Annotated in this window: 29 protein-coding genes and 1 pseudogene; 8 read left to right on the forward strand and 22 right to left on the reverse strand. The window is 60.2% G+C overall.

What is annotated here, in order from left to right:
• The first annotated feature begins 385 nt into the window (after positions 1-385).
• Positions 386-1,252 (forward strand): annotated as a pseudogene (locus tag ACIPV6_RS22260) (alpha/beta hydrolase).
• A gap of 36 nt (positions 1,253-1,288) precedes the next feature.
• On the opposite strand, the gene ACIPV6_RS22265 reads toward ACIPV6_RS22260, so the two are convergent.
• The 6 genes from ACIPV6_RS22265 to ACIPV6_RS22290 form a co-directional block, all read right to left on the reverse strand.
• A complete protein-coding gene (locus ACIPV6_RS22265; RefSeq protein ID WP_400272983.1) occupies positions 1,289-1,711 on the reverse strand; it encodes a substrate-binding domain-containing protein in 423 nt (140 codons plus the stop codon).
• 99 nt (positions 1,712-1,810) lie between these two features.
• Positions 1,811-2,035, reverse strand: a complete 225-nt coding sequence (locus tag ACIPV6_RS22270) for a hypothetical protein (protein ID WP_400272984.1) — start codon at positions 2,033-2,035, stop codon at positions 1,811-1,813.
• Positions 2,036-2,196: 161 nt separating this feature from the next.
• Positions 2,197-2,664, reverse strand: a complete 468-nt coding sequence (locus tag ACIPV6_RS22275) for a hypothetical protein (RefSeq protein ID WP_400272985.1) — start codon at positions 2,662-2,664, stop codon at positions 2,197-2,199.
• 68 nt (positions 2,665-2,732) lie between these two features.
• On the reverse strand, positions 2,733-3,593 hold the full coding sequence (locus ACIPV6_RS22280; protein ID WP_400272986.1) for a hypothetical protein: 861 nt from the start codon (positions 3,591-3,593) through the stop codon (positions 2,733-2,735).
• Positions 3,594-3,748: 155 nt separating this feature from the next.
• Positions 3,749-4,759 (reverse strand): CU044_5270 family protein, encoded by a 1,011-nt coding sequence (locus ACIPV6_RS22285; RefSeq protein WP_400273010.1) that lies wholly within the window; start codon positions 4,757-4,759, stop codon positions 3,749-3,751.
• Between the two features lie 38 nt (positions 4,760-4,797).
• Positions 4,798-5,325, reverse strand: a complete 528-nt coding sequence (locus ACIPV6_RS22290) for an RNA polymerase sigma factor (RefSeq protein ID WP_400272987.1) — start codon at positions 5,323-5,325, stop codon at positions 4,798-4,800.
• Positions 5,326-6,124: 799 nt separating this feature from the next.
• Here ACIPV6_RS22290 and ACIPV6_RS22295 point away from each other — a divergent pair.
• Complete coding sequence (locus ACIPV6_RS22295; RefSeq protein ID WP_400272988.1) at positions 6,125-7,252, forward strand: HNH endonuclease; 1,128 nt, start codon at positions 6,125-6,127, stop codon at positions 7,250-7,252.
• A 462-nt stretch (positions 7,253-7,714) separates the two neighbouring features.
• On the opposite strand, the gene ACIPV6_RS22300 is transcribed toward ACIPV6_RS22295, so the two are convergent.
• From ACIPV6_RS22300 to ACIPV6_RS22345, 10 genes are all read right to left on the reverse strand, one after another.
• Positions 7,715-9,847, reverse strand: coding sequence for a DEAD/DEAH box helicase (locus ACIPV6_RS22300; protein ID WP_400272989.1), 2,133 nt, complete (start codon positions 9,845-9,847; stop codon positions 7,715-7,717).
• Entirely contained in the window at positions 9,844-11,196 is a 1,353-nt protein-coding gene (gene brxD / locus ACIPV6_RS22305) for a BREX system ATP-binding protein BrxD (protein WP_400272990.1), read from the reverse strand. Before brxD ends, ACIPV6_RS22300 begins: the two co-directional genes overlap by 4 nt.
• Positions 11,189-13,945 (reverse strand): BREX-2 system phosphatase PglZ, encoded by a 2,757-nt coding sequence (pglZ, locus tag ACIPV6_RS22310; RefSeq protein ID WP_400272991.1) that lies wholly within the window; start codon positions 13,943-13,945, stop codon positions 11,189-11,191. Before pglZ ends, brxD begins: the two co-directional genes overlap by 8 nt.
• A complete protein-coding gene (locus ACIPV6_RS22315; RefSeq protein WP_400272992.1) occupies positions 13,942-17,721 on the reverse strand; it encodes a hypothetical protein in 3,780 nt (1,259 codons plus the stop codon). Before ACIPV6_RS22315 ends, pglZ begins: the two co-directional genes overlap by 4 nt.
• Positions 17,718-21,266, reverse strand: coding sequence for a BREX-2 system adenine-specific DNA-methyltransferase PglX (gene pglX / locus ACIPV6_RS22320; protein WP_400272993.1), 3,549 nt, complete (start codon positions 21,264-21,266; stop codon positions 17,718-17,720). Before pglX ends, ACIPV6_RS22315 begins: the two co-directional genes overlap by 4 nt.
• On the reverse strand, positions 21,263-22,993 hold the full coding sequence (locus ACIPV6_RS22325; protein ID WP_400272994.1) for a hypothetical protein: 1,731 nt from the start codon (positions 22,991-22,993) through the stop codon (positions 21,263-21,265). Before ACIPV6_RS22325 ends, pglX begins: the two co-directional genes overlap by 4 nt.
• A complete protein-coding gene (locus ACIPV6_RS22330; RefSeq protein ID WP_400272995.1) occupies positions 22,896-25,505 on the reverse strand; it encodes an NERD domain-containing protein in 2,610 nt (869 codons plus the stop codon). The genes ACIPV6_RS22325 and ACIPV6_RS22330 overlap by 98 nt, the downstream gene beginning before the upstream one ends.
• 104 nt (positions 25,506-25,609) lie before the next feature.
• Positions 25,610-25,930, reverse strand: coding sequence for a hypothetical protein (locus tag ACIPV6_RS22335; RefSeq protein WP_400272996.1), 321 nt, complete (start codon positions 25,928-25,930; stop codon positions 25,610-25,612).
• Positions 25,931-26,177: 247 nt separating this feature from the next.
• Entirely contained in the window at positions 26,178-27,059 is an 882-nt protein-coding gene (locus tag ACIPV6_RS22340) for an SIR2 family protein (protein ID WP_400272997.1), read from the reverse strand.
• Between the two features lie 8 nt (positions 27,060-27,067).
• Positions 27,068-28,108: a ParA family protein gene (locus ACIPV6_RS22345; RefSeq protein ID WP_400272998.1), complete on the reverse strand. Its 1,041-nt coding sequence runs from the start codon at positions 28,106-28,108 to the stop codon at positions 27,068-27,070.
• A 454-nt stretch (positions 28,109-28,562) separates the two neighbouring features.
• On the opposite strand from ACIPV6_RS22345, the gene ACIPV6_RS22350 reads away from it, so the two are divergent.
• From ACIPV6_RS22350 to ACIPV6_RS22360, 3 genes are all read left to right on the forward strand, one after another.
• On the forward strand, positions 28,563-31,520 hold the full coding sequence (locus ACIPV6_RS22350; RefSeq protein WP_400272999.1) for an McrB family protein: 2,958 nt from the start codon (positions 28,563-28,565) through the stop codon (positions 31,518-31,520).
• Positions 31,520-32,752: an McrC family protein gene (locus tag ACIPV6_RS22355; RefSeq protein WP_400273000.1), complete on the forward strand. Its 1,233-nt coding sequence runs from the start codon at positions 31,520-31,522 to the stop codon at positions 32,750-32,752. Before ACIPV6_RS22350 ends, ACIPV6_RS22355 begins: the two co-directional genes overlap by 1 nt.
• A 148-nt stretch (positions 32,753-32,900) precedes the next feature.
• Positions 32,901-34,697 (forward strand): hypothetical protein, encoded by a 1,797-nt coding sequence (locus ACIPV6_RS22360; protein WP_400273001.1) that lies wholly within the window; start codon positions 32,901-32,903, stop codon positions 34,695-34,697.
• A 104-nt stretch (positions 34,698-34,801) separates the two neighbouring features.
• Here ACIPV6_RS22360 and ACIPV6_RS22365 read toward each other — a convergent pair whose 3' ends face one another.
• The 3 genes from ACIPV6_RS22365 to ACIPV6_RS22375 form a co-directional block, all read right to left on the reverse strand.
• Positions 34,802-36,046 (reverse strand): flavin-containing monooxygenase, encoded by a 1,245-nt coding sequence (locus ACIPV6_RS22365; protein WP_400273002.1) that lies wholly within the window; start codon positions 36,044-36,046, stop codon positions 34,802-34,804.
• A 55-nt stretch (positions 36,047-36,101) separates the two neighbouring features.
• On the reverse strand, positions 36,102-36,257 hold the full coding sequence (locus tag ACIPV6_RS22370; protein WP_400273003.1) for a hypothetical protein: 156 nt from the start codon (positions 36,255-36,257) through the stop codon (positions 36,102-36,104).
• Positions 36,258-36,337: 80 nt separating this feature from the next.
• Entirely contained in the window at positions 36,338-36,760 is a 423-nt protein-coding gene (locus tag ACIPV6_RS22375) for a hypothetical protein (protein WP_400273004.1), read from the reverse strand.
• A 160-nt stretch (positions 36,761-36,920) separates the two neighbouring features.
• On the opposite strand from ACIPV6_RS22375, the gene ACIPV6_RS22380 reads away from it, so the two are divergent.
• A complete protein-coding gene (locus ACIPV6_RS22380; protein ID WP_400273005.1) occupies positions 36,921-37,121 on the forward strand; it encodes a hypothetical protein in 201 nt (66 codons plus the stop codon).
• Between the two features lie 376 nt (positions 37,122-37,497).
• Here the strand turns inward: ACIPV6_RS22380 and ACIPV6_RS22385 are convergent, their stop codons facing one another.
• Positions 37,498-37,875 (reverse strand): hypothetical protein, encoded by a 378-nt coding sequence (locus tag ACIPV6_RS22385; RefSeq protein ID WP_400273006.1) that lies wholly within the window; start codon positions 37,873-37,875, stop codon positions 37,498-37,500.
• A 130-nt stretch (positions 37,876-38,005) separates the two neighbouring features.
• A complete protein-coding gene (locus ACIPV6_RS22390; RefSeq protein ID WP_400273007.1) occupies positions 38,006-38,365 on the reverse strand; it encodes a TfoX/Sxy family protein in 360 nt (119 codons plus the stop codon).
• Between the two features lie 298 nt (positions 38,366-38,663).
• Between ACIPV6_RS22390 and ACIPV6_RS22395 the strand changes: the two genes are divergently transcribed.
• Positions 38,664-39,092 (forward strand): hypothetical protein, encoded by a 429-nt coding sequence (locus tag ACIPV6_RS22395; protein WP_400273008.1) that lies wholly within the window; start codon positions 38,664-38,666, stop codon positions 39,090-39,092.
• 218 nt (positions 39,093-39,310) lie between these two features.
• Positions 39,311-39,514, forward strand: a complete 204-nt coding sequence (locus tag ACIPV6_RS22400) for a cold-shock protein (protein ID WP_021472668.1) — start codon at positions 39,311-39,313, stop codon at positions 39,512-39,514.
• 80 nt (positions 39,515-39,594) lie between these two features.
• On the opposite strand, the gene ACIPV6_RS22405 is transcribed toward ACIPV6_RS22400, so the two are convergent.
• Positions 39,595-40,326, reverse strand: coding sequence for an Abi family protein (locus ACIPV6_RS22405; RefSeq protein WP_400273009.1), 732 nt, complete (start codon positions 40,324-40,326; stop codon positions 39,595-39,597).
• Positions 40,327-40,555: the final 229 nt, after the last annotated feature.

Consider the following 40,555-nt stretch of genomic DNA (forward strand, 5'->3'; position numbering starts at 1 on the left):
TGATGGGAGGCATCGGATTGCCGAGCAAGTGTTGTGAGCGTCTGCGCGCCCAGATCAAAAACAGCCATACAAAAGGCCCCCAATAGCCCTCGAAACAAACCCACCAAAACTGTGGGTGCCCGCGACCGGAAATGGCCGCGCAGCCGGGGACATTGTGAACACACGAAAACGCCTCTAGGTGGCGAAAAAGGCTCTCCCTAGACCGAAACGAGGGAAATTAGGTGCTAAAAACCCAAAATTAGGTGCTGCAAAAAATCATCTAGGTGGTCGTACACGACGACCGCAACAGGCCTTGCCCTCGAAACGGCGTCATGAGTCACGGAAAGGCAGGCGAGGCCCCTCGGATCGCGGGCTGCCACTTACGGTTAGGGTCGGTTTCATGGCGATGTTGTTCAATGAGAAAAGTGACTCAGGGATTCTTGAGTCGGTGGCCATAGGACCGGACGGACCCGTACGGCTCCGCTGGTACCGACCAATACCCAGTCAAGCTCGTGTGCCAGCTCCCACACTTGTCTGGGCGCACGGTGGAGGCTTCTTCGCTGGCGGAATTGACCAGCCTGAAGCGCACGATGTTGCCCGGGCTCTTTCTCATAGAGGGGTTACCGTGGTCACGGTCGACTACCGCCTCGCACCGCTCCCTGGATTGAACTGGGCCTTTAGGGAAGGAACCCGGTCAAGAGCACGTTTCCCGCTGCCGATGGAGGACCTTCTGACCGCGCTTCAACACGTCGGCAGCCAGACAGCCGGAGGGTTGATCCTCGGCGGAGCAAGCGCCGGAGCATGCTTGGCTGCATCTACGGCGTTCCGTGCCGTCGAGATGGACCTGCACCTTAGAGGAGCCATCTTCGCGTACGGATTCTTCCATGCCGTGCACCCTCGGGCGCCTGAGATCCAATGTCGAGTTCGCGGTCATCGCCGGCTAACACACTCCCGATGGGTTCTGAATGCGCTGAACCGAAACTACGCAGGATCTTAACCGGCGCTTAGAAACCGTTTGGCTTTCCCAGGAGGACACGATCTCTCCGGGTTCCCGTCCACGCTCATGATCAATGCAGACAATGACGTCATGCGCGCTTCAGGCGACCAGTTCGCGGCGGAACTCCGAGGCGCCCGGGTCGACGTCGAACACCACATTCTGCCTGGGTCTCGTCACGCCTTCCTGAACCACCCGCGCCGAAACGACTTTGCCAAGGCCATCGATTTGATGGCTTCGTGCTGTCTTAGTGAGCGTCTGCAGCCCTCGAAAACCTAAAACCCGAGCCCCCAACGACGCCGCACTGTCCTGCCCTCACCACTCACGAACCATAGGAGAGTCCTCCTGGTGGCTTTCGGGCCGATTAGGGCGGAGGCTATTGACGACGGCGGTCGCGGACGGGGCGTCCGGCGACCTTCCGCTTTGAACGGGGCATGCACGACGGCGGCACCCACTTGGTGCTAGCCGGCTGCGGCGAGTTGGGTCTTGGGTTGTGCGGTGGAGCCGCGTTTCGATGAGTTGGGGCGTGGTTTTGGGACCGAGATCGCGGGCGCCGAGGAGTTTCGTCACGGCCACGCAACCCCTGTCTTCGAGCGGATGGGTGACTGTGCTGAACAGTGCGTGGATGTGCAGAGAGGTTGAAGTGTCGTCGAAGCCAAGCACGGAGATGTCCTGCGGGGCGGGCCCGCCGCGGCGTTGAGGTTCGTTGACCACGGCCGCGCCCATTTCGTCGCTCATGGCGAAGCTCGCTGTTAGGCCGGGGTCTTGGTCGACAAAGCTGTCCAGGCCTGGTGCACCACTTTTGTAGAAGAAGCTGCCTGTGGCGGTGACGGGTGTTCATTTCGCTTCGTCCATGGCGCGGAAGTAACCGCGTTGTCTTGGCTGGGCGACGTCGATGGAGCCTGAGTCGCCGGCCAGGAGCCCGATGCGGCGGTGGCCGAGGCTGAGGAGGTGGCGGGTCGCGTCGTAGGCTGCTTGTTCATCGTCTATAGCGACGCTGGGGCCCGACTTCTCGCTGATCGCCGGCGAGCTGGGGCGGGGGAGGGCCGCATGTTTCGTCAACGGGGTAGGTTGGGGGCTATCGCATGCCGCGGCCTTGGGACGGGCGGTGAAAGAAAAGGTGTGGGTCCCGCCCAGGGCGGATCCCACACCTTTCTCGGTTCCATTGTTCAACAGGCAGTGGGTCGTGTCGTGAGCCCACTATGCCCTAACCGCAGAACCTGTTACTTGGTTACGTGAACTACGACTGCTTTGCTCGTTGCCTGTTCTACGCCTGGGTTATCAATGCCGGTCACCGTCCAGTTGCTCAGCAGAAGAACGGTTTTTCCCGTGTCTGCGTTGTAGATGATGTTTTTGAAGCCGAGAGCTTCCAAATCGTCGTCCAGCGCCTGAGCATTCATCCCGGCAACGTTTGCTGGGATGATCGCGGTCGCGGCAGCCGCTGGAGTTGGTATCGCTGCGGCGGGCGTAACCACCGGAGCCGGCGCTGGTGCTGCCGTTACCGTTGCAGTGGCCGTGACTGTGGCGGTCACAGTCTCCGTAACAGTTGGGGCGGCCGCAGGTGTTCCCGCGCAGCCAGCCAGTGCCAGGCATGACAAAGCCAATGCCAAGACGGATTTCTTCAATCTTCCCCATTTCAATTCCGACAGCGCGTGCGCCATCGCCCCCATTTCGCTCACGGTTGCGAGCACCAAGGAAGTGTAAGCTTCAACTAATTAATGGAGTATTTGTTACGCAATGCCTCTCCGGAGAACCAGTGTCAGGTCGATGTGCTCGCGGCCTCTTGGAGTAGATGAAAGTCCTCTGTGTACGTTGACGTGAGATGGGCTGAACCGCCGAATGCGCTTGGATGTTTGATGAAGCAAATAAGCCTTGAGTGCCCGCCGATCTCGAGTTCGAAAATGTTCTGTTTGGGATCGGGTGAGTCACTCGACCCTCGTTTTCCGAACATGGGCTTGTCGAGAAATGCTGTTGGATAGGCAGAACGAAGCGCTGCGGCAGCTTTGCCCCCAACAACGACGACGAGCCCGGCGGGTGTAGCCTCCAAAATCCGTTCCATGTGCTTAGAGGAGCAAAGCTGAGCGGCTTCCGGCACGCCTCGTTCGTTGGCGGATTTGCAATGGACTACCTCGGTCATGACTGAACGTTCATACCAAGGAATGTCATTTCCAAGAAGTGCATTCGTCTGCTTTTCGATCCACCGCCAATATGGTTCCGTGGAGCCCCACACAGGCCCGCCCATCTCCTGTGATTCGTCGACTTTCCGGTGTCGTCCGTCACTGACCCATACATGTTCCGGGCTGAACCGATTGATCATGAAGTCGGCAATCTCGGTGTCAGGCCATTCGGTCGTGGGGTACTTCTCTGCGAACCTCTTTGAAAGCCATTTTGCATCGGGGTTTCCGGCACTTATGGCTGGGTTTGAAGACAGGAAGACCACCTGTGCTTTCGTTAGATTGCCTGCCCACGCCTCCGGAACCTGAAAGGGGCCTGCATGCGAATCCTGTGATCGAACAATTTTGTGACACGGGTGCTCGTGGCCGTGCTGCGGGTCGTTTGCCGCCGACAGTTCCTCGCATCTCGCAAAGCTCAAAGCCAGCTCTTCAAGAAAGGCGGGCACAATTTCCCCCTGTTTCGAATTCCGTTCATTTGTGGATCCGGACTCCCACGACCTTCACGCTAAACGTAACCCGCGACAATTTATCGATGGAACCACTCAGTCGCAGGATAGTCGGCGTGCGACGAACGAGCGTGTTTTCCTTGGCCGACTCCTAATCAGCGCTCCGGTGTTGGCGCGCTGCCGGCCACCGACGTCGTGATCGCCGACCACGCGATTGCGCTGCCGGGTGGGACGTCTCCGAAGCCGTTGAGGGTGATGACCCGTTCGCCGATGAATTGACCGGTCACGGGGTCGATGATGATCTCGTGGCGGCTGTTGGTTCGCTCGTCGATACGTCCGATGGCGGTTCCCGTTCTTCCGTTTAGATTGGTTTGGTTATCGACGAGCGTGACGCCCGGAATGAGGGCGGCTGCACGGTAGAGCGCGGCACGCAGGTCGGCCGGAATGGATCCACTGCGTAGATGGTCCGAGATCCATACGAAGGCTTGGTTATCGGAAGAACCAGCGCGCTCTTCGGATTGGCTGCGGATGAAGTCCAATAGCTCAGCGGGGTCGCGGGGGAGGGCGGCAAGTTCGTCGTAGGACCACGTGGCGCTCACTCTTTGGACTAGGCCGTGCTCCGTGCGCGATTTCGGGGTTCCGGCTTCGAGTTCTCGGATGGCGGCTTCCGTGTCATTGCCAAAGAAGGTAAGCAGTTCGGTGGGCTCGGAGCTCATGATCCACTGATTGTTCCGATCCTCGGGTACGTAGAGCTGGCGGTTCTGAGTCTCAAGCCAGAAGAGCGGACCCGAACCTCCGTCACCTTGATCCAAGTAGACGGCTCTAGTGTCGACTCTGAGGTACTGACCGGGCAGCGGCTTGGGATCGGAAATGGTGCTAGTTTTTTGGGCGGCAGTATTGAGTGCCTCGGATGCTTCGGCTGTGGCCGGAGGGCGCCAGTCGAGCCTGACTGCGTCAGTGGCTACAAGCCCGCCAGCTAGTACGGCTGCAACAGCAGTGACAAGGACGGCCCGCCGAATGATCGGCTTGGTCCGAGTGCTCCGTGGAAGGGTCGTTGCGGGTGCGGCATGAACTGGGCTGCCTTGCTCGCTTGCTATGGCGAGGGATCGAACCCGACTTCCGTGAAGGTCGTTGTGAGAAATGTGTGCTGCTGGGTCGCCGGCCACAAGAAGTTCTTGGGTCAGGTCGTGTGTTTTCTTGGTTTTCAAGCCTTTGCTCCTTCTTCCTTCTGCACCACTGTTAGTGCCGCTGCGAATGATTTGCGAGCTCTGTAGAGCCGCATTCTGACCGCTGCCGAACTTATGCTGAGAAATTGCCCGATCTCCTTGGATGCGAAGCCATCCCAATAGGTCAGACGCAAGACTTCCTGGTCCTCTGGATTCAGTTGATGCAATGCCTCGAGTACAGGGGAGTCGCTTGGTGAATGCTCGTAGTACCGCTCGTGCGCCAACACTGCGAGGAGATCGTCGGAGCGATTCAGTGATCGGGCATGATTTCGCAACACGTTCCTTGCCACGCCGAAGAGGAACATGACGTTGAGGTTGGGATCGTCCGCAGACTTTTCCCACGTAATTCTGAAAACATCGGCGCACAAATCCTCCGCCGTCGCCGCGTTGGGTGTTCTTCGGCGAAAGTAGCGGTAGATGCGGTCGTGTCCGGCCTCGTGTAGGTCGAGGAAGCGCTTGTGCCGCGCTGTCGCACGGTCCTCTACGGCGGACTTTCTTAGGCTCATACCTAGTTAGTGTGTGGAGGGAGTGGGTTTGTAACGGCAGACGGAAACGAAGTTCGATTACGTCTATTCCGAGGCCACCTGGCGTTTCGTAATGCTGCTGGTTCTCACCTTGTGTGCCCCTACTTGAGGTACTGGTTTCACTGTCCGTAATCGTACTAGCTCGCCTTGGCTGGAGAAATCAAATCCGATGGATAACGACGTGGATCAATCGAGGGATGCCGGAAGATGGGGCGGTTCTGACGGTCATCAGGAGACTATACGGTACTGATGCAACGGCATTGATTCTCAACGAGAACATATCCATTGTTGCTGGGTTCTTGGTTGGTGACCCTTCGGAAACTCCTACTTCGGAAAATCTTGATTATCGACTGCTGCAAGAACTCATCGAAGACTATTCATCCGAAGGAAGAATAAGGCGGCTGCACAGTTAGGCTGTTTTATTGTTGGGAGGGCTGAATCCCCGTCATTTGGAGCTGCATTTGGTCGCTATGCTGAAGCGTCCTGAACCAGAACTCTTTAAGGAGACGCTCCCGCGCGAATTAGGATCGGGAATTTGCCCACCTTCATTTGTTTGATAGCCGCGGTTGGTACCAATCCTTGAGCCGTTCGGCAGGGGGACTGCCCGGGCGCGAGGATGGCCGCTCCTGGCGTGTTCGAATCACTACCAAAGACCGCGGCTTTCTAGGTGAGTTTTGCCGGTCCGGGGAGACTGGGCGGTGGTTTTCAGGAAAACACTCTTCGCACATGCTGGGTAAATAGCGTTCGCGGAGGGCAGTGCTGTGTCCTATATCCTGGCAAGATGAAGCGTTCTTTTCCCTTATCACCGATCGTTTCGGGTCGCCATCTCAGCACGCTCGAAGCGGCGGAGAAGATCGGCGTTCACCAAACGACAATTGTCGACTGGGTGCAAACGGGCCGGTTTGCCCGTGTTTATATCGAGTCTGGAGCAGGTGTCCATGGTGCGTTCAAGATTCCGGAAGTCGATGTTGACGACGTTGCGGTTTCGAGATCGTCCTCTTGGGATGAAAGAGTTCGACGCGCGGCGCATGCGTGGCTGGCCGTTCGGACCAACGACGGTACAGATGCCATTCACTATCTCGACCTCGACGATTTTCGGCTCGACGAGATCCGGGTGCCGTTGAAGAGCCGGCAACGTGGAATCTGGAAGCCTAAGTCTCTTGAGGCTGCTTTGTCTATCACCACCACGTTCAGACGTGCTGGACAGGAGCGGCCATACGAAGACGCAGTGGGTCCGGACGGTTTGCTTCGCTATAAGTGGCAGGGAGACGAACCAGACGCACCTGACAATCGAGCATTGCGTCGTGCCATGGAGAACAAGCATCCACTCATTTGGTTCTTTGGCATAGCTCCGGGCTTGTACCAGCCAGTCTTTCCGGTCTACCTATTGGCAGAAGAACGTGAAGAGCAGCAATTCGTCGTCGACATAGATCCGCTGCGTTCCGCCTTGAATGGAACGGGAGACGTTGTCGATACCCAGGACCTGGAAATCGTCAAACGTTACGGAACTCGGATCGCACGCACCAGACTGCATCAGCGTCTGTTCCGATCTACCGTCATCAACGCATACGACACGCGGTGCACCGTGTGCAATCTAAAGCACAAACAGCTGTTGGATGCAGCGCACATCATTCCTGATGCCCACGTGGACGGTGCCCCTGTTGTATCTAACGGTATGGCCATGTGCAAAATTCATCATGCCGCTTTTGATGCTGGAATCATGGGTGTTCGGCCCGACCTCATAGTCGAAATACGAAGTGACATTCTTGCGGAAGTTGATGGACCAATGTTGAAGCACGGACTGCAGGAGCGTCATAACCAAAAGCTCATGAGTGTACCCACACGAAGAGGTGACCGTCCAAGCATAAGCGCCCTCGAACAAGCATATGAGAGTTTTAGGGGTGCCTGATTCACTGAAACAGGGCCTTTTTTCGCGTTAGCCGCCGTGTCCCTGCAGATCGCACAAAACTGGCGTTAACGAAAGACTTAGCGTGAGTTACGCCTAAGGAATTGGATCAAGATGACAATGAGCCAGAGTCCGCCTGTGAGGAGTGTTAGGACGACATCAAGGATGAGCCTGCCGGTGCCGTAACGCTTCTTACTCAAAGTATTCTCCCATTCTCTGGTTCGATATCACTGAGCAGTCTAATGTGCCACTCATTTAAGGATGCTGCCACGCCGGAAGATGACCAGTATTGTTACGCGCTACTCGGGAGACGTTGGCCGCGCACCCATACTTGACATCGAAATTCCTGAGTCGGCGACAGTCGAAAACTAGGCTCTGGCTCCAGAAGCCGTCGCATTGCCTGGGACCGGCACCGACTGAGATTGGGGATGCGTCAAAGACACGAAAACGACTAAGATAAGCGCGCTAGTTATGCGTCAAACGTCTCGAGACAACTTCGACGGCGCCGGCGTGGTCGCTGCCGCGTTGGGCAAGAGTACTAGCCGCCAGGGCGCGAGGAAGAAGCTCCGCAAACTTCACTGTCTTCAGAGCGCGATCGTCCATCTGGGGCAAGATGGAGGGTGACTCACCGAGCAATGAGGCCCGGATTCCGCCCATCGCTCGCGTCAATTCCTTCGCGGTTACATCTCCTCGCAACCCAATTTGCCAGTTGTTGTAGGCTCGCGATTCATCAAGCAATTCGGGTGCAAGGTCAAGCAAGCCGGCCACGAGGACTGCATTGGCTCGCGCCCCAGCCCAAGTCCACCAGCGAAGGCGTCCATTGGACTCGCGAACTAAGACGCTGGAATCACTTACTACGCGATGCGAATATTCATTTCGGAGTTCCTCGATCTTGTTCGACGCCCGCCTAGACAAACCAACGCCCTTCGGTGTGGCTCCCAGAAGCACCCGGCGGGTTGCATCGCTCAGGGCATAGGACTCGGGCTGCGGCATGCTTGACCATTTGGAGTCCGCAGCGTTTGCGGACGGTTCGACGTAGGCGCGGTGGCGCGTCCAATCGACATAGTTCACCTGCCAGGCCCTGCCGCCGAGAGTAAGGAGCCGAGGACCCTCAACTTTACGCTGCAGCACCATCGGGTCGACGGAGCCGATTTCCTCGCGGCCGTGGAGAATTACTACCTGCGGGTCCGCAGTGAACACCGCCATGAGGTCCCGGTAGTGGATGCCGCCGTACTTCCGCTCAGCTTCGGGGCCCATGAAGAGCATCCCCTGGTCAGAATCGAGGTGTCCGGTTTCCACCAGCCAGGCTGCAATGTGCTGCCAATCGACCTGCGAGGCGAGCCCGAGACCGGAGAACCACTCCTGCCAGGTGTTGGCTCCCACCCGACGCTCCTGCAGTGTCAACCCTAGGAGTTGTTGTGCTGCGACGTGCAAGGGCGAGGGCGGGGGAGTGACAGGCTCCACATAGCCCTCAGACCAGAGCAACAGCAGGCCGCAGGCGCGAAGAAACTGCGCGTCGTCGGTGGACAGGAAAAGCATGTTTCGTTCTGTTCCCGGCCTGCGGCCGGTCCGGCCGAGTCGCTGCAGTAACGAGGCGACGGTGCGCGGTGCGCCGATCTGGACGACCCTGTCGAGGTCGCCCACGTCGATGCCGAGCTCCAGGGTCGAGGTGGACACGATAACGCAGTTGCGGGCCTGGGAGAACGCGGTCTCGGCCTGCCTGCGGGCATCGACGGACAAGGAGGAATGCGAAACGAAGGTCTCCACCTCAAGATCCCGCAGCCCCAGCGAAACCTTTTCCACCGTCCGCCGCGAATCGGCAAAGACGAGACGCTTTTCGCCGCGATGCAGGGCAGTGATCACTTTGGCGGCGTTCAATTCGCTGCCTACGAAATCGAGCTGCATCTCCGGTGCGGCCGCAGAGCCACCATCCGGAGCGATAACGGAGGCAGGCATCCCCGAGACTCGATTGCTACCTTGCAACCACGTCAAAAGCTCCGAGGCGTTGCCGACCGTCGCGGACAGTCCTATTCTTTGCAGCGGCCGGCCGGCCAGCTGAGAGATCCGTTCCACAACGCCCAACAAGTGCCAGCCCCGATCGTCCCCGGCAAAGGCATGGACCTCGTCGACGACGATGGCACGTACATCTGCAAAGAGTTGCCGCGGATCCGTCAGGGTCGAGACCAGCATCGATTCGAGCGATTCCGGTGTGGTCAACAGGATGTCGGGTCGGTCGAAGACTTGACGCTTGCGGGCACCTGCAGTGGTGTCGCCGTGCCGGACCGACGCGGTTCGTCCGAGCCAACCGGCGTAGGAAGCGACCCGCGGTTCCAGGTTGTTCAGCAACGCGCGTAGCGGACACACATAGAGCACGGAAGTTCCCGTCCAGCCCTCCTCGGCCATACGGGTCAGCAACGGGAACAACGCTGCCTCGGTCTTACCGCCAGCTGTGGGAGCCAGGAGCAGGCAATCGTTCCCGCCCAGGACGGGACCGACGGACTCTGACTGCAGCGGCCGCAGGCCGCCCCATCCCAGCGTGTTGGCGATGTGGTGCTGGACCACCGTGTGGAGTGCGTCGAACCCCGCGAGCTGGGTCATAGGTTGAGTTGGACGTCGTCCGCGGTCACCGCGTACCCGCCGGCCACTCCGACGGTGCCGCCAACGGCGTTGCGTTCCTCGGGGCTAAGGTCCTCGCGGACGAGGGTCAAGGCGTAGTGTTGGCGCGGGTCGAAGTCATCGAACTGGTCAACACGGTCCAACACGTCGCCGATGAGTTTCTTTAGGAAGATCCTTGGCGCGATGCCCACCTTGCTGCCCAGCCCGCCGGCCACGGCGTCTGCCAGATCGGAGATGTAGGGATCGTCTACGCGCTGGCGGATACGGTCAGGAGCATCGGCCCCGAGAAGATAGAGGTCCCGTACCTTAATGCCCAACGCTTCGAGCGCTTCACGGTCGAAGCCGGCCAAACGGATCTGTACGGCCCGGGGGTTGTCGAAGCGCGAATCGGTGCCGAAATCCGTCGCCAGACGCTGTGCCAGGGGCGCCAAGCGGGGCACCCCCGATGGCCCGGTGAAGAAAGCCGGTGTTCCGGTCAGCACCAGATACAAGCCCGGGAACCGACCGGAATCCACTTCATCCATGAGCTGGCGCAGCGCGTTGAGGGCTTTGTCCCGAACATCCGATCGCATCCGTTGCAGGGTCTCGACCTCGTCCAAAACCACCAGCAGGCCGGGATGCCCGGCGTCGCGCAGAATCAGCAGCAGACCCTGCAGGAATCCCAGGGCGCCGAAGTGGTCAAGATCGCCGCGGATTCCGGCCCCGCGCTTGGCCGAAGCGCCCACATGGGGCTGGCCACCGAGCCATGCGGCAAGCCCGTCCGCAACGGCAGCATCTCCAGCGGCTACGGCTGCCCGGTAACCGCGGAGTGCCTGGGCGAAGGCAGGTGTCTTGGCACTCACGTCGGCCAAACGCCGGTCCAGCAGCTCATCCGCGGCGGCCGCCAAGTCACCCGCCGAGGCGGTAGCCAGCGCGGGGTGTGCGGCGATGGCATCGTCCTCGAGGGTGAACAGCCAGGCATCCAGGACGGAACGGAACGCGCTGGGCGCCACCGAGGCAGTGCGCAGCGATTCGGTAATCCGCCGGTAGACGGTCTCAAGCCTGTGCAGCGGGGTTTCGGTCTCGGAAATCTGCACTTCGGCGGCGGCGAAACCCTTCTTGAGGGCCTTCTCCGCAAGATGGCGGGTGTAGAAGGTCTTACCGGTGCCGTACTCACCGCGGACTGCCTTGACCACGGCACCACTCCCCGCGACCGTTTCGAGTTCCTCGTCGACGGCGCGCTGGAACCGGTCCAGACCGACTGCGAGGAGGTCGAGCCCGTTGGAAGGAACCGTGCCACGCCGCAGCGCGTCGATGACTTCACGGCGCCTGCGCGGAGAGACTTCAGTCACGCTCTGCCACCCCGAACTGTTCACGAAGCAGGCGTGCGTCCAGGACCAGCGTGGAACCGTCGACACGCAACACCCCGTAGCCTTCGACGTTGAGCAGCTTCTGCAGTTGGGCCACTGCCCCATCCATGCGCGTGGGGGCTATCTGAAGGACGACGGCGGCCGTCTCCTTGACCAGCCGGGTCCCCGGCGCAGCGGCCAGGGCATCCAGGAGCGTAGCGACTTGGCTATCGGCAACGGCAAGGCGGCCTGCGATCGCTTTCTGCGCCTTGAATGTGCCAGAAGATACGACGGCGGCTCCGATCCCCGGCGCGGCGGGGACCGGGTCGGGGGAGTCGAGGATGTCGAGCATTGATGGGATGTTGTCCTTGGCTGTCTTCGTCAGCCCGGCACCGGGACTTGCCGGGCGCGCTGTGGGGCCGCTGACTGCGACCGACCACCACAGCGGTTCCTGTGACGGCGCCAGCTTCCATCCGTCGGGGACGTTATCGCCGGGAACCAAGACAACGATCGGAACCACTACCTCGGCAGGGGAAGCACCTCCGTGGTATCCGGCCTTGATCGGTCCGTAGCGCAAGGTTTCGTCGACGGCGAGTACTGCGCTGCCGCCTTCGGCCAGGACTCGGCGGCCCTGGACCAGCACCTCGTCGTCACCGGCGGGCGGTTCCGGAGCCCGGGACCGTGCGCTGCTCGCTTCACCGAACGCGCGCAGTTCCCCGCGGCGGCGCTCCACGATGTGCCCGTGATCGGACGTCATGACCACGGTGCGTCCGGCGGCCATCGCGGCGGATAGCAACGGTCGGAGGTGCCGGATGGTGTCGGGCGTCCACGTGGTTCCGACCGGGTCGCTCTTGTCCAGGGCGTCGTCGATGGTGTTAAGAACGCAGGCCACGAGCTGTGTCTGGGGATCGGCGATGGCAACGGAAATGTCGTCCTGCAAGGCCAATCCTGGACGCGACGAATCCAGCGGAGCCTTGTGGAAGAGCGCGGACCGGGAAATCCCGCCGGCTTTCGCCACTGCGGCGAAGCCTGACAATTCACGGGACTGTCCGCCCGAGGTCAGCTCGCCGCTCAATAAGGACGCACGGCTGACATTCGTGAGTGTCGGCAGCACGGCCACGGCAGACCCTCGACGTTCCGCGGCAGCCTGGATAGCCTCGGACCAGCCCTCGTTGCCGTGCAGGACGGTGGAGGTCAGCTCCGCGGCGCTGGCGGCGCTCATGCCGTCGAGGACCAACAGCAGGATGTTCTTCGACCGCGCCAGCGGTAGCACAACCGAAGGCAGTAACCGCTCCAGATGCCAGACCTGGTCTCCGGCGCCGTCCAAACGGCCGGTCGTCAGACCCTCGTCTGAGGCGACTGATGCGGCCAGCAGGCGTGCGAAGGCCCGGTCGTGGCCGTGGCGTCGTTGCTCCGTGAGCCGGGCGATGGTGCCGAGACCTTCACCCAGAAGCTGGTCGCTTACGCCGCCCACCGCATCGTTATACGCGGCGTCGACCCACGCATGGTCGCGGGCTTGAAGTTGCACCGCGGCGGCGAAACGGTCCGGCAGCACGTTGTCGCTGCTGAGCCAGCGGGCCAGCCGGATGGCGGCACGGAACGGATCCACTCGGGGATCCCGGGCGTTTCCTCGTAATGGATACGCCAAGCGATGGGCTTCCACCCTCGACCAGGCCTCCTCCACGACGTCGATCCCCGATGCTGGGAAGGATCGGAGCGATTCCGCGAGCCGATGGAGTGACGCGGTGAGCCCGGTGGGCAGCACCTGCGAATCGCTTCCCAGGCTGGCTGCCTGAATCTTGAAAAGCAATCGGTCGGCAGCCTGCAGCGCGGTATGACCTTCCTGCCAGTGCGCGGGATCGTCCAGCTGAGCTTCTACAACGCTGCGCGCAACCTTGCCCAGCGCCGCCAGCATAGGCGGGGTGACCGCTTCGACTGAACCATTCCATAGGTGTTCGAGCCGGGCCAGTGCCAGCTGAGCGAGCTGTTGATCGTGGGCAGTCCGTCCGGCCGTGCCAGTCAGAACATTGAGCGCAATTCCGATCGGGACGGACTCGGCGGCCCGGCCAGTGAGGAGCAACCGCAGCAACGGTGTGCCTGCCTGCCCCGCACGGTCGGTCAACCACTGGAGCACGGCGTCGGCGAGTTCGTTACCGCCGAATTCGCGCAGGTCCGCCATACGGTCCGCGGCATCTGATCTCGTGGTCCAGTCCACAACGCTGAGGGCATCCATCGGACCGCGGGGCAGTGCCAGCTGGCGCTCCGCAACGGAGCCGAAGGCATGATCGATGGTTAATACGGCGCCCGGGGCGACGGGCCAGCCTTCGTCGGGAGTGATGCGCAATAAACCCTGCGCCACTGGCAACCGCTGCTTCAGCGTGGATAACGCGCGGTCGATCCGGTCGGCGCCGAAACGCTCCTTAAGGGCCTCCCAGGCCCCAGGGGTCTGGAGCCTTTGGTGCGCGAAATGCCCCAGAATACCGGCGCCCAGGTCTTCCTCTGACCGGTCGGTCAGGATGACGAGCCATTCCCCAGCGGGACGGTTGCGCAGAGCATCACGTATGGCCAGAGAGGAGATGCAGGGCAGGACGTGGACGGCTTCCCCGGAATCCGCGAAGCGTCGTTCAGCGCCGGGTTCCGGGACGGCACGGAGGCCGATCACTCGCTGGGTGCCGTGCTTGCGGGCAGCGGAGACTAGAGAACGGACGACGGCGGTGGTTACCGTGCCGGCGGCGGTCGCCTGCGCGCTCACTCGACGACCCTCCACTGCACTTCGATTCGTTTTCCAGGGTTATCCCTTAGGAACCGTTGGAGCTCGCCCACCGCGGTACTGGCATCGGCGGTGCGCCAGGCTCCGCCCGGCTGGCTATCCCCGGTTAGGTCAATATTCGGCAGCGTGACATCGTCGGGCTTGATGGGATCTGAAATGACTACCGGAGGAGTGACGATGGGAACCGGACCAATCACCGGGCGCGTCGGGGGCACAGGTGCGCTGGCGAGCCAATCAAATATTCTATCTTCGGCGGTCTTGAGCGCCTTCGTGCATGGATAGGCGTGCTCATGGCCGTTCATAGCGGTGGTGAGATGGTCGAGGATGTCTTGGGCGGCATCCGCGCGTTCGCTATGGCTGGCGGCGGCCTCGCGGACGGGCGTCAGCCGGTTCCAGGAGAAGTCCGACAGGGCGGCGACAACGTCCTTAGCCCGGGCCAGGGAGGCTGAAGCTTCCTCCGGGGTGGCCGGGAGGTCCAGCCCGGCAAGGGTCTGGATCAGTGTCACGCCATTTTGGTGCTGCAAGGCACCGAGAGCCTTCGCAATCCCGCCGGCGAGCACCAATCGGGCGCCCCCATCTGTCTTGAGACGGGTGGCGGCAGACTGCAACGCATTGACCAGAGCTTCTGTGTCGCCGACGCGGCTGCGTGCAAGCGTGCGTGTAGCCTCAGCGAGGGTGGCAACCGCGGCAGGCGTGCGGTACTTCGGGGCTTCGATCGCGAATACGCGACCCGCCGTAGCGCGGGCAGCTTCCCATTCCTGTTCGGTCGGCATCGGCTGCGGACGCAGCTCCATGCTTGGCTGGAGCGATCCCGGTGCAGGAGCGGCGGGCAGTGCACCGCCGTGGTTGAACCAAGCACGCTGGCGCAGCAGACCCCATGCAATTACGATCAGGTCGGAGACTTCAGTGCGCAGCCCGTGGGTCGGTTCGACCCCATCGATGATTTCGCGCAGTTTAGAAACCGTGACGGCGTCGTCGTTGCCGATGCCCACACGTGAGAGCCCTTGCTCAATCGCGGCGCCCCAAGGACCGAAGCGTCCGTCACCAAAGAGGAAGTGGGTTTCCCCCGCAAGCCCAACCTCGAGCGGGTTGGCGATCCGGCGGACCGTCCGTGCATCGCCGGGGTAAGGGGCTCGGCCCTCCGGTTCCGCAGCCGCGGCCTCCAAAGCCGAGGCGACGGCCTTGAGATCGGCAAACCTGACCTCGGTGTCCTCCGGCTCGAAGCGCGGATGGCCCGGGTAAGCGGATTCGAAAGCGCGATTAACCAACTGTCTGAAGCCTGCCCCGAGCGTGGCCCCGACCGGGGGTTGCGGCACGTATTCCGGATCCAGGGAGTATAGGACTTCCACATGCGCGGGGTCCTCGAGCAGAGACCCGGGTGCGGGGGTCGCCGCTCCGTAAGCCTGCTGAATGATACGTAGCAGTCCCTCGCGCAGGGCTGCTTGCTGAGATTCGAGGATGCCACGGGCCTGTTGGCGGTCGACCTCACTGAGGTGATTGGCGTGACTGTTCCACCGGTCTCCGGTGCCCTCCAGGAGCCAGTCCAACACTACTAGCCGACGCAGGTCCCGCATGGATTCCGCGGAGAGAAAACGCGGCAACCAGACTACCGTGCGCGAGGTGAAATTGCGGGCGCGCAAATTCTCGATTCGCTCGATGTCTTCCGTGGCTGTGTGTTGTTGTTCATCGAAGGGGTGGTCAATGACGAAGCGCCAAGCACCGGCCCCTGAACGGAAATGCTCATCTGTGAGCCAGCTGGCGTCGCGCACGTTCCCGAAGACCAGTTCGACCTCGCGCTTGGAGCCACGCCACACGACGGGGTGCCGGTAGACGTTCCAGGCGTCGGGGTCACCCATGTCCAGGCCAAGCCCTTCTGCGACCAACTTGCGAATCAGTTCGCGTTGGCGCCCCGGGTTATCCTCGCCCTTGGCCTTTTCTACGATCGATTCATAGTCCACGTTGGATAGCTGCACCCGGATGATGGGGTTCAACGGTTCGGAGCCCACGTGTATTTCGGGCACCTCGCGCGACCAATTCTTCACCTTTGCCAGGACGATGTTGGCCTCACCACCGGGCAGCGGGGACGCGATCGAACCGTGGTTAAGCGAAGCAAGCCGGGCCGCGGTCAGCGCCTTCAGAGCAGGGACGTTGGGGGCGACAGCGGAGAGCAGCAGCGTCTTGGCGAGCCGGTCATCCGCGCGGAATGCTGGCGACAGCCGCGACCGATCTTGCAGGTCGGATGCGGCAAGGTGGTGGGTGGAGAGAATCTTGGGCAGCAGCTTGTCCTGATACAGCTGCGTGGCAGAGCGGAAGAGCGCCGCCGCCTGGGCGTCAAGAGCGGCACCGGCCTGACCCCTAACGATGTAATCGAAGCTATCTCCGACGGGGATGACCTCCTCGATGCTCATCGTGTTCCGACGGTCAACCAGCATCTGCTGCATAACCTTCAGCGCGGTGCGGTCACGCTGCATGACGCTGGCCAGGGAACGCAAGGTGGAAACCAGGGCAGGGGCAAAGGGGTAGGTGAGCCGGAAGGCTTTCTCATCGGAACCGCGGTGCTGGTCATCAGAGTTGACCCCGTCGAGCAGCACGTCCCAGACTTTCGGATTGCGGTCCAACCGGGTGAAAGCATCGTCTACCGACTGCCTCGCGGCGTCGTCCGTGGGCTTTAGGAGTCGCTTGCTGGCGACGAACGGGAGGTTGTCATCGCCCAGTTCGATCTTTGCGAAGCGTCCCTCCTGGTGACGGAACGCGGATTCGAGCGCCTCCTGCTGGACACCGTTGGCGCCGGCGTCTGCAAACCACTTGCGCAGGTCCATCTGCCTGGCTACGAAGGAGACCAAGGGGGCCTCGAGGCTTCCGTAGGAGCCCTCCACCAGTTTGGTCAGTTTCTGGGATTCGCGGCGGAAGAACTCGGGCTCGTGCATGCCGAACGCGAGCCAGAGAACCAGTTCATCGAGAAACAGGACGACAGCGTCGTAGCCGTGCGCCTTGGCGTGAGACGACATAGCGGCCAGGCCGGTGTCCAAGTCCACATATGCGCCGGATCGGACGAACGCCTTGAAATACGTCCCCACGAGGTCACTGATCAGTGACTGCCGCTCCACGCTTTGTACGGATGCGTTGCGGGCCGCGTGGTAGCGGTCTAAGTCCCAGCCACTGGAACCGAGCAGGCCGGAGAACTCGTCAAATTCGTCGTCGGCCGCGTCGCCTGCAAGACCCTGGAAGAACGCGCTGTCCCCGATTCGCCGGCGCAGGTTCTCCGCGTCCTCAAAGAGTGCGTCGGAAACGAAGAGAGCAGGTAAGGAGGCGTCTGGGTGGGCGGCTTGGATGTGCCGGATATACGCATCGAAGATGACCTGTTCCATTGACTGGCCGTCCAGGAAGTGGAAGGCCAAAGGCAGTATGTTCCTGCCTGACAGCACACGGTCGTGCCGGGCAACGGTCTCCTGGAGCTCCCCACCAGATCGGGCTTTTGGATCGTGGCGCAGCAGGGCGTGGAGGACAGCCATGAAGTGGGACTTACCGGAACCGAAGGAACCCGTCAGGAATGCACCGCGGTTGATACCGGTCGTAAGGGCGTTTGAGACCAGCCCCAAGGCCGAATCGAAGGCATCGACCAAGGACGGTGTGACCACGTAGTCGTCAAGGGCGTGCCGGGCGCCTTCGCCACTAACGGCGTCGGTGAGGCGGAGCACATAATCCTCCACCCCCGCGCGTTCAGGGATGTCAAAAACGTCGCGAAGCAGGATGGTCATGCGTTCTCCTTGACGGCACGTCGGCCGCGTGCGGCCGACGTGGGACGCCAGGCCTTCAGATCGGTGGTCGAGACATTCAGCTGGGTCATGCGCTCCTCCAGCTGTGCGGAACAAAAATCGGCCATGCTCATGCCGAAGGCGGGCTCGATGTCGGCATGCCACTGTTTGACCCAGGGCAGCACTTCCGCCATGCCAGCGACGAGTGGAACCAGCTGGGCGTCATCGGCGCCCTCAGCGATACGCTCGTCCATAATTGTGGCGAGAACGAGAAACTGTTGGGCGTGGTCCCAACCGGCCCAGCCCAGCAGCAGCGTCGGGTCAGTGGAACGTCCGGCGTCCGTATACAGGACGAAGCGCTCCTTAGGCACGTCGAGTTTTCCGCGAGCCTGCCACCAAGACGCTTTTCGGAAGTCTGCCATCGCGTACTTAGGTGGCTCCGGGATCGGGCCCACACTTTCGCCCGTTTCTTCACGACGCTGCAAGTCCCAGGTCTCCTCCCAGGCTTCTCGCTTCCGGAGACCGGAGTCCTTGAGTCGCAGGGCAGCCAAGTAAGGAACGGCCTGGTCACCTACGAGACGCGTCAGAGCATTGCTTACGTCGACGTCGACTGTGCCTGCCCACAGCCCCAGCACACTGACGAAATCAGGATCGCGGGCGAGAAGGTCGGCGAGCTGCGACACACTGAGAGCTACAGGACGGCCCTGGAAATCGAACCAGTACGAGCTGTTTTCGAGACGGCTGAGGAGCCATTCTTGAAGGGCACTCTCCTGCTGCTTCGGCCACGAATCCGCGGCCCACCGGCGTTTGTTTTCCGGTTTCTCCAGCAAACTTATTTGTGGGTTGCTTTCGATTTCATTCAGTCGCCGCTGAACCAATTCACGGTATTTCGCAGGCCAATGGGTCGGGATTTCGGAAATCGGGAGACAGCCGTGGCGGCTGAACCAGGCTGTGTCCTCTTCGCCTGAAGCGATCCTGCGGCCGAGGGCGATTTCAAACGCCCGTTCGCCAAACTTGATCTGCGGCAAGTCGTCGCCCTCGTACGTCATGTCGTCATTGATGAACTCGTACAGGCCGTAGACCGCCCAGTCCAATTCCTCCTGCCTAGCGATCATTTGCTGGCGGATCGACTCGAAGCGACTGCGTGCCTCGCGAAGGATTTCTGCTGAAGGTGTTTGGTCATGCGCAATTGCTTGGTGGATTAGCGATGATTGAGCTTGCGCCAATAGATCTAGTTCTTTGCCACGCTCCACGGGCATAGTGAATGGAATCGGGATGTCGGCAATGTTGACCGCATTGAACTGGTAACGGGGCTCCCAATCCTCGTCACCGATCCCGCCACCAATTCCACCATTTCCCTTATTGAAACAGTTCTGCTTGAGCCAGAAGCAGACAGTGGACGAATTCAGGATGCCCAGAAGTGCAAGATGGTCATCTTCGGTGGATTCTTCAGACAGCTTGATAATCAGGGCCGTCTGCTTAACAGGAAGCCGGTCTCGCAGCAGCACGAAATGGTTAAGTGTTGCTACTTCAGCCCATGCTATAGCCCATGAGTTAGTATCTTGATCTTGGGGTAGCTGATGCCAACCGAACCAAGGTTTTCCTGTTTCAGCATATGTTCCGTTGAAATCGCTTCGGTAATTCAAGGTCACACGAAAAGGCCACAGCCATCTTTTTGTGGCGTCAGGGAGATCGTGGCTTATCTGGTGCAAATTATCGTATGGAAACATGACTTCATCCTGGAAGGACAAGGTCCAATCCCGCACGCCACTCCCAAGAAGGACAGGGCTCCACAATTCACCCAAGCCTCGCCGTTCTGCCAGACCCTTTGGCTGCACTAGGGGCTCGTCAGCACCAATAATCCCGAACTTGCCAATTCGACGGGCATCTATGCGGCGCAGGCCAGTGGTGTTAATGGCGGCAAGCAGCGAGGCAGCGCCGCCCCCGCTGAGGGACCACGGATGTGCTGCGAGGCCCGTGCGTTCGAGGTTTGTGATTGTGATCCAGCTATCCTCGTGACCCGGTTGATCGATGTGCCTCGTTATGGACTGCCAGACGAAGCCATGCTCGGGGTCCTCGGGGCGGCCGGGTTCGCCGCGCAGACCAAGGGCTGCTCGAACGGTCGTGCCGACAGGGTGCTGGTGACGGCCAATTATGATTACCGTGGGCGTTCCGTGGCCAGGGATGAACGCTCCCGAGGTATCAGCAACAAGGCGAAGATCTTGATGGGCGAGGAAGTCCTCAATGAGTTTGGAGCCGAATTCGCGTTTCATGAACGAGTTGGAGGTGATTTGGCCTGTCCAACCTGCTGGCTGCCCGTTTACGCCGTGTCGTGCCAGGCTAAAGAAACGTTCCATAAAGGGAACTGTGAGGGCATATGTACCCTTGCACGTTGAATATATCTTCCGATAACGCTTGTTCAGCGTCTTGTCCTTGACAGTTATGTAGGGGGGATTCCCGACGACTGCGTCATATTGATTGTCAGCCAAGATTTTGGCCAGCTGATCCCGATCTTCGCTTGAGTAAGCGAAACCTCCGGACCGGGCATCAAGGTCAAAGCCCTCGATTTCGAAGGATCCTGTGGTCCGTCCGAAAAGAAGCGAATCGCCGGCGGCCAAGTGAAAGCTGAAGTCCGGTGCACGTTCCAGGTCGAGTTCGCCTGTGGCCTGCAGCGCGGCGATGGTAAGCCGAAAGCGGGCGATGGCAACGGCAAAAGGGTTGAGGTCCACGCCGTGGATCGCATTCAGGGCCTTTTGCACACGTTCGCGGGGCTCCAAGTTGGGAGCCTTAGTGTTCCATTCATCCAGTAAGCGCCTAAAGCCGCCCAACAGGAAGTGCCCGGATCCGCAGGTTGGGTCGATGAGCTTGAACCCTTCCAGCGGGCGCTCGGCCAAAGCCGGGGTGAGCGTCTGGTCGAGGATGAATTCCTCGACGAACTCCGGGGTCTGGAGCAGTGCGAAGGTCTTCTTCGCGTACTCGGAGAGGTCCTGGTAGAGATCTCCGAGGAAGCGGGTGGAGAGTTCGTTGTCTTGGAAACTGTAGAGGGGGAACCCGGCTTCGTCAGTAGCGCGCCAGAAGTCTAGGATTTCCTTTGCCATGGCGCCCGACGGGGAGACTTGCCAGAGGGCCGCATGTTCGTCGACCAGCGCTGCGGTGGACGAGAAAGAGCGCAGGTGGGTGATGCCTTTCAGGATCCACTCACGCCACGTGTTTTCCGGGTGAGCGCGGAAGTACGCGTTTTCGGCGTCGAACGCTTCCTGCCGACGGGCGCCGGGTCCAGAGATCCAGACCTTGGAGAGCAGCGCGTTGTCCTCGCAGAAACGTAGGAATACCGTGGTCAGCACCCAGCCGACTGCGGCCTGTGTGATGCGGTCGTCGCGCCAGCTGACCCAGGCGGAGGAGGTGCGTTCGGCGTGCAGCGCGTCCGCGTGCTCGGACTGCCACTTGGCCTTGAGCTCCCGATCTTCTTCCAGCCTGGCGCGAAGGTCGTCTTCGACCCGGAGCACCAGCTTCTGCAACTTGGGGGTGAGGTCCTTGCCGATGGTCATAAGGTGGCTCCTTCGACGGCTGCCGCGTTGAGGTTTCTAGGAGCGTCGATCCAAGCGGTGTCGACACGGAGGTATTGATTCGGGGACGTCTGGACCGAGACGCCGTCAAGCAGCGGTCCCTGGTTCGCCCCTACCTGAGGCAGGACCACCCATACCGCCTGGCCGCGCCGGGTGGACAAATCGCTCCAATGCCGGACGAGGTCAGCATGCCCGTAGCGGACCAAGGGCGAAGCTTCAACGATGACGACCGGTCGGGATTCCCGGCCAAATGTGTCAGCAACCGCTTCTGCGATGGTCGCCTCGACAACGGGCACAGCCAGCTTCACCGCTGCGGCCACACCGCGAGTGGCCCTATCGTTCTCCGGGTGTGCGTCCGCGCGGACCAGTGCATCCCATGAGGGGAAACCGTCCCGTCGGCTCAGGGACTTCAGCTCATCGAGCAGCAGCGCAGTCACATCAATCCGCCGCGCGTTAAACTCCGCCTCCAGCCTGGCGGCCAGCGACTCGCAGCGGTCGGCGCGAGCGCCCAACGCCAGGAAGGAACGCAGGGTGACGCTCTCTCGAAGCCTCTGCTCCGGCGTGGATTCGCCGGAAACAATACCGCCAACATGTGTTCCGGTGCCGAGCCGCGAGGAGCTGCTCCGGGTCGGTTCCAGAATGGTCGGCGACCCGTAGGTCCCGGACTCCGGGTCGTGGACAAGCTCTAGGCCGGCCTCGCGGAGCAACTCGGCGAGACGCCCTGATGTCGGGAGAACCGGCACACCGGGAAAACGGACTCGGACGCGGTCCACGATTTCGCGAGGCGAGAGTCGCTGTGGCCCCGCCACTCCGCGCAGGGCAAGCCCCAGCGACTCGACCTGGGACAGATCCCGGTGGTGCAGTTCGCCGGACCCGGATGCTGCGGCATGGCGCGATAACCCGGCGGCCAGACGCGCGAGGCGGACCCTGTCTCGCAGCAAAGGATCTTCGATGCTTGCAGCGTCGAGTATCGCTGACAGCCGCTTTTGCACGCGTTCGGCCGGAACAAGGGCGGGCTGCGAGGCTGACTCGGCAAGCAGCGCATCGCCTTCTCGGCCAAGACGTTCTGCCACATCCAGCAAGGGTGCCTCGCTGGCGATCAGCAGTGCGTTGCCCTCCCGCCGGCGCAGTTCAAGGGGTTCGTCGTTGACGTCCGCGCGCTTGAGGGCCCGCTGGCGATCGATGACGATCCGCAGGAGTCCCTGGGCGATGCGTTCGTTCTCGCCGGTCCGCTCGGACTCGACCGTGGTCTGGGTGAGCACCTCTGCGGCCAGTTCGTCGACCGTTGCCGTTCCACCAAGGGCCGCAAGGCGCTCGTTCACTACGCTGGTCAGATGACGCAGGGAACCCAGCACCCGTGGTTCCTCAGCCCAGGAGGTCTGGAGCTTCCCGACGAGCTGGTTCGCGCCGGCCGCAGTGACCGGGTTGGGCAGATTGGCACCCAGCTGCGCCTGTGTGGCGAACGCGTCCACGTCGCCGTATGTTCCTAGGATCAGGCCAGCGGCGGCACGGGATTGCACCGCCTTCTTCGTTCCGGCTGCCTCGATGAGCTGTTCGGCAAGGGCCAGCACCGAGGGGAGCGGCGCGGCACCTGAGATGCCGTGCTTCTTCTCACCGAACTTTTCCCGCCACAAGCCGGCGCGGGCCGAAGCTTCTCGACGCGTGGCCAGCGCCCACGCCGCGTAGGGCGTTGAGCCGGATGGGGTCAACGGCCGTGAGTTCCCCAACGGTGGCGACTCCGAGCGGTTCCAGAGCGGAGAGGGCGCGCGCCGAAAGACCGGACTGCTCCAACGGGGTGGCGGGTGTTGCCGCGGCCGCGAGTTCATCCGAGTTCTCGGGTGCTGTTGTGGCATCCGTCGGGAACGCAGCCCGCCAATTCTCCAGCATCTCCGTAGCGGTGTCATAGCGTCGCTTTGCATCGCGGGCCAGCGCCGTGCGGAAGAAGGAGACGAGGCGTGGGGCCACGGCCCGGTCGAAGTCGTGGGCCTCGATGCTGGCTTCGTCCGGTACGGACGCTGGGTTGGCAAGCGGGTCACCATAGAAAGGCGTGTGACCGGTAGCCATTTCAAACAGCACGACGGCGGCGGAGTATCGTTCCGCCGCAGAATCGAACCGAGTCCGGGCCCCACCCAAGAATGGATCCAGATAGGGAGGGGTGCCAGCAGCGATGTCTGATGCCGCAGCGCGGGAAAGTGAGAAGTCGAACAGCACGAGGTGTTTGCCGCTGCGCTCTGCACGGACGCCCAAGTTGCCTGGCTTGATGTCACGGTGATCGACGCCGTCCTTGTCCAGTTGGACAAGTGCCTCAAGGAGGTCCTGGCCGAGTCTTTCCAGCAGGTCCAGTGAGAGACGTTTACGCTCACGCAGCAGCTCGCCGAGCGTTTGCTCGCCAGCGCTGTCCAAGAGCAAGGCTGAGCGGTCCCCGAGGGAGAGCGGCCCATCAACAATCTTGACGAGGCGTGGGCCGGAGAGTGCACGCAACACCGCGGCCTCTTCGTGGAGCCGCTGGGCTGCCTTGGAGTCCACCGCGACCTTCAACACACGCTGGGAGCCGTCGTCGTCCGCGTCTTTAACCAGTAGTCCGACGGCAGTCGAGCCTCGCCCGAGGCGGCGAACGACAGTAAACCGTCCGTCAGCCAGGACTGTGCCTGGGGCAGCGTCGACGGCGTCGACGTCCTCACCCGCCACGGCGGAGGGTGAGGAATTTAACAATGCGTCCAGGAACTTACCGACGCCGTCGAACCGCTCGCCGGGGGCGGGTCTGGTGGCACCCAGCACGGCTTCGCGAATGCTTGGCGAGATCGAGGGCAGCTCGAGGGACAAATCCAGTCCACGTTGGTTCCGCAGCCGCTCCGCAAGGACCAGCGACGAATCGGCGGGACGTTGCGATGCCAGGACGAAGTAAGCTAGGGCGCCAAGCGCAAAGACGTCCACCCGGATTCGATCTGCTGATTCCGGTTGCCAGCGTCCCTCCGGCGCTTCAAAGGCTTCGGTAAGCCACGCGTCTGCCTGATTGGGGTCCGGCCTGCAGTCGAGCAGCGAAGTGACGCCGTCGGCGGCGTGGCCGGTGAGGACCTGGCCAGAGGCCAATCCGCCGCTTTGCCAGTCGCCGATAAGGACCTTCGGCTGTCCGTGAACCGTCTTGACCCAGACAGCCTTGGGACTCAGCCCACGATGCACCACTTGGTTGCGGTGCGCATAGTCGAGGGCTTCCGACAGCTGACGGATGATGGACAAGCGCTGATCCAAGGGCAGCCCGTTAGGCTGACCGGCCAGCCAGAGGTCCAGACGTTGCATGCCATCGGAGTAGTCGTAAACCAATCCGACACCGAGCTCGGAGTCGACCAGATCGCGGGGCCTCAATAGGCCGTCGTGTGAAAGCCGGCTCATGAGCCGGAATTCGTGTTCGGCGATCTTGTAGTTGCGGCTGGCAACGGACTGCGACGTTCCTGGCGGCGTGACCTGGAAACGGATCCGCACGGTTTCCTGCTTGGAAACCTTGTGATAGCCGCTCCAGTCCTGCCAGCCCGGTCCCTCGTCGAGGGCTCCATCCTCGATAATCCACGACCCGGCCTCGCGTTCGCGGCGCTGGACCAGGCCAATGCGGGCCATGAGGTCTACGAGGATCGCTTCCTGGTTCTGACCGATGGCGGCATTGGCACGCGGTTCCTGGCCGATCAGGTTGCTGATGCCGGAAAGATGGCTGGCAGCTTCTGTTTCATCGAGCCCGTAGAGACCGAGCGCCGAGGAAGCCGGGAGTTCGCTGACAAACCTTGGGTGGTGAAGGAAGACCGCCTGATTGACGAAAGGGATGACGGTCCGCTCGTCCTCAATCTGGATACCCTTTTCGCGCGCCCATTCACGGAGTGCTTCCTTGAGCTTCGAGGCCAGGTACTGGGCCTTGCGTCGCGCCAGGAGCAACGGTGACGGTTCCGCGCGTCTTCCGTCACGGAGCCACTGCGTGTCGTTGCCGGTCAGCCGACCGGAATAGTACTTGAGCTCTAGGAGGTGCAGGCCGCCACGGCCGAGTAACAGGGCGTCGACTTCGTGCCAGCCACCGCGGCCGTCCCGGAATTCGAAGTTGCTCCATACCCGGTAGGGGCTCTGCGCGGGGATTTTGCTCTTGAGGTAGGCGAGGCCCTCGTTCTCATGCGGGAACTGCGAATCGCTTACTTCGATCCAGCGGTCTTGCTCCACCCGGTTCCCCCATGCGACGTGCACACACTTCTCTTGGACATTACCGGTCTACATTACCAACGTTTTTGAGGCGTGATTCGGGATCGACGCGCTCTGTCAGAGTCCGTTTGGCTGCAGTAGGTTCACAGCTACAGCTTGTCGATCCAGGTGTCCTCTTCCCGATTGTCCCAGGCTGATCCGGATGCAGGTTCAGCCATTCGGCCCCAGGCGTCGATCCGAGCAAGGACCTGCCGTACGTCGCGAGAGTAGAGCTCACGGATGTTGGTGATCCTTCTGACGACGCAGGACTGTATGACCTCCTGCCGCGTACTCATGTCGGTGATCCCGGCGATATCGAATGCATCGCGAATCGACGCGATCTGCGCAGGAGATATGGGTGTGTCTATGATGACTGGAGCTGCGATCACCGGCTCGGGGAGGTCGAAGAGTCCTGGTTCGTCATATGACATGCGGGGCGGATCCTTTGGAGGTTGCTGTGGTCTGGTCGGGCATGATGTGGGGAAAGCGCTACCGCTGTTCTGTCTCCACGAAGGAGGACTGTAGGTCCGTCGAATTTGTCTACATCCTTGTGATGACACCATCGTCCATATAGGTTGCAGTTAGCTAGGTTGGCGGGCGCCGACCAGGTAGGAAAATGCCAGCGAGCGGGCATGCCAGAAACGTTCGACTGGATGGCCCCGCCAAGTACAACGACAACTACGGATTGCCCTCTTGTTTCGATGCTGCCACGGACTCGACAAGAGCGCTGAGGCTTCGTTTCACACCAGATTCGTGGTCACCAGAGTACTCAAGGATATTGACTCCGTAGGCGTTCTTGAAAAGGTTTCGTTGAACATCAGAAGTTTTTGTAGAAGCGAGCAAAAAGTGACCGGGAAGACTTCCTTTGGCTCCAAACTGGTTCTCCAAAATAAGTCTCAAATCGGGATCATCTAGGCTATAACCAACAAAGAGAGCAGTTTTAGTGAGTAGAAGTGCTTCCAGAGTTTCGAGGGTATTCCTACCGTCTTTCCTGAGTCGAGTGAAGTCCATTCTCGTAAGGATCATCTTAGCCGGATTATCGACAGTTCCGTGAAGTTTGATTAGAACATAACTACCCTGGCGAACATGGGCAGCTATGTCTTCCTGGCTATAGGTAAGTGTATTATATCCAGCCTGAAAATGACGTTCCAAAATTTTATCGTAGTTTGTAGTGACTATGATGCGAGGAAACAAGTCTGAGATAAGATCGTGCAAGTCATTCTTTTGAAAAACCTGCTCAGGCTTCTGGCCGCCATCGGTAAGTCGCGCAATCTCGATGCGAAAATCAGAAATCATTCCCTTAGCCTCACAATAGTTCTCAAGCAACTCTGCTGCTAGAAGGAGGTCTCCAGCCTTTAGTGCACGATTCACGTCTCGCATAATCGGTGACTTTGCTGGAGCAAATTTATCCCTGAGGCTTTCTAAAAGACCTCTCCACCTAGGTGGGGTCTGTCCCTTGGAATTGCGGCTATTACTTGATAATCCCGCACCAATGAAGAGCACAAAATCTTGATTCGAAATTCGATCGACGAGCAACCCTGGCCATTCAGGCGTAACCACGGCCGGCACTAGGACCACCCCTCCGCAATGTCGAGGTTGTGCTTGAGTCTGAGTCCGATCTCCTCGAGTTGGCTCCGATACTTTGCTTGCTGGCTGATTTGGGCGCCGCGCAGCCCATCAGAAGTCACAAGCGCGGCAATTGGTGCATGCCGGGACTGGGCCAAGGGCACCATTGCGAACATGTGTGGGACAATTCCCAAGTCTAACGTCTCGCCTGCGCGTCCCGATACCCCTGCGAGCTTCCGCGCTTTTGCTGGTATTTGTCTTTTGAATTTGTCATAAGCGTTGACTGTCCGTCGCTGGCCTCCACTTACCGTCTTGGAAACATACTGTTGAATCGTGTATCCCAGATACGTTGCATCCAGCTTTGAGTCTGCGGGAAATGAGAAATCAAAATCGTCGCTGTACTCATCGTGAACCGTTCTAAGCCCGGTTTCGTACTTTCGAGACCATTTCTTTATCCACTCGCCTATATTGTCGATGGCAAAAAGGCTGAACAGGTCCGCTGCAGTTGGTGTTACGAAATAGTCTGCCCCCACCAACACTGTTCGGTTTAAGGCTCCCAAGCTAGGTCCTGCATCCAATATGACGAGATCATAGTCAGTCGCACCACGTACCAACTCGGCGACCCAGTGCGTTCTGCGTGCACCGCCGAGGTCACCACTTACAAACGACTCCCATGATGAACTGAATGTATCTTCCAGAAGGGCTAGCGAAGGATGCCCGGGCAAAACATCAACCTGGAATCGCTCGCTACGCACTGGCTTATATGTTTCATCGATTCCCGAATCACCGCGTCGTATTTGACGTAAGGCATGAAGAACAGACCTCGGATCATCTTTCTGGGAAAATTCACCATACAACTCATCCCACTGCAAGTCTGAAAGTAAGAGCTGAGTAGCGTTGCACTGTGGGTCAAGGTCTACCACAAGTATATTGCGCTCGCTTTCATTAGAAAGGTGGTAGGCCATGTTGCAAGCCAAAGTGGTCTTGCCCACGCCTCCCTTGTTGTTTATGAAGGCCAGAGACCTTGTTTGAGGTTTCAGCATCGCTTTCTCCGCGTTCGTTGTGTTGCTGGTTCATGTAACGTCTTCTCGCACAGTAATTGCTGTATGCGTGCTATCAAAATCGACGTCGGGCTCAACACTCCGTTCCATCTTGCGAAAGGAGTTTTCACCTTTGTCGTCATTGCACGCTTGTCGTGCGGGTGCAAGCACTGGCGGCCGTGTTCGCCGAGGCGGATGTTGTGGCGGTTGTGTGGCTCTACAAGCAGCTGGTAGAGAGTCGACCCGCGTCAAATACAGCCGACCCCTGTGTCGTCCACCGATTCGCGCATTAGCGGTGCTAGATATGAAGGTGGTCGTGAACGCCGAGCTGACAGTAGCCCACGCATGGGCCACGGCCACGGTGCATGCCCCTTGCGCCGACTGAGCAGATTCGGAGTTCCTGGATGTCGCGTTGTGTCGAATGCCGCTTGAGGTCGCTATTGGTGGGAGCTGCGGCATGAGCGATCCCAAATGGCATCGGTTCATGGAGTTCGCAGCTCAATTCTCCGCGACTGTCGATCTAGACGCAGATGAGTACAGCTACAAGCTCGCTCTGGCCGAACGGCTCCGCAAGACCAGAGAAATCTTCCTGCATCAAGATCCGCAATGGTTCGAAGCGCTTCGTAGGGACATAGCGTCGTCGAATCTCATGAACAGATACTTCATGATGCGTTTGGTGGATCTGGGCAGAACTCAGCCGGACGATCTGTGGTCGGTGATTGCTTTACTTTGGGAAGGTGACATGGATGCTGGCCGCATTGATGAGTTCACCGTTGCCCTTCGTCCGCACAACCCGGAGCAGTTCTCTGTCGGAGGCATCATCGGATTTGCCTCCCTCCTTCTAATGAGTAGGGATCCTTACAACTTCCCTCCCTATCGGGCTCAAGCCGTCAAGAAGTTTCTCAAGCTCGTCGGATGGGACAAAGCTGGGGCCAACGGGGAACCTGCTCGCCGTTATGAACTTTTGCTCGAAGCCCTCGACGAAGTCGTCCGGCTGGCTCCTGAGTACGGCATTCATCTCCGTGACCGACTGGACGCCCAAGGCCTGATGTGGACCGTGATGAACGTTGATCCGACGAATGAGTGGGACCACTCAGACAGCGAAGCGTTCAGGACCTGGAGGGGTGACAAGGTTGACGATGAGTTGTCGCCTGGTGCGCGTCCCTATGGGCCATTCCCGACAACCGAAAAGGCAGCCCGGGCAATCATTGATGCTGGCCTGCTCCTTGAACCTTCACCGTTCGGTGGCGGTGCTCCCACATGGACGGTGGAAAACGCAGAGGAGATTATCCGAAGGGTCATTGACGCGCCGGACTTCGGCGATGGCAAGTTCCTCGACAAGCTGGAGCATCAACTCAGTGGAGCGTCTGACGGAGTAGTCCGGCTGGCGGCAGAACTGATTGCTTTGCAGACTTTGCCGCTCGCAAACTTGACGGGCGCTACTCGCCGATCGCGAGTCAACCGGGTGTTGTCTTGGATCGGAACAGAGCCAGGGTCAGTGGTGCCGGACGAGATAGATGATGGACTCGCGGTTACCGGGGGTGCTTTCAACGGTGGTACTGGCTTCAATATGTACCAGTGGAAGCACTTGGGCTGGCTGGCGCGTATGGTCATTACTGTGCGCCAAACTGTGGGCGAGCCCGGCACGTTGCTGGAGGACCCCGAACTGCTCCTCCGGACCACACAGGCCGTATCGGAGGACGTTCAGGCCATTCGGTACGCCTTTGAATACCTGGTGTGGCCGTCATACAGCGAACCCATCGTCAGCAGGGATCACCGCGTTCGGATCCGTAAGGCCTTCGCGCACGTAATCGGCGGTGAAACTGGCAATGCCGAGCTCGACATTGCCCGAGATCTAATGCATATCCAAGCCGCACTGACGGCGCGGGATGGGCACCGGATCGAATGGTATGACGAGCCATATTCTTTCGAGTGGATCAGACGAACTGCCCAAGGCCATCGTGCCTGGCTTGTGCGCCAGAACCAGGGCGGCGTGGCTATGGCCAACAAGTGGCGAGCAGAGGACTTCGTTTCCACTCGCGCCCAGCACTTGGGGACACTGGTTCCGGGTGCCAGTTACGAAGAAGTCCAAGCCGCCGTCAACCACGGCTACCAGCACATCGACTACGCCGAGCGTAAGGTACAAACGCTCGAATATTACCGCTTCCTCACTCAGATGAAGGTAGACGACTTCGTTCTCACAGCTTTCGAAAGCAACCTCTACCTGGGAGTAATTACTGGGGAGGTTGAGTACGTGGACGACGAGACGTCCCGCTTGCGGCGGCAGGTGGCCTGGAGGCAGGTACCGATTGCCAACGCTGATCTTCCCGCGCCGTTGCCGCGCCTATTAGACGAGCAAGGAACGATCGTTGACCTAACAGATGGACTCCCAGTCATCAGCGCGTGGTTCGAGATTGAGCCCGAGGTAACCGGCTCCGAACCGGCGTCCGCCGCATCGCCTCAGGCCGCCGTCGTGCCTCAACTACGCGAGGCCACCGACGACCTCGCGATCAGGCTGCATGTCCAGCGTGAAGACATCCAAGAAGTAATTCGGATGCTGCAGACACGTCAGCAGATTGTCTTCTACGGTCCGCCGGGTACCGGCAAGACATATCTGGCGGGCAAGATCGCGCGTTTCCTTGCGGGTGAGGAGCACGGTGACCACGTCAAAACGGTGCAATTTCATCCGTCGTACGCGTACGAGGACTTTTTTGAGGGCTACCGTCCCGCAAGGTCCGACGACGGGAGTGTCGGCTTTAGTCTTGAACCTGGCCCGTTGCGGCGTATCGCCGCAGAGGCGTCGCTGGAGGGCAATCGTGACAAGCCTTATTTCCTAATCATCGATGAGATGAACCGCGGGAATTTAGCGAAGATCTTTGGTGAGCTGTATTTCCTGCTGGAGTACCGGGACCAAGGAATCAGCCTTCAATACAATCCACAGCAGACATTCGTGCTGCCACCTAACATTTTCATCATCGGCACCATGAATACATCAGACCGTTCCATAGCCATGGTGGATGCAGCAATCCGCCGTCGGTTCGCTTTCGTGGAGCTTCACCCACAGGAGGGCATGATCTCCGGTATGTTGGAGCGATTTCTGGCGACGACCGGGCAACCGGCCCTGCGCGCCGAGCTCTTGAATGCGTTGAACAGCGAAATCGAGGCGACGAACCGCGACCTGATGATTGGGCCGTCCTACTTCATGAAGGAGCACGCCGAGACCGATCAGGGTCTGGCCGAAATCTGGAAGTACGAACTGCTACCGCTGCTTGAGGAGCAGTACTTCGGCCGTTTGAGTCGGGAAAAGATCCGCGATAAATTCGGCCTCGCCGCCATTCGGCGTAAGGCCAGGGGCGATGCCGGTCTGGCTACGACTGTCGTTGTGCCGGAATCGGACGACGAAGTCACAGACTAGTGCCGACTGAGATCATCCTCGACGAGCTTCGTGGATACCCGGAGCCCGTCGTCCTGGACCGCGAAGTTGCGGCCACGCTCCGGGACACGGGGCTGGTGTCCGTCGTCCCAGTGCATGGCGGAGCTTGGACAATTCTGCCTTCCGGCAAAGTAGGTGCAGTCCAGATTGACGACCTTCTCGTCAGGGTGAAACCCAAGGAAAAGGTAGGTCTCAGCAAACTGCTTTTTCTGCTGGGGTATGCCGCCGATCCTGGTTTCAGGCCGGACAACGTCGTTGCCGGCGAGGACAAGGACCTCTTTGCTGCCTTGGGTGAATCGCTAGCGAGGTACGCCGAACGAGCACTCGAGCGTGGCCCGCTCAATGGCTACGTTCATGTGGAAGAAGCGCTGCGGACCGTCATGGGGCGCATCCGCGTCGGCGACCAGATGACCCGGCGCCCTGGGCTACTTCTACCCCTGGAAGTCTCGTATGACGACTACACGTCCGACGTTACTGAGAACCAGATTCTCCGGGCGGCTCTTCGGATGATGCTCCATGTTCCGCGGCTGTCTGAATCCCTTGTCGGGCGACTCGCGCACCTGGATTCAAAGCTCGACGGTGTTTCGGCCTTGAACTATGGAGCTCCGCTGCCTACCTGGACCGAGTCCAGGATCAATGCGCACTATGTGCCGGCATTGAGGTTGTCCGAGATCATCCTCCGAACGATGTCTGCCGAGGCCGGCATGGGTCACCGTACGGTCGCATCCTTCGTGGTGAACATGGCCACTGTGTTTGAAGACTTCGTATCGACCGCCCTTCGAGAGGCGCTGGAGCCATACCCTGGTCTGACAGAGTGGCAATACGAAGCGTTCCTGGACGACTCAGAACCCGGGTATGCAAGTAGTGATCGGGTGCGGATGTTCGTTGACGTGGTGCACACCATCCGGGGACGACCCGCGATGATCTTCGATGCCAAGTACAAGGCCGCGTCCGTCAGTGGAGCCTATCCCAATGCTGATCACTACCAAATGCTGGCTTACTGCACCGCTCTTGGGGTGCCGCGTGCTTGGCTTGTTTATGCGGGACGTGGTGAGTCCCGCGTTCGCCGGGTCAGGAATACCGATGTGTCTGTGGTTGAGTTTCCAGTGGATCTTTCGCGGGAGCCCGAATCGCTGTTGGAGCGGGTGCGTGATTTGGCAAGTTGCGCGTATGGGACCATACTCGCCTCAGATGCTGACGTCGGCGCCATATAGTAAATTTCGAGCGCACTGAGATTGATTTATCAGAATCTGATCTCACCAGATGCCAGAATTCTTAATGACCCGCCGATTGAACATCCTTGTCCGAAAGGCTTGGGGTTATTAGTGATGATTTCCGAGAGTGGACACGAGGGGACTTTTCTTGTCGAACGAATCGATTTTGCTGTTCTTGCATGGAGTGGGAGAAGGCGATCCAGAAGATCGCTGGATGGCCGAGCTGACGCAGTCTTTGGTACGCCTCGGCTACCCCAATCTAGAGTCGCTGCGCGTGATAGCCCCTAAATATGCACACGCGCTGAAGGGCGCCGACGAACCTTGCAAGATGCCGGCAGTGACCATCAAGCAGCCTCTCCGCGAGGCAGCTAGAAAGAACCGCCGCGAATTCGAGCGCCGCATCGGAGCCTTGGAGTCCAGGTTCGGGCGTCACGATAGAGGGAACGGTTACATCGGCAGTGACGTCTGGATCGATGCCGCAGTGGCGTCGCCCCCGTTCGGTCAAGCGCGAAACTACCTCACTAATCAGAAGATTCGGGCTCAGGTCCTGGAGAGAATCCTAAGCAAGCTTCCGGACTCGGGGAGGCTCGTGATCGTCGGTCACAGCCTCGGCTCAGTCATAGCCGCCGACATCGTCAGGCGTTTGCCCGTGGGCCTTGAGATCGCGGGGATGGTCACGATAGGTAGCCCGTTGGCGTGTGGTGCCTTCGACGTCGACAAACTTCGCGACACGCTTAGTGAGCCGCCGACCAATTTGGCATGGTGGGTGAACTTCTGGAACGCCGCCGACCCTGTGGCTGCGCGTCGTGGGTTGTCATCGGTATTTCCGTGGTTGATCGATCTCCGTATTCACACAGGAAAAGTTGCGATTGCAGCCCACGCTGCCGTCGAATACCTGGCCCACGACGCTGTGGCGGACGCCATCGGCTACGCCCTATATGGCTCTAAGACGACAGATCTGGCACCGGTAGATAAAGGGCTGGAAATTCCGTTGGACGCCACAGAGCATTTTGCGCTTCTGGCCCTTCGTTACGCCTATCTGGTGAAGGCGCGCCTGCAAGGCGAACAAAAGGATCGTTTCGCGGGGGCACTTCGCCAAGTGCAAGCAACCGTAGTCGCGGACATCAGGAAACGAAACTCCGGCGAAGGCAGGGGAATACCTTCAGAAATTGCTGGGCTTGCCTTCGACGTTTCTGATCTCGGGGCTCCGGTACCCGAGCCGCTTCCGAGCAGCTATGTCTCGAAAGACGAAGCAGTTGTTCTTCTGACGGTGCTGGCAGCAGAGAACGTCATACGCCCCTTCGAGATCACCGTCTCCAAAAAACTGTGGCAGGAAGCCATGGAAGACCTGACGGCTGAGATGGGGCTGGGAAGCCAGTATGGCGCCGACGTGTTCGCGGCAGCAAGGCTTGCGCAGGAAGCACTCAGCGGTAGTCGCGGGGTCAACTGGATCAAGTGGGGTGCCCTTGGCGCGGGCGCGGCAGCCATCGTCGTAGCGACGGGCGGCTTGGCACTCGCTGCCGGAACGGGCCTCGCAGGAGCCGCAGTGATTACGAGCGCGCTGGCGAGCTTTGGTCCTGGCGGCATGATCGGGGGCCTGCTAACTGCGGGGACGCTCGTCACGGCCGGCGGAGGCGGTATTGCTTACGGTCTGGCAAGTCCTGGAACCACGGCGGAAACTCTCGTTGGCGTTGTTGAGCGCCGCCTCGCAGCCGCAATTCTTCGGCAGAAACAAGTCCTGGAACCGGATATGGGTCTGTGGCAGGTTCTTGTCGAGACCGAGATGGAAGTGCGCCGCGAGTACGAGCGGCTCGACGAGTTTTCCGACGAAGCAGCTCCTACGCTCAAAGAACTGCGGCGGAAGATTGATGCAATAGAACGTGCACTGCGGTATCTAAGCGCCAACGGATTGGGACCTCGCGTTGACATCAGCACTCCTGAGTAGCAAATGGCAGTTAAACTGATGTGTTCTCTGGGATCCTTAACCACGGCCACGGTTACAGCGCTTCGATGATCGGAAGGTTGGACGCCACCGGATGCGGCGAAACGTCATCCACCGGCGATGTGGGTAGCCAAGAGCTTCGCGTCCAGCCCCACCCCGCCCAGGATGGACGAGTAGTGCCGTGTCAGCCAAGGAAGCCCCACGGCATACAGCCCGGCCTGTTCGGTGGCGCCGCCGGTGTGGCGCGGGTATCCCCATTCGTCCAGCACCGGGAGGTCGATGAACGACAGGTCCAGCCCGTACCCGGTCGCCCACAGCACGGATGTGATGCCGGCGTCGGCCAAGTTCAAGGAAGCGGGCTCGGAAGGTAGCCAGTCGTCGCCCGGCACCGGCGGCTGGTTCGGCACAACCAGGCCGGCCGCCGCGATGTACGCGTCGATCGCTTTCCGCATCCGCTGATCGAACCCGGACTCGACTGTTGCCAAGCGTTCGGGGAGGTCGTCGCTGAAGGTGATGTCGCCGTCGTCGATCGTTTCCAGGCGGCCGTGCAGGTGCATGCCGCGGCGGCCGAGTTCGCGGAGGTGGATGTCGTGCCCGCCGTCAGCGCCGGAGAGTAGCGGGTTGCACGCGAGGCGGGCGGCGGGGGAGGGGAGCGCCTCGCGGGTGAGGGCGTTGACGCCGAAGTCGGGGCCGTGTTTGCCGGTTTCGAGGAGCCAGTAGAGGATGTCTTGGCCGCGGTATCGGCGGGGCGCTTCGGGGCAGGTGGAGACGGCCAGATGGACTTCGCGGCCGGCGTCGTGCAGTTCTTCGGCGATCTGCCCGCCCGACTGCCCCGTGCCGACAATCAGGACGGCACCCTCGGGCAGTTGCTGCGGATTGCGGTAGTCGTGCGTGTGAAGCTGGGTGACTTCCTTGGGAAGCTTGCCGGCCATGGCTGGCACCTTGGGCACCTGGTAGGCGCCGGTAGCGAGCACTACCTTCTTGGCGTGCAGACTGCCTTGCGAGGTTTCGAGGCTGAAAGTGCCGTCCGTTCCGGCCGACAGTTTGGTGACGTCGACGCCGGTGTGGATGGGAGCGCTGATCACTTCGGCGTATCGCCTGAGCAAGTTTACGACGGCGGTTCGGGGCAGAAAGCCTTCGGGGTCATCGGCGGTGTAGGGCATCCCAGGAAGGTCGAGCGTGTAGTTGGGGGTGTTCATGTAGAACCCGTCCCAGCGGTCCTGGAACGCGCCGCCGAGGGAGTCGCGTCGCTCGAGGAGCTGGTGCTCGACGCCCGCCTGCGTGAGCCAGTAACTGGTGGCGAGACCGGCTTGGCCGGCGCCGATGATCACGGTATCTGGGGCAGATCCCATGGCGTGGATTGTACGCTTGGGGCTTCTGTTAGGGGATGGGTTTTCTTGGGTTCGGTTAGTTGTTTTGGGCCTCGAAGAACGCTGCAATTTCGGCGTCCGTCGGCTCCCTGAGTTCCACAGGGGTTGTGGCCGGCGTTGGGGCTATGAAGTCGTGGATTGAGGTCTGGCCTTCGAGCTCTGGGGTGGGCTCGGGTTCTTGGTTGTCCGGCATGTGTGGTTCCTGTTCCTTGGCGTTGGAACCACCTTAATTCGCGGTGCATCTTTGCAGCGGAGGCAAGGCCGGGCTGGTGCCTATGACTGTTTGAAGCCGTTCAAAGTTGTGTACATTCCGCCAATTTCTTGCGCCACCTTGTTCAGGTCCTTGCCGCTCCAGTTTTCCTCCAAGGCAAGGGACAAGTCTGCGACGATCCAGTTCTCGCCTTCAACGATCGCCAACGGCTGCGAGGTATCCATGTAGACCTGCGCGGCGTCGGCCCGAGCATCCGAGCTATTGAACCACTCGATCTGGACCTTGCTGCCACAAACCGCGTATTCGGCCGTGAACCCGGCCAGATCCGGGTTAACGATCGGTCTCGCGGTTGGCTCGCTCTCGCATCCGACGACGGCGGCGACGGCTTCTCGGGCTTCGACCAGTGACGCGAACGTCGGGCCTGGCACGGGCGGGAGGCCGGCGTCGGGCTCTGTCGCCCGCTCAGACGTGCAGCTGGACAACATGCCGGTAACTGCAAATCCGGCCGCAATGCACACGAATCGCCGCGAACTAATCACTGGAAACCCCCATTTGTCAGTTGTGCCATCCTCGCACGACTATGTGCCGTACGGGATAGGAGACGATACGCTTCGCAGACGACTTCGTAGGGGGACGATTTCCAGAATGACTACTGCACGCAAGTTCCGCATACTGAGCTTGGCATCCACGGCATTGATTCTGGCCATTTTGATTTTGCAATTTACCCACGTGATCAGCGGGATTTGGAGTATGACTCTTCTCGTGCTCATCGGTGTTCCGGCGACGATTGCCGGGGTGATTCTGGAGAGACGCCTGGGCGCCGAGAAGATGAGGGACGCGGCGTAGGCCGCCGATTCTGGCGCCGGCGTCAAAATGTCGGTGGTGGATGCCATGCTGCCCCGATGGATCAATTTCCGTTCACACAAAAGCTGCCACTAACCCTCCGCGCACGTCTTTGGTGGCACGACGGCGCCGGCGTGCGGGTCCGTGGGTGGTCGAGCCGACAGTGGCTTACCGTGACGGTCCTTCTTGGGCTCACGGCCAGCCTCCTTTCAGGTCTGACATTCTTCTCATCCGATCTGCTCACCGTCGGCTGCCTGGTTGCTGGTTCGTTCAGCCTTATGGGACTGAGTTGGTACACCGGCTATTCGTCGCGCGAAGCCCGGGCTGCCACGGAGAGGTACAGCCGGTTGTTTTAGGCACAGCGCGGGAGGCTGACGTGTCAAAAGCGACGATTCCACCACGGGGAATGAACTCCCAAGCGCCGCGTCTGCTTGCGGTTCCGACCCTTCCATTCATCCGAGGCAAAGAACTCTCGGAGAACGTCCTCGCCGCCCTCTGAGATGCGGACTTCCGTGTCCGAACCGACAAAGAGGGGAAGGTAGCCCTTTTGCTTGGCTACGTAGTTTGCGACATCCAAGGGTGGTATGTCCGCGGGACCCACACCGCCGCCTTGCAGGAGGCGGGCAACGATATCTTCGCAACCGGCCACCTGCAGGATGACCCTGAGCTCGAAATCCCGAAGGATGTGCGGTTCCCAGATGCTTTTCAATGGCAGCGGACCGAACGTTGATTCACCAGCCCGGTATTCCATGTGCATGTGCTTCCCCTGATTCCTGACGAGCTCCCAAAACTTAGGTGAGCCGCACTGAAGGTTCGTGACGCACCCAACGGTCATGCCGCCGTCGTACGCTTCTGTCAACGAGGGATGGCCGCGGTCGAGGGGTTGGCTAGCGTTTAGACGCCTTCGCAGCTTTCGGCGGCATCTTCGACACGTTCTCGAATGCCTTCGCCACCCACTCCGCCGTTTGCTCGGCGTCGTCCTGCCAGGCTTCCGGAAGACCGACGTAGCCACCCATCGGGCGCTCTTCCGGGCCGAAGGGTTGCGTCTGGTGGTTTGCCTCGAGCTCGTGCTGGTCGGACTCGGAGAGTTTCACGCCGATGGTTGGTCCGAACAACCCCGCGAACATGTTGCCGTTCACAAACGCTCCCAGGTTTCCGAACATCGGCTTGACCACAACATCAGGATGCTCCGGTACGGCGGCGCGGAAGCGTTCCTTGTCGGCCTCTGACGGCTTGGGCATCTGCATTTGATCTTCCTCCGGGGTGTTAGGGCTGAGACCTGTGTGCAGCATACGGCGCGAAGCGGCACGTCAGGTAGAGGCCATGCGCCGAAGCTGCAGATGCGCGCCTGTCCGTCATGCCGCCGTCGTTGGTGACACCCAACTAAAGGGCAGGCACCTGCCCCGCAGACGCGAAGGAAGGGTGGTTATGGAGTTTTTGGCGGATCTCGCAGAGATCGTTGGAGCCGTGGCGACGTCGGTTGCATTGTGGTTTGTGGCACGAGCCACGCGGCACTCAGCCGCGGCTGTCAAGGAGGCGCAGTGCATGCGCCAACTCGAAGGTGCTCGGGACGAGCGCGCTGTTGTCTTGGAAGAGCGAAGGCAGGCGTCGAAGATAGCGTTGTGGCCGGTCGAAGGGGATCTGTCGGTTGGCCGCCCATGGGGAGTCGAGCTGGTCAATGCGAGTGACGGGCCTGTCTTCGACTTCGAACTGGTGCGACCTCGTGGCGTGACTGGGAAAAACAAGGAAGTTCCTTCCATGACAGCGTCGGCCCAGATCGTCCCGCCGGGTAGATACTTCATTGGGGGAGACGCGCGCTGGCCATCCTTGCTCACGGACGATGTAGTCCTGGTGCCTGTAACCGGCAATTCTGCCTACATGGCGTCGGTAACCTTCACCGATAGCGACGGACGCAGATGGCAACGTGGAACGGACGGGCAACTGCGGCGCAAAACCGAGGATGACTTGGTATGACCACCGAAACCACACCGGCTGGATTAATCCGCCCCAGCACTAGCCATACCGCCAGATGTCTGTAAACTTGACGGTGTTGTTGTGTTTGGCATTTGGTAGTTCAGGCAGTCCCCGCAGTCCACTTTGGTCTGCGACCTTCTGAAGTAACGGTGGAGAACACCCCACACCGGAGACCCGAAAGTCGGGAACAATCTCCACCTTCAGTTAGGACTGAAATTATGGCTACAGGTACCGTCAAGTGGTTTAACGCTGAAAAGGGCTTCGGCTTCATCTCCCCGGAAGATGGCAGCCAGGACGTTTTCGCTCACTACTCCGCAATCAACTCCTCGGGCTACCGCTCCCTCGAAGAGAACCAGAAGGTCTCCTTCGACGTCGAGCAGGGCCCCAAGGGTCCCCAGGCAGTAAACATCCAGGCTATCTAGTCTTCGGATAACTCAAGAGCAGGGCCGGTCACTGACCGGCCCTGCTTTTTTGGTTCAGGCCCCCGTGCTGGCGGCATTGTTTACCAGAGACGCCGAGGGTCTTCCTTGGCTATGCGCCGCAGAGTGCTCTCAGCCATAACCCAGTCTGGAAAACGCTTATCTATGGCCCGGAGGACTGACAAGGTCATGTTCAGCCGGCTAGATACGTTAACGGCCAGCACATTCTCATGATGCGCCGCTCTATTGCGAAGGCGGCGGAGTGTTTCAAGTTGATACGTGAGCTTGTTCAGGCCAGCCAGAGATTGATCTGCGTTCGGGAAAGCGAATCGAAGCGCATCTGTCCACAACTGCTCGCGTCTGCTTGGCACATTCCGATCCGTGAAGAGGGATGTCCAGTTGCCGAACGTTAGCTGCGCAACGATGTCATCGTGCGTAGGGGCGTCTTTGTGCCGCGGATGCGAAGGATGCCTGTTCTGAGATTCTTGAAGCGCATATTTACGCGCCCGTCTAACAGTGTGGCTCATCTGACCATATAACGGGTCCGCCAAGCCGCCGGGTGCAGTCCAGTCACGTCCGAACGTCCCCTGAGCTTGAGGGAGAGGTTGGTGCTCGTTCCAGTCCGAGATGGCCTTCGTGATCGCATTCCTGGTTGCAACCTCCACATAGGAGATTTGGGTGTGGAAGGATCCGCCAAGCTTCATGTTCCAGCGGTAAAGGTTGGAGGCGCGCTCGCTGTCGCGAGCGGCTGCGTCCAAGAAGGGCTCCAGACGCTTCTCTCCCAGGAAGGCCGTCATCATTGCTTGCTGATCCACGGGGTTGATGCTATCGTGTTTGAGCGAGCGTCGGGCTTGGACCGGCGCGTCATATATCGGTGATCCTTGGTCCTTGCACCAGGGATCACTTGTTTAACCCTGCTCGTGAAGTCCCAACCGAGGTCTAAGGGTTTGGGTTATAGGACAAAACGTGTGTAAATCCCGGGTGTGTCAGGCTCGTCCGGCCCATCCGGTGCGGTGCCAAAGGCCTTCGTCGGGGCTAAGGCCG

This window comes from Paenarthrobacter sp. NPDC089988 (assembly GCF_044748465.1).
Classification (GTDB): domain Bacteria; phylum Actinomycetota; class Actinomycetes; order Actinomycetales; family Micrococcaceae; genus Arthrobacter.

What these genes read in the sequence shown, in the direction of transcription:
- ACIPV6_RS22265 (WP_400272983.1), bottom strand. Translation starts at nt 1,711, where the DNA reads ATGAGCGACGAAATGGGCGCGGCCGTGGTCAACGAACCTCAACGCCGC.
- ACIPV6_RS22290 (WP_400272987.1), bottom strand. Translation starts at nt 5,325, where the DNA reads ATGAGCCTAAGAAAGTCCGCCGTAGAGGACCGTGCGACAGCGCGGCAC.
- ACIPV6_RS22295 (WP_400272988.1), top strand. Translation starts at nt 6,125, where the DNA reads ATGAAGCGTTCTTTTCCCTTATCACCGATCGTTTCGGGTCGCCATCTC.
- ACIPV6_RS22300 (WP_400272989.1), bottom strand. Translation starts at nt 9,847, where the DNA reads ATGACCCAGCTCGCGGGGTTCGACGCACTCCACACGGTGGTCCAGCAC.
- ACIPV6_RS22315 (WP_400272992.1), bottom strand. Translation starts at nt 17,721, where the DNA reads ATGACCATCCTGCTTCGCGACGTTTTTGACATCCCTGAACGCGCGGGG.
- pglX (WP_400272993.1), bottom strand. Translation starts at nt 21,266, where the DNA reads ATGACCATCGGCAAGGACCTCACCCCCAAGTTGCAGAAGCTGGTGCTC.
- ACIPV6_RS22335 (WP_400272996.1), bottom strand. Translation starts at nt 25,930, where the DNA reads ATGTCATATGACGAACCAGGACTCTTCGACCTCCCCGAGCCGGTGATC.
- ACIPV6_RS22345 (WP_400272998.1), bottom strand. Translation starts at nt 28,108, where the DNA reads ATGCTGAAACCTCAAACAAGGTCTCTGGCCTTCATAAACAACAAGGGA.
- ACIPV6_RS22350 (WP_400272999.1), top strand. Translation starts at nt 28,563, where the DNA reads ATGAGCGATCCCAAATGGCATCGGTTCATGGAGTTCGCAGCTCAATTC.
- ACIPV6_RS22365 (WP_400273002.1), bottom strand. Translation starts at nt 36,046, where the DNA reads ATGGGATCTGCCCCAGATACCGTGATCATCGGCGCCGGCCAAGCCGGT.
- ACIPV6_RS22370 (WP_400273003.1), bottom strand. Translation starts at nt 36,257, where the DNA reads ATGCCGGACAACCAAGAACCCGAGCCCACCCCAGAGCTCGAAGGCCAG.
- ACIPV6_RS22375 (WP_400273004.1), bottom strand. Translation starts at nt 36,760, where the DNA reads ATGTTGTCCAGCTGCACGTCTGAGCGGGCGACAGAGCCCGACGCCGGC.
- ACIPV6_RS22380 (WP_400273005.1), top strand. Translation starts at nt 36,921, where the DNA reads ATGACTACTGCACGCAAGTTCCGCATACTGAGCTTGGCATCCACGGCA.
- ACIPV6_RS22385 (WP_400273006.1), bottom strand. Translation starts at nt 37,875, where the DNA reads ATGCACATGGAATACCGGGCTGGTGAATCAACGTTCGGTCCGCTGCCA.
- ACIPV6_RS22390 (WP_400273007.1), bottom strand. Translation starts at nt 38,365, where the DNA reads ATGCAGATGCCCAAGCCGTCAGAGGCCGACAAGGAACGCTTCCGCGCC.
- ACIPV6_RS22395 (WP_400273008.1), top strand. Translation starts at nt 38,664, where the DNA reads ATGCGCCAACTCGAAGGTGCTCGGGACGAGCGCGCTGTTGTCTTGGAA.
- ACIPV6_RS22400 (WP_021472668.1), top strand. Translation starts at nt 39,311, where the DNA reads ATGGCTACAGGTACCGTCAAGTGGTTTAACGCTGAAAAGGGCTTCGGC.